Annotated in this window: 46 protein-coding genes, 3 tRNA genes and 1 pseudogene (2 of these 50 only partly in view); 35 read left to right on the forward strand and 15 right to left on the reverse strand. The window is 45.3% G+C overall.

What is annotated here, in order from left to right; translation table 11 throughout:
- On the reverse strand, positions 1 to 108 hold the 5' portion of the coding sequence (locus F5613_RS09050) for an AMP-dependent synthetase/ligase (RefSeq protein ID WP_179399485.1). 1,791 nt of this gene lie to the left of the window's left edge; the window shows 108 of its 1,899 coding nt (coding positions 1–108); the start codon lies at positions 106 to 108; the stop codon falls past the left edge of the window.
- 46 nt (positions 109 to 154) lie between these two features.
- Complete coding sequence (gene mfd / locus F5613_RS09055) at positions 155 to 3,493, reverse strand: transcription-repair coupling factor (RefSeq protein ID WP_179399486.1); 3,339 nt, start codon at positions 3,491 to 3,493, stop codon at positions 155 to 157.
- Positions 3,494 to 3,579: 86 nt separating this feature from the next.
- Here mfd and F5613_RS09060 point away from each other — a divergent pair, with 86 nt between their 5' ends.
- Both F5613_RS09060 and F5613_RS09065 read left to right on the forward strand, forming a co-directional pair.
- Positions 3,580 to 4,320: a polyprenol monophosphomannose synthase gene (locus F5613_RS09060; RefSeq protein ID WP_079683333.1), complete on the forward strand. Its 741-nt coding sequence runs from the start codon at positions 3,580 to 3,582 to the stop codon at positions 4,318 to 4,320.
- Between the two features lie 24 nt (positions 4,321 to 4,344).
- A complete protein-coding gene (locus F5613_RS09065) occupies positions 4,345 to 5,691 on the forward strand; it encodes a dihydroorotase (protein ID WP_179399487.1) in 1,347 nt (448 codons plus the stop codon).
- Positions 5,692 to 5,835: 144 nt separating this feature from the next.
- Here F5613_RS09065 and F5613_RS09070 read toward each other — a convergent pair whose 3' ends face one another.
- Positions 5,836 to 7,320 carry an RNA-binding domain-containing protein gene (locus F5613_RS09070; RefSeq protein WP_179399488.1) on the reverse strand — a complete coding sequence of 495 codons (1,485 nt, stop codon included), beginning with the start codon at positions 7,318 to 7,320 and terminating at the stop codon, positions 5,836 to 5,838.
- A gap of 402 nt (positions 7,321 to 7,722) precedes the next feature.
- On the opposite strand from F5613_RS09070, the gene F5613_RS09075 reads away from it, so the two are divergent.
- From F5613_RS09075 to F5613_RS09090, 4 genes are all read left to right on the forward strand, one after another.
- Positions 7,723 to 8,118 (forward strand): YybH family protein, encoded by a 396-nt coding sequence (locus F5613_RS09075; protein ID WP_179399489.1) that lies wholly within the window; start codon positions 7,723 to 7,725, stop codon positions 8,116 to 8,118.
- Between the two features lie 170 nt (positions 8,119 to 8,288).
- Complete coding sequence (locus F5613_RS09080) at positions 8,289 to 10,013, forward strand: erythromycin esterase family protein (protein WP_179399490.1); 1,725 nt, start codon at positions 8,289 to 8,291, stop codon at positions 10,011 to 10,013.
- A gap of 93 nt (positions 10,014 to 10,106) precedes the next feature.
- Positions 10,107 to 11,009 (forward strand): energy transducer TonB, encoded by a 903-nt coding sequence (locus F5613_RS09085; RefSeq protein WP_179399491.1) that lies wholly within the window; start codon positions 10,107 to 10,109, stop codon positions 11,007 to 11,009.
- A 375-nt stretch (positions 11,010 to 11,384) separates the two neighbouring features.
- A complete protein-coding gene (locus F5613_RS09090) occupies positions 11,385 to 12,950 on the forward strand; it encodes an ADP-ribosylglycohydrolase family protein (RefSeq protein ID WP_179399492.1) in 1,566 nt (521 codons plus the stop codon).
- Positions 12,951 to 13,234: 284 nt separating this feature from the next.
- Here the strand turns inward: F5613_RS09090 and rluF are convergent, their stop codons facing one another.
- The 3 genes from rluF to F5613_RS09105 all read right to left on the reverse strand — a co-directional run bounded on the left by rluF (position 13,235) and on the right by F5613_RS09105 (position 17,001).
- Positions 13,235 to 14,326 carry a 23S rRNA pseudouridine(2604) synthase RluF gene (rluF, locus tag F5613_RS09095; RefSeq protein WP_179399493.1) on the reverse strand — a complete coding sequence of 364 codons (1,092 nt, stop codon included), beginning with the start codon at positions 14,324 to 14,326 and terminating at the stop codon, positions 13,235 to 13,237.
- Positions 14,327 to 14,542: 216 nt separating this feature from the next.
- Positions 14,543 to 14,977 (reverse strand): ribose 5-phosphate isomerase B, encoded by a 435-nt coding sequence (gene rpiB, locus F5613_RS09100; protein WP_068180004.1) that lies wholly within the window; start codon positions 14,975 to 14,977, stop codon positions 14,543 to 14,545.
- On the reverse strand, positions 14,974 to 17,001 hold the full coding sequence (locus F5613_RS09105) for a transketolase family protein (RefSeq protein ID WP_179399494.1): 2,028 nt from the start codon (positions 16,999 to 17,001) through the stop codon (positions 14,974 to 14,976). Before F5613_RS09105 ends, rpiB begins: the two co-directional genes overlap by 4 nt.
- 232 nt (positions 17,002 to 17,233) lie before the next feature.
- Here F5613_RS09105 and F5613_RS09110 point away from each other — a divergent pair, with 232 nt between their 5' ends.
- The 19 genes from F5613_RS09110 (at position 17,234) to cysK (ending at position 33,122) form a co-directional block, all read left to right on the forward strand.
- Complete coding sequence (locus F5613_RS09110) at positions 17,234 to 17,617, forward strand: hypothetical protein (protein WP_179399495.1); 384 nt, start codon at positions 17,234 to 17,236, stop codon at positions 17,615 to 17,617.
- A 3-nt stretch (positions 17,618 to 17,620) separates the two neighbouring features.
- Positions 17,621 to 18,391, forward strand: coding sequence for a YaaA family protein (locus F5613_RS09115; protein ID WP_179399496.1), 771 nt, complete (start codon positions 17,621 to 17,623; stop codon positions 18,389 to 18,391).
- Positions 18,392 to 19,160: 769 nt separating this feature from the next.
- On the forward strand, positions 19,161 to 20,516 hold the full coding sequence (locus tag F5613_RS09120; RefSeq protein WP_079683375.1) for a dipeptidase: 1,356 nt from the start codon (positions 19,161 to 19,163) through the stop codon (positions 20,514 to 20,516).
- Positions 20,517 to 20,542: 26 nt separating this feature from the next.
- Complete coding sequence (locus tag F5613_RS09125; RefSeq protein ID WP_179399497.1) at positions 20,543 to 21,856, forward strand: DEAD/DEAH box helicase; 1,314 nt, start codon at positions 20,543 to 20,545, stop codon at positions 21,854 to 21,856.
- A gap of 6 nt (positions 21,857 to 21,862) precedes the next feature.
- A complete protein-coding gene (locus F5613_RS09130) occupies positions 21,863 to 23,119 on the forward strand; it encodes an amidohydrolase (RefSeq protein WP_179399498.1) in 1,257 nt (418 codons plus the stop codon).
- Between the two features lie 105 nt (positions 23,120 to 23,224).
- Entirely contained in the window at positions 23,225 to 24,046 is an 822-nt protein-coding gene (locus F5613_RS09135) for a purine nucleoside phosphorylase I, inosine and guanosine-specific (protein ID WP_079683320.1), read from the forward strand.
- Positions 24,047 to 24,079: 33 nt separating this feature from the next.
- Complete coding sequence (locus tag F5613_RS09140; RefSeq protein ID WP_179399499.1) at positions 24,080 to 24,850, forward strand: SGNH/GDSL hydrolase family protein; 771 nt, start codon at positions 24,080 to 24,082, stop codon at positions 24,848 to 24,850.
- Between the two features lie 160 nt (positions 24,851 to 25,010).
- Positions 25,011 to 25,083, forward strand: a tRNA-Gly gene (locus tag F5613_RS09145).
- A 47-nt stretch (positions 25,084 to 25,130) separates the two neighbouring features.
- Positions 25,131 to 25,217 (forward strand) — tRNA-Leu (locus tag F5613_RS09150).
- Positions 25,218 to 25,224: 7 nt separating this feature from the next.
- Positions 25,225 to 25,308: transfer RNA gene (locus F5613_RS09155), tRNA-Leu, on the forward strand.
- Between the two features lie 209 nt (positions 25,309 to 25,517).
- The gene (gene rpmB / locus F5613_RS09160) at positions 25,518 to 25,757 is read left to right on the forward strand and encodes a 50S ribosomal protein L28 (RefSeq protein WP_079683318.1); all 240 of its coding nucleotides are present in this window, start codon (positions 25,518 to 25,520) and stop codon (positions 25,755 to 25,757) included.
- 17 nt (positions 25,758 to 25,774) lie between these two features.
- Entirely contained in the window at positions 25,775 to 25,963 is a 189-nt protein-coding gene (gene rpmG / locus F5613_RS09165) for a 50S ribosomal protein L33 (RefSeq protein ID WP_079683317.1), read from the forward strand.
- Positions 25,964 to 25,978: 15 nt separating this feature from the next.
- Complete coding sequence (locus F5613_RS09170; RefSeq protein ID WP_079683316.1) at positions 25,979 to 26,131, forward strand: DUF4295 domain-containing protein; 153 nt, start codon at positions 25,979 to 25,981, stop codon at positions 26,129 to 26,131.
- Between the two features lie 162 nt (positions 26,132 to 26,293).
- A complete protein-coding gene (dnaN, locus tag F5613_RS09175) occupies positions 26,294 to 27,418 on the forward strand; it encodes a DNA polymerase III subunit beta (protein WP_179399500.1) in 1,125 nt (374 codons plus the stop codon).
- 10 nt (positions 27,419 to 27,428) lie between these two features.
- Positions 27,429 to 28,199, forward strand: a complete 771-nt coding sequence (locus tag F5613_RS09180; protein ID WP_179399501.1) for a 3'-5' exonuclease — start codon at positions 27,429 to 27,431, stop codon at positions 28,197 to 28,199.
- 78 nt (positions 28,200 to 28,277) lie between these two features.
- A complete protein-coding gene (gene coaBC / locus F5613_RS09185; RefSeq protein ID WP_179399502.1) occupies positions 28,278 to 29,480 on the forward strand; it encodes a bifunctional phosphopantothenoylcysteine decarboxylase/phosphopantothenate--cysteine ligase CoaBC in 1,203 nt (400 codons plus the stop codon).
- A 37-nt stretch (positions 29,481 to 29,517) separates the two neighbouring features.
- Positions 29,518 to 30,414, forward strand: coding sequence for a type IX secretion system protein PorD (gene porD, locus F5613_RS09190; protein WP_179399503.1), 897 nt, complete (start codon positions 29,518 to 29,520; stop codon positions 30,412 to 30,414).
- A gap of 6 nt (positions 30,415 to 30,420) precedes the next feature.
- On the forward strand, positions 30,421 to 32,082 hold the full coding sequence (gene recN, locus F5613_RS09195; protein WP_179399504.1) for a DNA repair protein RecN: 1,662 nt from the start codon (positions 30,421 to 30,423) through the stop codon (positions 32,080 to 32,082).
- A gap of 92 nt (positions 32,083 to 32,174) precedes the next feature.
- Entirely contained in the window at positions 32,175 to 33,122 is a 948-nt protein-coding gene (gene cysK, locus F5613_RS09200; RefSeq protein ID WP_179399505.1) for a cysteine synthase A, read from the forward strand.
- Between the two features lie 109 nt (positions 33,123 to 33,231).
- On the opposite strand, the gene F5613_RS09205 is transcribed toward cysK, so the two are convergent.
- Both F5613_RS09205 and F5613_RS09210 read right to left on the reverse strand, forming a co-directional pair.
- Positions 33,232 to 33,996: a hypothetical protein gene (locus tag F5613_RS09205; RefSeq protein WP_179399506.1), complete on the reverse strand. Its 765-nt coding sequence runs from the start codon at positions 33,994 to 33,996 to the stop codon at positions 33,232 to 33,234.
- A gap of 105 nt (positions 33,997 to 34,101) precedes the next feature.
- Positions 34,102 to 34,461, reverse strand: coding sequence for a CoA-binding protein (locus F5613_RS09210; protein WP_179399507.1), 360 nt, complete (start codon positions 34,459 to 34,461; stop codon positions 34,102 to 34,104).
- A gap of 192 nt (positions 34,462 to 34,653) precedes the next feature.
- On the opposite strand from F5613_RS09210, the gene F5613_RS09215 reads away from it, so the two are divergent.
- Positions 34,654 to 35,151: a PH domain-containing protein gene (locus tag F5613_RS09215; RefSeq protein ID WP_179399508.1), complete on the forward strand. Its 498-nt coding sequence runs from the start codon at positions 34,654 to 34,656 to the stop codon at positions 35,149 to 35,151.
- A gap of 59 nt (positions 35,152 to 35,210) precedes the next feature.
- Here the strand turns inward: F5613_RS09215 and F5613_RS09220 are convergent, their stop codons facing one another.
- A complete protein-coding gene (locus tag F5613_RS09220) occupies positions 35,211 to 36,062 on the reverse strand; it encodes an SDR family oxidoreductase (protein ID WP_179399509.1) in 852 nt (283 codons plus the stop codon).
- Between the two features lie 243 nt (positions 36,063 to 36,305).
- Between F5613_RS09220 and F5613_RS09225 the strand changes: the two genes are divergently transcribed.
- The gene (locus tag F5613_RS09225) at positions 36,306 to 36,632 is read left to right on the forward strand and encodes a winged helix-turn-helix transcriptional regulator (protein WP_179399510.1); all 327 of its coding nucleotides are present in this window, start codon (positions 36,306 to 36,308) and stop codon (positions 36,630 to 36,632) included.
- 30 nt (positions 36,633 to 36,662) lie between these two features.
- On the opposite strand, the gene F5613_RS09230 is transcribed toward F5613_RS09225, so the two are convergent.
- Positions 36,663 to 37,019 carry a hypothetical protein gene (locus tag F5613_RS09230; RefSeq protein ID WP_179399511.1) on the reverse strand — a complete coding sequence of 119 codons (357 nt, stop codon included), beginning with the start codon at positions 37,017 to 37,019 and terminating at the stop codon, positions 36,663 to 36,665.
- A 117-nt stretch (positions 37,020 to 37,136) separates the two neighbouring features.
- On the opposite strand from F5613_RS09230, the gene F5613_RS09235 reads away from it, so the two are divergent.
- Positions 37,137 to 37,646, forward strand: coding sequence for a peptidase associated/transthyretin-like domain-containing protein (locus tag F5613_RS09235; RefSeq protein WP_079683304.1), 510 nt, complete (start codon positions 37,137 to 37,139; stop codon positions 37,644 to 37,646).
- Positions 37,647 to 37,719: 73 nt separating this feature from the next.
- On the opposite strand, the gene F5613_RS09240 is transcribed toward F5613_RS09235, so the two are convergent.
- On the reverse strand, positions 37,720 to 38,721 hold the full coding sequence (locus F5613_RS09240; RefSeq protein ID WP_179399512.1) for a malate dehydrogenase: 1,002 nt from the start codon (positions 38,719 to 38,721) through the stop codon (positions 37,720 to 37,722).
- 327 nt (positions 38,722 to 39,048) lie between these two features.
- On the opposite strand from F5613_RS09240, the pseudogene F5613_RS16525 reads away from it, so the two are divergent.
- From F5613_RS16525 to hutI, 6 genes and pseudogenes are all read left to right on the forward strand, one after another.
- A pseudogene (locus F5613_RS16525) lies at positions 39,049 to 39,306 on the forward strand (glutamate formimidoyltransferase); the annotation flags it as partial.
- A 112-nt stretch (positions 39,307 to 39,418) separates the two neighbouring features.
- A complete protein-coding gene (locus F5613_RS09250) occupies positions 39,419 to 41,080 on the forward strand; it encodes an IS1182 family transposase (RefSeq protein ID WP_246303322.1) in 1,662 nt (553 codons plus the stop codon).
- 54 nt (positions 41,081 to 41,134) lie between these two features.
- The gene (locus F5613_RS09255; protein WP_262890357.1) at positions 41,135 to 42,562 is read left to right on the forward strand and encodes a cyclodeaminase/cyclohydrolase family protein; all 1,428 of its coding nucleotides are present in this window, start codon (positions 41,135 to 41,137) and stop codon (positions 42,560 to 42,562) included.
- Between the two features lie 16 nt (positions 42,563 to 42,578).
- Entirely contained in the window at positions 42,579 to 44,591 is a 2,013-nt protein-coding gene (locus tag F5613_RS09260) for a urocanate hydratase (RefSeq protein ID WP_179399571.1), read from the forward strand.
- Positions 44,592 to 44,609: 18 nt separating this feature from the next.
- Positions 44,610 to 46,109: a histidine ammonia-lyase gene (hutH, locus tag F5613_RS09265; RefSeq protein WP_179399514.1), complete on the forward strand. Its 1,500-nt coding sequence runs from the start codon at positions 44,610 to 44,612 to the stop codon at positions 46,107 to 46,109.
- Positions 46,106 to 47,536 (forward strand): imidazolonepropionase, encoded by a 1,431-nt coding sequence (gene hutI / locus F5613_RS09270; RefSeq protein WP_179399515.1) that lies wholly within the window; start codon positions 46,106 to 46,108, stop codon positions 47,534 to 47,536. The genes hutH and hutI overlap by 4 nt, the downstream gene beginning before the upstream one ends.
- 704 nt (positions 47,537 to 48,240) lie before the next feature.
- On the opposite strand, the gene F5613_RS09275 is transcribed toward hutI, so the two are convergent.
- The 4 genes from F5613_RS09275 to F5613_RS09290 all read right to left on the reverse strand — a co-directional run bounded on the left by F5613_RS09275 (position 48,241) and on the right by F5613_RS09290 (position 56,635).
- Positions 48,241 to 50,727 carry an alpha-amylase family glycosyl hydrolase gene (locus F5613_RS09275; protein ID WP_179399516.1) on the reverse strand — a complete coding sequence of 829 codons (2,487 nt, stop codon included), beginning with the start codon at positions 50,725 to 50,727 and terminating at the stop codon, positions 48,241 to 48,243.
- A gap of 92 nt (positions 50,728 to 50,819) precedes the next feature.
- Positions 50,820 to 51,968, reverse strand: a complete 1,149-nt coding sequence (locus F5613_RS09280) for a SusF/SusE family outer membrane protein (RefSeq protein ID WP_179399517.1) — start codon at positions 51,966 to 51,968, stop codon at positions 50,820 to 50,822.
- A gap of 35 nt (positions 51,969 to 52,003) precedes the next feature.
- Positions 52,004 to 53,623 carry a RagB/SusD family nutrient uptake outer membrane protein gene (locus F5613_RS09285; RefSeq protein WP_179399518.1) on the reverse strand — a complete coding sequence of 540 codons (1,620 nt, stop codon included), beginning with the start codon at positions 53,621 to 53,623 and terminating at the stop codon, positions 52,004 to 52,006.
- Between the two features lie 12 nt (positions 53,624 to 53,635).
- Entirely contained in the window at positions 53,636 to 56,635 is a 3,000-nt protein-coding gene (locus tag F5613_RS09290) for a SusC/RagA family TonB-linked outer membrane protein (RefSeq protein ID WP_179399519.1), read from the reverse strand.
- Positions 56,636 to 56,888: 253 nt separating this feature from the next.
- Between F5613_RS09290 and F5613_RS09295 the strand changes: the two genes are divergently transcribed.
- Positions 56,889 to 57,671: the 5' portion of a LacI family DNA-binding transcriptional regulator gene (locus tag F5613_RS09295; protein ID WP_179399520.1), read on the forward strand. Its footprint extends 231 nt past the window's final position; the window shows 783 of its 1,014 coding nt (coding positions 1–783); its start codon is at positions 56,889 to 56,891; its stop codon lies off the right edge, out of view.

The following is a 57,671-nucleotide window of genomic DNA, read 5'->3' on the forward strand; positions in this document are numbered from 1 at the left end:
TTTATAAGAGGTGGATTCAAATGCTCCGTTTGTCTTCTCCCAAAGGAACATATTCGAAGGATACCGGTTTACGGATGCTTCGAAAAGATCTATCAATGTCTTTTTCATTTACCAGTGCTCAAATGTTTTCAGGCGCAAACGTACATAAAAATAATCAAATCATCTCCAGATAAGCACAGGCAGTCTCCACAGTGGGTACATTTTTTACAACGATGCTTCGTTTGCCGTTCTGCTCACGCAGGTTGCAAGCCCTGGGATGTTGCTGCACAAAATGCAGCAAACGGTCGAAGGCTTCGCTCTGGTAATACGGACTTTCCGGATTGGCAACCAAGAAGAGGCTCATTTGTCCTTTTTTCAGCACCACCTTCTCCATACCCAGATGTTTCGCCATGCGGCGCAGGCGTACAATCCGGATCAGCTCCCTGCCTTCGGGAGGAATCTTCCCGAAACGATCGTTCAGCCGATCGGCAAACGCCTGTATGTCGCGTTCTTCTTCCATATTGTCTAATTCCCGGTAAAGCGATACCCGTTCCGAATCGTTGGGAATATAAGTCGGCGAAAACATCAGCTCCAGATCACTTTCAATGTACGTTTCGCGCACGTAATCGGTTCCGCTATCCCGTTTCCCCTCTTCCGAATCGCTGTAAAGTTCGGCAAACTCTTCGCTTTTAAGCTCCTGCACAGCCTCTTCCAGTATCTTCTGGTAAGTCTCGTAACCCAGGTCGGCTATGAAGCCGCTCTGTTCGGCACCCAACATATTGCCTGCACCACGAATGTCGAGGTCCTGCATAGCGATATGGATCCCGCTTCCCAGCTCTGAAAAGTTTTCGATGGCCTGCAAACGGCGGCGCGCCTCCTGGGTAAGCGAACTGAGGGGCGGAGAGAGCAGGTAACAAAAAGCCTTGCGGTTGCTTCGTCCCACACGTCCGCGCAACTGATGCAGATCCGATAAGCCGAACTGCTGGGCATTGTTTATCAGAATCGTGTTGGCATTGGATACATCGATGCCATTTTCTACAATGCTGGTTGCGATAAGCACATCGTATTCGTAATTTTCGAAATCGAGAAAAATCTTTTCCAGCTTTTCGGGCTCCATCTGTCCGTGTCCCACACAAATACGGGCATCGGGCACTTCGCGGCGTATCAGGGCCTCTATTTCGTAAATGTTCTGGATACGGTTGTTTATGAAATAAACCTGACCGTTCCGGCTCATTTCAAAGTTGATAGCCTCACGTATGATATCTTCATTAAAACGATGTACTTCGGTCTGCACCGGATAGCGGTTGGGCGGTGGTGTGTTGATGTTCGACAAGTCGCGTGCCCCCATCAGCGAGAACTGCAAGGTACGCGGTATCGGAGTGGCAGTCATGGTCAGCGTATCCACGTTCACCTTAAGCTGTTTGAGCTTTTCCTTTACAGAAACACCAAACTTCTGCTCTTCGTCAATAATGAGCAGCCCTAAATCCTTAAACTTCACATCCTTGCTTACAATGCGGTGCGTGCCGATCAGAATATTCACTTCACCCTCTTTTACCTTCTGCAGGGTATCTTTTATCTGTCCCGATGTACGCGCCCTGCTGATGTAGTCGATACGGCAGGGGAAATCCTTTAAGCGTTCGCGGAACGTATTATAATGCTGAAAAGCCAGTACGGTAGTAGGAACCAGCAGAGCCACCTGCTTGTTGTCGCTAACGGCTTTGAATGCCGCACGAATAGCTATTTCGGTTTTACCGAATCCCACATCCCCGCATATCAGACGGTCCATGGGCAGCGGACGTTCCATATCCTCCTTCACATCGGCAGTAGCCTTCATCTGGTCGGGAGTGTCCTCATAAATAAAGCTTGCCTCCAGTTCGTGTTGCATAAAACTGTCCGGCGAATAAGCAAACCCCTTCTCATCCTTCCGTTTGGAGTAAAGCAAAATCAGATCGCGGGCAATGTCCTTCACCTTCTTTTTGGTCCGCTCCTTCATCTTCTCCCAGGCTCCTGTACCCAACTTATTCAGTTTAGGCGGTTCGCCGCTCTCTTTTCCCTTATATTTGGAAAGCTTGTGGAGGGAGTGGATGCTTACAAAAATAATATCGTTGTTTTGATAAATCAGTTTAATAGCCTCCTGGATGCGTCCGTTCACCTCTGTACGTACCAATCCGCCGAACTGCCCCACACCGTGATCGATGTGTACGATATAGTCGCCGCTGGTAAACTGGTTAAGCTCCTTAAGCGAAAGCGTTATCTTGCCCGAACGGGCCTTTTCGCTTTTCAGGTTGAACTTATGGAAACGGTCAAACAGCTGATGATCCGTAAACAAACAAACCTTCAGCGTGTCGTCTGCAAACCCGCCGTGGATAGTCCGGTTTACCGAAGTAAAGGGGATATACTCCTTGCGGTCTTCAAATATGATGCGGATACGGGTAGCCTGCTTTTCCACGTCGCTGAGGATATACAACGTATAACCCTCTTCAAGGAAAGCATGGAACGAGCTGCTTACCAGATCGAAATTCTTATGATAAATAGGCTGAGGGCGCGTACTGAATGTAACCGTAGCATCCGGAGTTCCTGCAGCCTTTGCTCCAAAAGCGATGCGTCTGAAGTTCAGTACGGAACGCAGAAACTCGTCTTCCGGCACCAGCCGGAGGCGCATCTGTTCGGCCGAAGTAAACGACTCTTCGTCGCCCAACACCGGCTCTTCACGGTATATGCTCCCTATTTTTTCCTTACACCATTCCAAATCTCCGAATGCCAGAATGGTATTGGGCGAAAGCGACTCCAGCAACGACGTACTGATAAGTCCGCTTTTATTCATCTCCGGCACAATGGCGATACGATCAAGTCGGCTTTTAGATAACTGCGATTCAACCTCGAAGGTGCGTATGGTTTCCACCTCGCTGCCAAAAAAGTCGATACGATAGGGAAACTCGTGCGAGAATGAAAACACGTCCAGGATACTTCCGCGCATAGCATATTGTCCGGGTTCGTACACGTAATCCACCTGTTCGAATCCATATTCGTCCAATATATCCGAGACAAACATATTGTCCAGCTTGTCGCCCACACCGATCTGCAAAGTTTTCTGTTTCAGGTCGGCTTGTGCGATCACCTTCTCTGCCAGTGCATCGGGGTAGGTAACGATAACGGTGGGCAGATCGGGCATTTGCAGTCGGCTTAACACCTCGGTACGCAAAATCTCGTTGGCCGGATCGAGGTGTCCGTACTTGATGGCACGCCGGTAAGCTGAGGGAAAGAAAAAGATATCCTGACTGTTGGTGAGCTGCATCAGGTCATGATAAAAATAACCGGCCTCTTCCTGGTCGTTTAATACGCACACGTAGCTGCCCCTTTTCTTAAAAAAGAGAGATGCGATTGTTAATGCTGCCCCCGAACCATTTAAACCCTTCAGAAAAAGATTCCGGCAAGATTTGTCGTCCAATAGACCGACCAGCGCCGACACCTGCGGGTGGGCACTGTACATAGTAAGTAACTCCTGTACTTCCAAAGCAAAATAATTTGTACAAAGGTACAAATTTCAATTATAATATGTACCTTTGATCTTTAAAAACAGTTCAACACACAAAAGAAAGTATGTCCGACAGCATTGTGATTATTCCCACTTATAACGAAAAGGAAAATATTGAACAGATTATCCGCACCGTTTTTAAACTGGAAAAGATATTCCATATACTGATTATTGATGATGGTTCGCCCGATGGAACTGCCGCGATTGTAAAAACGTTGCAGCAGGAGTTTCCGGACCGCCTTTTTATGATTGAACGCAAAGGCAAACAGGGGCTGGGCACGGCCTATATCACAGGCTTTAAATGGTGTTTGAGTCACGGATACGACTATATATTCGAGATGGATGCCGACTTTAGTCACAATCCCAACGACCTTATCAAGCTCTATAAGGCTTGTGCGGAACAAGGTGCCGATGTTTCGATCGGCTCCAGGTATTGCAACGGGGTGAATGTGGTAAACTGGCCTTTGGGACGGGTGCTGATGTCTTATTTCGCCTCAGTATATGTGCGCCTTGTTACCGGTATGCATGTGCAGGATACCACCGCAGGCTTTAAATGCTACCGCCGTGAGGTACTGGAAACCATCGACCTGGACCGGATTCAGTTTAAGGGATATGCTTTTCAGATTGAGATGAAATTTACGGCTTATAAATGCGGATTCAAGGTTGTTGAGGTGCCCATCATCTTTATCAACCGCGAACTGGGGGTTAGCAAAATGAATTCTTCCATTTTCGGCGAAGCGCTGTTTGGCGTGCTGGAGCTTAAATGGTGGAGTTTCTTCCGCAAATATCCCCGGAAACTAAACTAATAGCTTGCAAAAAACGAGACAATAATGAAACAACTTTTAATAAAAAATGCCCAAATCATAAACGAAGGGCGCACCTATACAGGCTCTGTTCTGGTTAAGGGAGATAAGATAGCCGCTGTTTACGAAGGTGCGGTTCCTCCCGAAGCTATGGGCGGGGGACAAGTAATCGATGCCACCGGCAAATGGTTGATTCCGGGAGCCATAGACGATCAGGTACATTTTCGCGAACCGGGTGTTACGCACAAGGGAGATATTTCCAGCGAGAGCCGTGCTGCGGTTGCAGGGGGGGTGACCACCTTTATGGATATGCCCAATACAAATCCGCAGACTACCACGCTGGCCGAGCTGGAATGGAAACTAAACCGGGGGGCAGAGACGTCGGCTGCCAACTACTCCTTTTTCTTTGGCGGTACAAACGATAACATGGACGAGATACGTAAGGTGGATCCTACTCGTATTCCGGGATTGAAGTTGTTCCTGGGCTCATCTACCGGCAACATGCTTGTGGATAATCCGGCTACATTGGAAACTATTTTTGGCGAAGCCGGGATGCTTATCGCCATTCACGCAGAAAAGGAAGAGGTGATTAAACGCAACAAAGCGCATTACGTGGCCTTGCATGGCGAAGAGCTTGATATCACGTTCCACAGCAAGATCAGAGACGAAGAGGCCTGCTATGAATCGTCGGCCGAGGCGGTTGCCTTGGCTAAACGTCTGAATACGCGCCTGCATATCCTGCATCTTTCTACTGCAAAAGAGATGGAGCTGCTGGACAACAGTCTGCCGCTTTCAGAAAAGCAGATCACCGGCGAGGTATGTGTGCATCATCTGTGGTTTACCGATGCAGATTATGCCACCTACGGAAACCGTATCAAATGGAATCCGTCTGTTAAAACACTGGCAGACCGTGAGGCATTGATTGAAGCCGTAAATAATAATAAAATAGATATTGTGGCCACCGATCACGCGCCGCATCTGCTTTCGGAGAAAGAGGGCAGTTGTCTTAAGGCAGCTTCGGGCGGACCGCTGGTACAACATTCGGTAGTTGCTATGCTTGAGCTTGCTAAACAGGGCCGCTTCACCGTCGAGAAGGTGGTTGAGAAGATGGCTCACATGCCGGCAGAGTTGTTCAAGATCGACCGCCGCGGGTATATTCGTCCGGGTTATTATGCCGACCTTGTCTTAATTGATCCGGAAGCAAACTGGACGGTTGGTAAGGAGAATATACTATACAAATGCGGTTGGTCTCCTTTCGAAGGCTATACGTTCCACCACAAGGTGCTGCGTACCTTTGTAAACGGCCAGCAAGTATACAACAACGGAGTAATAGACGATTCCATCCGTGGGACGGAGGTAGCATACCTGGTTTAAGCAGATCTTTTGCCTCCCGTTTTGAAATAACATTTACCGTAACGGATTACAACCAGCTTGTAATCTATAACGAATCAACATCAGTCGGTCAACAGCTGATTGATATTTACCATAGAATTGAACTATTCGAATATTTCGGGTAGTTCAATCTAGGTTTAATAGAATGACCCACTTTCCGGCTTTTGTTGCGCCCTCATGTTTAATGATCCCTTTGTTCGTTAGTTGTCCCAAGTGATATTTTACACTATAAGGTGTGCTATCCAGCAATGAAGCCATTTCTTTGCGGCTTATATGTGGATTAGATCTTATTATTTCTATAATTTCTGCTTGAATGTTCTTGGGCTTTTCTTGGGCTTTTCTTGGGCTTTTCTTGGGCTTTTCTTGGGCTTTTTTAGCGTGTCCATGATTATCATCTGCCCCAAATCCTGCATCAAAGTACTTTCCCGAAACCTGTTCAATTACCCGGAAAGCCGTAATCAACGAGAAATCGAATAAAGCATCTCCGTTGCCATTTTCTTTCAATTCCTTTTGTACACGATAAACGCCACGACTGAACCGGTTTACATACCCTAATATCTTCATTGCTTCAGCAATGAACGGATTGCGGTAATCGCTTACATTCGGAAAATTGGCAGGGCTGACTTTGCCATATAATCCACCAGGGTTTTGTACCTCTATCCGGTCATCGTATTCATAGAATTGCACCGGAGCATTTGTTTCATAGTCACGGTGCATAATAGCATTCATGAGGAGTTCACGAGTAGCCCAATACGGATATTTAGAAACTGTTTCTTCCCTCAGTACGCTGACGGGAATAGGCCGTTTTTGTGAAATACTTGTTTCAATGAAGGTATCTATCTTGACGAGTTCTTTACAAAGATTTCCGCTGAATTTATGTTCATTGATGATGTCGCCTGCCCTGTCTTTACCTTTGAATCGTACATATTGTACATACGAGCCATGTAAATATCTTTCAGGGTTATTGCCAAACAAAACAATAGCACCATTAGTCGGACAATTATAGCGTAAATCGTAGAAACCGAGCGAAGCCAATTGTTCATCCATCGGACGTTTATCTTCTGCTAATACTTCTTCGGCTACAGCTTTAGGCAGGAATTCTCTTTTTATAAAGGACACATCTAAATCTGCCATCGTTGTTCCTAAGCAAGGCATAGCATCGAAAGTATGGATATTTGAAAGCCGTCGTTCGGTCAATATTTTTTCTTCGGCTTCTGAAGCAATGCTTTTGCGTGGCCCAATACGCACCCAAACACGTCCCCGATAACGTACTGGCGGAAATTCTGATGGTTGTACTTCGGCAACCAATATATCACCATCTTCAAAGCTAATCTTTTCGACAGTCATTAAAGGCTGAGGTAAAATATTGCCGTCTGTTCTTATATTGCTGATTTGCAACAATAATTTATCATCAACTTTTAATCCAGAAAGTTTCCCGTTGTCATGTGCACCAATAATCAAGTAGCCGTTCTTACCGCTTCCTGGAAGGTCGTTAGAGAATGCACAGATTGCCTGACAGAATTTATCAGTATTGTCGATCGAAATTGTTCGTTCAATATGATAACTTTCTGTATTTGTGAGGATATGTTTGAGATTTTCTTTGGTAATCATATTTATTACATTCCTTTGTGTAACATATTAAATTTCAAACAGATAAGTGTGTTAAATTTCTTTTTCATCAAGAACTTCTTTAATTCAATTCATTTTCTTCTGACTCATTATGTGGTTAACTTTTAAAACATAATGTACAAATATATAAATAATATGTGATATAAATAAATACATCCTTTTATTTGCTTGCTTTTAACCATAACTATTTATCCGTTTACTTTTATTCAATTATTTAATTAGATAAATAACTTCCTTGAATGAACCATTATTTGTAAACGAATTACTACATTTGTATTGTAATCGAATGAAAATGAGAAATATCCCTACATATGTTTTTCATAAAACAAAGTTTTAGGAATAACTGATTCTGATTGTTTAGTTTCAATCTTAAATAAATACATTATGGACAAACGTAGCATTTCCGAAACAATCATAGCTCTCGAGAAAGAGGCTATGCAGGCGTGGATCAAAGGTGATCCAACTCCCTTTCTTGAACTTTATTCGAAAGATTTCAGCTATTTCGATCCGGATCAGCAATTGAGGCTGGATGGGTTCGATAAGATTAAAGATCTGTACGAAAGTATGCGGGGAACAGTTCTGATGGATAATTTCGAAATGATCAATCCCCTGGTGCAATTGTCTGATTCAATGGTGGTACTCTCTTACAATCTGAACATCTACTTGGGCGAAAAGCTTTGGGAAGAAAACTTTACATCCGTCTATCGTTTGGAAGACGATCAATGGAAAGTTATCCACTGTCATGTTTCGCAGACTAAACCACCTACTCCCTGGGCTTAGTTTTTGGATACTTTATCCAACACTTTCATTTTCCCATATAAAAAATACTATTAGACATGAAGAAAGGAAAAATACTTTTTACTTTATTTTTTTTAGTTTTATATTGTTTAAAGTCGTCTGCCCAATCCCCCCAAAAGACCTATAGTGAAATCTATAATTTGCATTTCACGATGAAATTCGATTCAGGGGGAGTATATCCCTGGATGGACAATCTTGCTTATGTTAGTTGTAGCATGCCAGGATATGCAGAGAGTTCGGATCGACCTTTGCTTAGAAAGATGTATACTAAGGGATTCCCTTTTACAGATCGCTTACGAAGCGAGCTGTATCAAAGAATATTACTGCCCATCCATTCTGAAAATGAAGGACGTATCGAGGTGGAGTGTAAAGGCCAAAATCTTAAATCCGTTTCTCTTCTTTTGGATGGAATCAGCCGGGAAGAAAAGATTGTCTGTTCGGATACCATCCAATTTATTCCCGACACTTGTCTAAGTACAGTATCCCATAAATTTGCCCTGAATAATGTAGAATTGCTGAATATTAGAATACAGGCAGAGGGAGTACCCAATGAAAGTGCAGATATTATTTTTTCCGGAATCAATATTTGGATTGGGGGTAAGCCCATCGACGAATTTCCCGTTCGCGAAATTCCAACCCTTTCGCTGCCGGAGAATATAAGCTATATTCCAATTAATTCTCATACTGGGGAAGGATTGGGAGAGATAGATAACTTGAAAAACCATAGAATTATTGGTTTAGGAGAATCAATACATGGAAATAGTTCAATTAAAAATCTTAAAAATCAAATTATTCTTGAAGCGATTGAAAAACAAAATTGCCGATTGGTCCTTTTGGAGATGCCATTGGAAGCATCGCTTGCCTATAACAGATTTATCCATGATGAAAAATATGTAATAGATTCTTTGTTATTCCCGGGTCAGTTAGTTGATTCTCAGATGCAAGATTTGTTAGGAAACCTGCATTTGTATAATTCTCGAAAAAAGGAAGCGGATAAAGTTCGGCTATTGGGAATGGATTATAACTCGGTCTATTCGTCCACTCAAAATTCATCCATCACCATTTTCGATTTTGTAACACAACTAAATGAATCTGGTAAAATACCTGAAGTTGATGAATTTGCCCTTTTGCTTTTGGAAAAAGATTGGTCTGCGGCGGTAGCATTTCTTAAATCGCATCAAACATCAATCCAACAACTGTTAACTGCAGATGAGATGGATTGTATTACCCATATTCTTACCCTTTCACAAAAGGAGGGTGAGGATCGGGCTTTTCGAATTATTAGCAGAGACTCCGTTATGTTTTTGAATACAAAGTTTCTAATTGAAAAGTATTCCTATTATCCGGGTGCGAAGACAGTTATTTGTGCTCATACAACGCATTTAAATCCTGTTTCTACCTATCCTGCTCTAACTTGTAAACCCTTTGGGGCTTACCTGAAAGAGATGTATGGGAATGATTTTACATCCTTGCTGTTCCTGATCGCTAATGGAGAGACGATTGCGAGTGATTTGGATTATTACAGAAAGTATCGTCCTTTGAAAGAATCACCCGAAAACAGCATGGAGTACTTGCTGAGCTCCTTTGATGCAACTACTTTATTTATTCCATTAACCCCTGATTTCAATAAATTGGTAGTATCGAGGTTTATAGGAAGTCACTATAGTAATCAAGAGTTTTATCCCAATAATTTATATCAACGGGCTGAAGGTGTGTTTTTTATAAAGGGTACCAAGCAGAATATAAAAGATAAGAGTGGTGTTTTAATGAGTGAAGTGCTCAATAGATCTGTTTTAATTTATAAACGAAGACAAGAAGTTCTGGGAGAGATTCAGAAACGCAGAATCTCTTCTATTGGACTCAATCTGAATAATTAAGTAATTATAACATAAATGATGCTATAATATAATAAGTTTAGTAGTTATTTAATCTTACTTTTTATATATTTGTGCATAACCAATTGATGCGATATGAGAACAATCTTTGTATTCATTTATTCACTTCTGATTATTAGCTCCCTTCCGGCACAGGAAAGTGGCATCAGGGATAAGTCGGCAGTGTTGGAAAACCGGTCTGTTGCGGATAACGGCTTGTCGAAGTTGCGGCAAAACGAAAATCGTTTGGATAGCATGTGGCGCAAAGAGAAAAACTGGAATCTTGGCTTTACAAGGATAGACGGCAAAGATACGGGAACCATAGAGCTTCCCAAATGGGCAAAATGGGATTACGATTTAGACAGATACTTCTTTTCTCAAATGAAATATCCGCCACAGCTTTTAGCAAAGAGTAAAGCCGGGTACTCCGTTATAATGTTTTCTATCGATACCATGGGGCTACCCAGCGATATAGACATCTTGAAGTCTACCCATAAATATTTTGACAATGAGGTTGTTAGGTTGATTAAAGAGCTTCCGCACTGTCTGCCCTCCAGGGATGAAAATGGCAAACGGATGAGGTGTCTTTATACCGTATATGTCCCCTTCTTGCCTCAACGTTACAGAGACAGGATAATAGCGGACAGTATAGAAGCAGAAAAACTGAAACACCTTTGGGTGGATTGGCAAATCATGTCAAAATTTCAAGACGGAAAAGAATCAACCATTAAAGACTATATCTATCAACGTCTTGAGTACGATCCTTCTCTGTTAGGAGACCAAAAGCAAGCAAGAGGTGTTTACTCGGCTAAGATTGACTCGTATGGAGAAGTGACTGAAGTCAGAGTCTTACGAAGTTGTGGCATAGAAGCATGGGACAATCAAGTGTTGCAAATACTCAAAGGTATGCCCCGGTGGACACCTGAAACCTATATTGGGGGGAAAGGGGAATATCGAAGTTCCAATTGGACGGTTCCAGTCACTTTTAGTAATAACTAAACGTTGCAGTATCAATTAAGGTGTCCAGCTCAAAATGTCAATCATTGGGTTGGCTCTAGACCATGGTTCAAATTCATCATAGTTTTTTACATTGCCGGTAAAAACAGCATATTATATTTGAATGTAGCCGACAAATTACAATCGTCAACCTCTCCAAAGAAGTAAAAACAGCATAGTAAATATGAATGCCGGGAATCATTATTTCTTCCGGGACCTCATTCAATGTTGATTGGATATCATCAATATTGTGAAAAATGGGTGTATCGATAGTTATTTGAATGTCATTCATTATAGCAGATGATAAAAATAAACGATATTTGCAAAGTATTATCAATCCGTTTGTATTATCGGATGTAAATCTAAAATAATATTTATATGAAAAAAACCTTCTTTCCGGCTGCTTGTGCGGCAGCTTTATTGTGTGTTTCTGTGGGATGTACCTCTCCGGGTGCATCGGGTAATAAACAATTGCCGGCCAAGGTCACTCTTACCAAAGAGGTCCTGATGGACAAGATTAAAGGCGGATGGGCCGGACAAACCATCGGCTGCAGTTTTGGCGGACCAACGGAGTTTAAATACAATGGTACCATGATTCAGGATTATGTCCCCATCGAGTGGGACGACGACCGCATTGCCTGGTGGTACGATAACTTTCCCGGCTTGTACGACGATGTATATATGGATCTTACCTTTGTTGAGGTATTCGACAGATTGGGGCTGGATGCGCCTGCCGATTCCTTTGCCATGGCTTTTGCCACGGCCGGTTACACGCTGTGGCATGCAAACCAGTCGGCACGCTACAACATCCTTCAGGGGATTATGCCTCCCCAATCCGGTCATTGGCTTAACAATCCTCATGCGGATGATATCGATTATCAGATTGAAGCAGACTATGCCGGTTTAATGACGCCGGGTATGCCTAACACGGCTTCGGCTATCTCGGATAAGATAGGACACATTATGAACTATGGCGACGGATGGTATGGCGGTGTGTATGTGGGGGCGATGTACTCGCTGGCATTTGTGTCGGACGATGTGGAGTATGTAGTTACCGAAGCCCTTAAAACCATCCCGCAGCAGAGTACCTTCTACCAATGCATGGCGGATGTGATTAAATGGCACAAGCAGTATCCCGACGACTGGAAGCAGACCTGGTTCGAGTGCGAGAAGAAATGGAGTCAGGATATCGGTTGTCCGGACGGCGTGTTTGTTCCGCTTAACATAGATGCCGTTATAAACAGTGCTTACATCGTGATTGGCTTGCTGTACGGCGAAGGCGACTTCTACAAGACGATGGACATATCCACCCGTTGCGGTCAGGATTCCGACTGTAATCCGGCCTCAGCTGCTGGTATCCTGGGTACCATGATTGGATACGACCGTATACCCGAATATTGGCGAAAGGGGCTTACTAAGGTGGAAGACCGGGCTTTCTCTTATACCGATATCTCCCTGAATAAGGCTTATCAGATGAGTTTCGACCAGGCTCTTCAGGTGGTTCAGCAGAATGGTGGCTCTGTGGCGGGCGACAGTGTTACCATTGTTTGTCAGCTTCCCGAACCTGTACGTTACGAAAAGGCCTTCGAGAATCTGTATCCGGTAACGAAGCAGACTATCAACAAGCCTATCGATCAGGTGGGTGAAGTTGTTTTTGAAGGTACGGGCGTGGTGTTTAAGGGATACCTGCAGTGTGCCGATGCTACCTATGTGGGCAAGGCCGAGATGCGTATAGACGGTGAATTGGTGGAGACTGTAAACCTGCCCGCTTCGTACACTACCCGACGTAACGATCTTTTCTGGAAATATCAGCTGCCTAAAGGAAAACATACGGTTACCTTCAGCTGGCTGAATCCGCGAAAAGATGCTTCAATCAACTACACGGAAGCGGTCATCTATTCCGACTCTCCCAATAAGATTGTACATCAGCCTGCTGCCAAATAAGTGAGAACTTAATGGCATATAGGGTTGAACTAAGTTCAAGCTAAACCAGCATATGCAATCGCCCCCATGGACTCGTTTGATCGAGCCCATGGGGGCGATTTATTGGGCCCATGGGCCCGAGCTCCTTAACTGGGTACTTTCAACCTTAATTGATATAACCCTGGTTGTTAGTTCCTATTTATTTGCCGGTAATTAGTACCGGGAAGGGAGCATTAAAGAGGTTGTTTTCTGTCCGGACCAGCACCCATTTCTCCCAAATCCGGGCTTGGGCAGAGTAGGAGAGACTATCTTCTGCCAGAACCCGATTTACGTGTTGCACCGCCCGAACGGTTGCTGCGGGTGTTTCCTCCACCGGAACTGGAACGGTTGCCGCCTGACGGTCTGCCGCCACCTGCGCCTTGTCGGCCTGCTCTTCCGCCGGATTGTGCCGGACCTTTGGAAGCACGTGGTCCGCTGTTGTTTGCCTTGGCCGAGGCGGGAAGCGATTTACCTATCCGCTCTTTGCTACCGGTTCCTCCCGATTTGGCAGTCCGGTTTGCCGGTTTAGTTTTCTGCTCTTTTTCCTGAGCTGAAAAGGTAAAACGTGTCTTCAGTTTCTCCGGAGCAGCTGCCTTGGGTGTATCGGCTTTCCGCACGGAGGTCGCCTGTTTCTTCTTTGCCGGAGCAGCCGTTTCAACGGAGTTTTCCAGCAATTTGTTCAAGGTAGCCAGCTCTTCATCCGAAAGGAAACGCCATTCTCCCGAAGGAAGCTTATCCAGACGGATGTTCATAATGCGGGTACGCTTCAGCTTTATTACCTCGTATCCAAGAGCCTCACACATACGTCTGATTTGCCGGTTCAGTCCCTGTGTGATGGTAATCTGGAACCTTGTGTCGGTTTCCTGTACCATCTTGCACTTTTTTGTAATTGTACCCAGGATAGGTACTCCGTTGGTCATCCTGGTAATAAACTCGGGAGTGATGGGTTTATCCACCGTTACAACATATTCTTTGTCGTGATCGTTTGACTCACGTAATATCTTGTTCACGATGCTGCCGTCGTTGGTTAGAAGCAACAGCCCCTCCGAAGGTTTGTCTAATCTCCCGATATTGAAAATACGGGAAGGAAAGTTTACATAATCCACCACGTTGTCGCGTTCGGTGGGATCGGTTGTGCAGGTAATGCCGGGCGGTTTGTTAAGCGCAATGTAAACGGTCTCCTCCCTGCGTTTAAGAAGGACACCATCCACTTTGATACGGTCGCTGTAGTTTACTTTCGATCCGATCTCGGCAGTTTTATCGTTTACCAGTACGCGACCTTGTTCGATCATTGTATCTGCTTCACGACGGGAACATAGGCCTGACTCGCAAATAAGTTTGTTTAATCTGATTTCCATTTACTGTATAACTTGATATAAATATAGAAAGGAGACAAGAGAGGGAAATATTCCGCCGAAGATGTTACCCTTACGGCAGGGTATAAAAAAGAGAGAGGCAAAGCCAACTATCAATAATTGACTTTGCCTTTCTGTAGATACATAAATCGAATGGGTATATGTCATACCAATTTCGGACAATAAGGTGAACCGGAAGCCAGGGCCTCCGGTTTCAGGTTATCGCACCGGAATCTTGCAAATTCTTTTTTCATGACGACCACCGTCGAAAGGGGTTGAAAGAAACGCTTCGAGTACCTTTTTAGCCTCTTCGTTGCTTATAAAACGGGCAGGAAGCACCAGCACGTTGGCGTCGTTGTGTGCACGACCCAGACGGGCAAGTTCCGGTTCCCAGCTGATGGCAGCACGGACTCCCTGATGTTTATTAAGCGTCATGGCTATACCGTTGCCCGAGCCGCATATACCGATACCCGGATATACTTCGCCTGCTTCGATGGCATTGGCCATGGGATGGGCATAGTCGGGATAATCGGTGCTTTCGGCAGAGTTTGTGCCGAAGTCCTGCCAGGAAATACCCTTTTCATCCATTACTTGCTTCAGATACTCTTTCAGCTCGTAACCGGCGTGATCACTGCAAATTCCTATTTTTTTCATGCCAATAATTCTTTTACCTGCTTGTAAACGTTTGCTCCGGTGAATCCTAATTTCTCATCCAATACGGTGTAGGGTGCAGAGAAACCGAATGATTCGAGTCCCCATACCTTGCCGTTTGAACCAACCAGGCCTTCCAGATTAACCGGCAGACCGGCTGTTAAACCAAATACCTTTTTACCCGAAGGGATAACCGATTCCTGGTAAGCCTTAGGCTGACTGCGGAACAGGCCTTCCGAAGGAACAGATACGATGCTTACCTTGATGCCATCGGCACGAAGCAAGGCTGCACCTTCCACAAGGGTAGATACTTCAGAGCCGGATGCCAGTAATACCACGTCGGCATTGGCGTCTGCTTCAACAACATAGGCTCCCTTTTCTGCCTGAAGCGCTTCGGTGGCACGACAGTTTACGGCAGGAAGGTCTTTGATATTTTGTCTTGACAGGATCAATCCGGTAGGAGTAGCGGTGTTTTCCATAGCCATCTTCCAGGCAACGGTCGTTTCCTGTACGTCGGCCGGACGAAGCACCAACATAGAGTTGTGTCCTTTATGATTTTTCAGTTTCTCCATCAAACGGATCTGAGCTTCCTGCTCTACCGGTTCGTGGGTAGGACCGTCTTCTCCAACACGGAATGCATCGTGGCTCCAGATAAACTTAACAGGAAGTTCCATCAGGGCAGCCATACGGATGGCGGGTTTCATATAATCGGAGAATACAAAGAAGGTTCCGCAGGCAGGAATTACACCGCCATGCAAAGCCATACCGATACATACGCAGGCCATGGTAAGTTCGGATACGCCGGCCTGGAAGAAGGCTCCGGAGAAATCACCCTTTACAAAGGCATGTGTTTTCTTAAGGAAACCGTCGGTCTTGTCGGAGTTGGACAAGTCGGCAGAAGATACCACCATGTTCTCAACCTGGGTAGCCAATACGCTAAGCACCGTTGCCGAAGCTGTACGTGTAGCCTGGTTTGCTTTTTGTTCTACTGCACTCCAGTCTATAACAGGAGCTTTGCCGGAGAAGAACGTCTCCATCTTGGCAGCCAATTCCGGGTTTTCTTTGGCCCAGGCAGCTTTGGCTGCTTTCTTTTCGGCTACAATCACTTTCAGCTCTTCGGCTCTTTTGGCATACAAAGCGGCCACTTCGGGGAAGATTGCGAAAGGTTCATCTGGGTTACCACCCAGATTCTTGATTGTATTTTCTATAGATGCACCTGCGGCTGTTAAAGGTTGGCCGTGGGTGGATACTTTATTGGCATAGCAACCGTTGGCTGCGTCTACCGCTCCTTTACCCATCAGTGTGTTACCGATGATAAGAGTGGGTTTTTCTGTTTCAGCCTTAGCTGCTGTAAGGGCGGCACGGATTTCGGCAACATCGTTACCGTTTATCGTAATCACCTTCCATCCCCAGGCTTCATACTTCATGGCTACATTTTCAGAATCCACTTCGTCCACTTTCGTTGAAAGCTGGATGTTGTTGGAGTCGTAGAACATAATCAGGTTGTCTAGTCCCAGTGTGCCGGCAACACGGCCAGCTCCCTGCGAAATCTCTTCCTGAATACCACCATCCGAAATGAATGAATAGATGGTTTGATTCATCACCTCGCCAAAGCGTGCCTTCAGGAATTTAGCGGCAATAGCGGCACCTACAGCATAGGTATGTCCTTGTCCCAGCGGACCGGAAGTGTTTTCTACACCACGTTTGATGTCTACTTCCGGGTGACCGGGAGTAGGGCTTCCCCATTGGCGGAACTGCTTTAGTTCGTCTAACGAATACTTGCCTGTTAATGCCAAAACGGAATACAACATGGGAGACATATGACCCGGATCCAGGAAGAATCGATCGCGTCCTTCCCATTCGGGATTGGCGGGATCAAATACCAAAAATTCAGAAAACAGCACATTCGCGAAGTCTGCACCACCCATAGCGCCTCCCGGGTGACCGGATTTCGCTTTTTCTACCATGGACGCAGCAAGAATACGAATGTTATCCGCTGCCTTGTTCATAACTATACTATCGTTCATCTTTTTAAGAGGATTGTAATTTTTTGCAAATATAGACATTCTAATTTATTAATACCCTACAAAAGGGAAGATAACCTATAAACAAAACTACTTTGGGAAAGGTTTTTGGTTTTTATTGTACTTCTTCTTATGACTGGTTTTGCATATTTTTTAAAATTCTTTCTTTTTCTGAATTGTGTTTGCTTTTTAATTTGTAATATTGGACAGTTAATCACATACAATTTGGAAAGCCATGAAAAAGTTCTATTCCACCATTTTGTTTTTGTTCTTTATCGTTCTTTTTGCCGGTGCTGTTCTGGACGGGAAGACTCCCGCCAATTACTTTGCAGGTAAATGGGATGTAACCGTAGTGGGTACGCCTCAGGGAGACGCCCGACTGATTGTTTGCCTGGAAGAAAAGGATGGAAAGCTAACGGGGAAGATTGTAGATCCGGCCACAAATACGGAGATCAGTCCCATTTCCGACCTCACACAAGCAGAAAAAACGGTTACTTTCTATTTCAATGCACAAGGCTATACCGTATCTTTGCAGCTGAAAGAAAAAGATAAGAACAGTGTTACCGGCAGCATGATGGATATGTTTGATGCCTCCGGTACCCGAATCGAAAAAAAATAGACTATGTTGATATTGCTTTCTCCGGCCAAAACAATGACAGGTTCTTCGCCTGTCGCAGCGCCGGATAAAACAGTGCCCGCCTTCGAAAAGGAGGCTGCGGAGCTGGCTTTGTATTTATCCCAATCGTCCGTAGAGGATTTATCCCGTATGCTGAAAGTGAACACTACCCTGGCTGCCGGGAATTACCGGCGCTTCAAGGAGTTTCACTCCGCCGATGTTCCTTCGCTGCAGGCGGTGCTTGCCTATACGGGGATTGTTTTCAAGTATTTAAACCCGGCAGGTTTTACGGAAGCCGACTTCCGTTATGCGCAGTCGCATTTGCGGTTCACCTCTTTCCTGTATGGCTTGCTGCGTCCGCTGGATGGTATTAAATGCTACCGTCTGGAAGGCGATGTGCGGTTGCCCGAATTGAATGGGTTGACTATGTTCGAGTATTGGAGGAGCAGGCTGACCGACAAGCTTATCGAAGATTGCCGCAGTGCCGGCGGAATATTGGTGAACCTGGCCAGTGCAGAGATGAAGTTGTTGTTCGACTGGAAACGGCTTACTGCCTCGGTGCAGGTGGTTACTCCCGAATTCAGGATCCCGAAGAACGGAAAGCTGACTACCGTGGTGATCTACACTAAAATGGCAAGGGGGGAAATGTCGCGGATGATTTTGAAGGAACGCCTCGGCAGGGTAGAGGATTTAAAGAAGTTCTGCTGGGAGGGATTTATGTTCCGTCCCGATTTGTCGGATTCCAATGTGATGATGTTTGTGCAGGAGGGTGTTTGATCTGGAGGAATGGATGTCTTCGGATTCATAAATCTTCCTGAGAATAAAACCTGTGATTATTGTCTTTTTAGTTCGCTTATTGGGGTAAATGGATGGAATGTCCTACTCTAATGTCGTATACTTCCCTGTAATGATGCGGGTTCTGACTTCAAAATGTCCTATCAAATGTCCTAACCTTCTTAAATATAGTATGCATATTTAAATACTCTTATAAAAAAAACCGGAATTTAAGACTTTTCTGATGGATTGTGCTTGTAGGGAAATCCTACTTTGGTTCCGGATTTTTTCGCATTTTCCGGCCTGTTGGTTTCCGTAAATTCATTTTCGCTTTTGGAAGCGAATGGATGTCGGTGGACTTTGAATTACTTTCCGGTTGCAATGTTACGACTTTATATTGAATATAAGCCTATGATTTATGACTTATTTTTTAAATGTTTTCGCTTTGCAGGCAAGGGAGGTTGTATTATTTGGAACTATGTTCCACAAGATGAACCGTCTATAAACAATTAAAGGATGTCATCCCGACATCCCCTAACCAAACTTTGTTAACCTTAAATCTAATACTATTATGAAAAAACCACGATGCAAAGATACAGTTGTCTAAAGTGTTTGTCAAGTCTTTTATCTATAAAACATGTTAAACAACATATAATATTTGATAATAGGTGGGTTTAGAAGCGAATCAGATCTCTATTTTCTCGTCATCTTGGGTGAACTTACAGGTAATTATAGTATCTTTGGGCTTTGTGAAATGCTAAAATTATTCCCTATGTCAGTAAAACAGTATATTGAAACAAATAAAGAGCGCTTCCTCGGGGAGTTGTTCAGTCTGATACGAATCCCGTCCATTAGTGCAAAAAGCGAACATAAGCCGGATATGATTGCCTGTGCCCAAAAGTGGACAGAGCTTTTGCTGGCTGCCGGAGCCGATAAGGCCGTGGTGATGCCTACCCAGGGTAATCCGGTTGTATATGGCGAGAAGCTGATTTCGCCCGATGCTCCCACGGTGCTGGTGTATGCGCATTACGACGTGATGCCTGCCGAGCCGCTCGACCTGTGGAAGAGCGATCCTTTCGAACCCGAAATCCGCGACGGCCGTATCTGGGCACGTGGAGCCGACGACGATAAGGGGCAGAGTATGATTCAGGTGAAAGGTTTCGAGATTGCTTTACGCGAAGGACTGCTGGGATGTAATGTGAAATTTATATTTGAAGGCGAAGAAGAGATCGGATCGCCCAGTCTGGAGTCGTTCTGCGAAGCAAACAAGGAGCTGCTCAAGGCGGATGTGATTCTTGTATCGGATACCAGCATGGTGGGTAAAGAGACGCCGTCGCTTACAACAGGGCTGCGTGGACTGGCATACTGGGAGATTGAAGTAACGGGTCCGAACCGCGATTTGCATTCCGGGCACTTTGGCGGGGCTGTTGCCAATCCCATCAATATGCTGTGTAAGCTGATGGCCGATATCACTGATGCCGACGGACGCATTACCATCCCTCATTTCTACGACGATGTGGAGGATGTTTCTGCAGTAGAGCGCGAGATGATCGCCCAGATTCCTTTCGATGAGGCTGCTTACAAGAAAGCCATCGGGGTGGAGGAGCTGTTCGGCGAGAAGGGTTGGGCAACCCTTGAACGTAACAGTTGCCGGCCTTCGTTCGATATCTGTGGTATCTGGGGTGGCTATACCGGCGAGGGCTCCAAAACGGTTTTACCTTCCAAAGCCTATGCCAAGGTGTCGTGCCGCCTGGTTCCGCACCAGGATCATCATAAGATTTCCGAAATGTTTGAAAAATATATCGCCAGTGTGGCTCCTGCCTGTGTAAAGGTGAAGGTTACTCCTATGCACGGAGGCCAGGGATATGTGTGCCCCATCGATCTGCCGGCTTACAAGGCTGCAGAAGAGGCTTGTACGATTGCCTTCGGTAAAAAGCCGTTGGCTGTACGCCGCGGAGGAAGTATTCCGATTATCTCTACATTCGAACAGGTGTTGGGAGTAAAGACTGTCCTGATGGGCTTCGGCCTTGAGCAGAATGCCATCCATTCACCCAATGAGAGCTGCGAGCTAGAGCTTTTCTACAAGGGTATTGAGGCTGTGGCTGAGTTTTACCGTATTTATAAATAATTTCTATTCTATTTTATTGATTGTACATGCAAAATAATCCGATTATAAAACAGGCGCTTAACGGCACCGGAATTACAGAACTGAACGAGATGCAGCAGGCTGTGCTTAAAGCAGGCACATCCAGGGATATGATATTGCTGAGTCCCACGGGTTCGGGTAAGACCCTGGCTTTTTTGCTGCCATTGCTTTCTACCTTCACCAACGAAGAAAAGAAGATCCAGGCGCTTATCATCGCTCCCTCACGCGAACTGGCCCTGCAGATTGAGAGTGTGTTCCGTTCGTTGGGTTCGGGCTATAAAGTGAACTGCTGCTATGGCGGTCACCCGATGCGGACCGAGAAGAAGAGTCTGGAGCATCCTCCCACGTTGCTGATCGGAACACCGGGACGTCTGGTGGATCATATCGAACGGGGTAACGTAGACCTGGAGACGGTGCGTACCCTGATTCTGGATGAGTTTGATAAATCCCTCGAACTTGGATTCACCGAAGAGATGAAGGTGATTCTCTCGCATCTCCCCAGGGTGAAGAGACGGGTACTTACTTCCGCCACTTCCGCTATTGAGATTCCTGCATTTACGGGTATTACAGAGCCGGTGAGACTCTCATTTCTGGAGGATAAGAAGAAGGAGGAGGGGCAGCTTTCCATTCGTCTGGTACGTTCGCCTATCAAAGATAAACTGGATACCCTGTACCGCCTGCTGGGCGAACTGAACGGCGAATCTGCGCTGGTGTTCTGTAACTTACGCGAAGCGGTGGAACGCGTGAAAGATTACCTGGGAAGTCAGGGTGTTGAAGCCGGTATGTTTCATGGTGGCATGGAGCAGCTGGACCGCGAGCGTGAACTTTCCTTTTTCCGCAACGGAAGTACCACGGTGTTTGTGTCTACCGATCTGGCGGCCCGTGGACTGGATATTCAGGAGGTGAAGCATGTAATCCACTATCACTTGCCGGTAAATGAAGAGGCCTATGTGCATCGCAACGGCCGAACGGCCCGTATGCATGCAACAGGCAATGCCTGGCTGATATTGAACGATGTGGAAACGGTACCCGAGTATATTGTACAGGAGCCCGAAGAGTATTACCTTCCTTCTAAGGTGAAGGAGCCGGTACGTCCGGAATGGGTTACTTTAACCATGAACCGGGGAAAGCGCGACAAGCTTAGCAAAAAAGATATCGTAGGTTTCCTGTTTCAGAAAGGTGGCCTTGAAAAGGACCAGCTGGGAATTATTGAGGTGAAGGAAGGAAGTTCGTTTGCTGCTGTAAAGCGAGAAGCTTTCGCTGCGATGCTGGAACGGATCCGGAATGAAAAAATAAAGAATATGAAGGCAATCTTTAAATGATCGTTTATGAGCATATTGATAAAAGGGGCTTTGCTCCGGGGAGAGGTTACTGATATCCTGATTGAAGGAAAGTATATCAGGGAGGTGGGCCCATCGCTTACCGTTACTGCGGATAGCTGTCTGGATGGCACTGGTAAAGCTGTGATTCCCGGGTTTGTGAATACCCATACCCATGCAGCGATGACGCTCTTTCGTGGTTTTGCGGATGATATGCCGCTGATGCCCTGGCTGGAAGAAAAAATCTGGCCCAACGAAGCTAAGCTTACAATCGAGGATGTGTATTGGGGATCCCGGTTGGCTTGTCTGGAGATGATAAAAACCGGCACCACCACATTTTTGGATATGTATCATAAACATCAGTCCACTGCTCTGGCTGTGGAGGAGATGGGACTGCGCGCCACCTTGTGTGCGGTTGCTTTCGACCATTTTCAGCCCGAAAAAGCAGAAAAGGCCAAAGCATACATCCGGAAGAGCTTCGACGAGAGTATGGGATACAGCAAGCGGATCCGTTATGCTTTGGGGCCGCATGCCATATATACGGTGTCTGGCGAACTGCTGCAATGGCTGGATGAATTTGCCAATGAGAATCAGTTGCCCCTGCATTTGCATTTGTCGGAGACTGCAACCGAGGTGGAAAATTCGATCCGGCAGTTCGGCTTGTCGCCCGTCCGCTATCTGTATAAGTTAGGCATTCTGTCGCCGCGCCTCATACTGGCCCACGCTATCTGGCTGGATAGTGATGAAATCCGTATGTTGGCCGACCATGGGGTAAAGGTGGTTCATAATCCGCTGTCAAACATGAAACTTGCTTCGGGTATGGAGTTTAAATACAACGAGATGAGGGATGCCGGGGTAGTGGTAGGATTGGGAACCGATGGTTGTGCTTCGTCCAATAACCTGGATATGGTAGAGGCCATGAAGTTTGCCTCTCTGCTTGGTAAAAGCTGGCGGAAAGATCCGGAGGCGATGCCTGCGGGCGAAATGGTACGGATGGCTACGGCCAACGGTGCGCAGATTTTAGGATTGAACGCCGGCGAGATTAAACCGGGAACCCTGGCCGACCTGAGCCTGATTAATTTAAAGTCGCCCGCTTTCACTCCCAACTTCAACTTGGAATCGAACCTGGTATATGCTGCCAACGGAAGCTGTATAGATACGGTTATCTGCGATGGGAAAATCCTGATGCAGAATGCCCGTGTTGCCGGTGAAGAAGAGATTCTGGAAAAGGCAGCAGCCGTGGCATACGACCTGATGAAGAGATAGAGGCTATGACTTTCGACTGGATGGCGCTCTGGTATGCCATTCTGAGTGCTATGTATTGAAATTATGTTTGTGGTTTTCACTTCAAGAAAGTAGAAAAATAGAATTATGGAAGAACAGATGAAATTATACAACGAAGCAGCCGAATACATTGCTTCATGCATTGGGGAGACTCCCCGGATTGCTATCATATTGGGTAGCGGATTAGGTGCCCTGGCCGAACAGCTTACCGATGCGGTTGTTGTGCCCTATAAAGAAATTCCACACTTTGCCCGCTCTACAGCCGACGGGCACAAAGGTAATCTGATTTGCGGAAACCTGGGGGATGTAAGGGTGCTTGCCATGCAGGGCCGCTTTCACTATTACGAAGGTTATACCATGCAACAGGTTACCTTCCCCATCCGGGTGATGAAATTGCTGGGAGTGGAGATTCTATTGGTTTCCAATGCGGCGGGAGGTATCAATACAACGTTTAAGATAGGAAATCTGATGATCATTACCGATCATATCAATATGTTGCCCAATCCGCTGATCGGACCAAACAACGAGGCCTTCGGTACCCGTTTCCCGGATATGACACGTACGTACGACCGCGAGCTGATTGCCCGTATGGAAGAGATAGCCCGCGAAAAGAACATTCCCTTAAAGCGGGGTGTGTATGTGGGACTGACCGGCCCATCTTACGAAACTCCGGCCGAATATGCTTTTTACGGAAAAGTCGGGGGTGATGCCATAGGTATGAGTACGGTGCCCGAAGTTATTATCGCTCGGCACTGTGGTATCAGGGTGTTTGGGATGTCTGTAATTACTAACGAAGGCTATCACTTTGCCGACGATTTTGTGAACAGCGGCGAAGACGTTATCAAGGCAGCCAATGAGGCCTCTGCGATAATGACAACCCTTTTCAAGGCCCTGGTCGCCCGGATATAATATGTATACTATTATTTAATTTTATATACTACCATGAAAGATACGAGAAGAGATTTTCTTAAAAAAGGAATGGCTGCCGGTGTGGGTGCTTTGTTTATCCCAGAATTGGCTAAAGCTGCGGTGGCCAACCAAACCGCTGTGAAGGCAGCACCCCTTAAACTAAAAAAAGATGCTGTAATCTTGTTTCAGGGAGATTCTATAACCGATGCAGGCCGCGATAAGGCAAACAACCGTTGCAATACGTTGGAGCAACTTGGTTATGGATATTCCCTTTTTACGGCGACAAGCATCCTGGAAAAACATGCGGCAAGTCAGCCTAAGATTTATAACAAAGGTATCAGCGGCAACAAAGTATTTCAGTTACGCGAACGATGGGAGATGGATTGCCTTGCGCTGCAACCCGACGTACTGAGTATATTGATTGGGGTGAACGATTACTGGCATACGTTGAGCGGAGGTTATAAGGGAACTGTAGAGATCTACGAAAACGACCTGCGCGATCTGCTGAAATATACAAAAGAAAAATTACCCAACGTACGCTTCGTTATTTGCGAACCTTTTGCCTTAAAAGGCGGATCGGCCATCGAAAACGAACGTTGGTTCCCCATGTTCGATGCCTACAGGGTGGTAGCGGCAAAGCTGGCCAAAGAATTTGACGCCATATTTGTTCCCTTCCAGTCGGGATTTGATGCCGCCATGAAGGTAGCCCCTGCACGGTATTGGGCAGGCGACGGCGTACACCCCGATCTGCCCGGCCGTCAGCTGATGGCTAACATGTGGCTTGAAGCAACGGGATTAAAATAAAAGCATGCTGCAGACAACTTGCAGAAAGTGCGGAGTGCAAATATAGAAGTATATCTTTTTATAACTGGTTGATATCCTTGATGGAGTAAAAATGTTGTGAAAAAAATAACAAAGATGTTTGGTCAGTATTAAAATAACCTCTATATTTGCACCCGTTATCGCGAAAGTAGCTCAGTTGGTAGAGCATAACCTTGCCAAGGTTAGGGTCGCGGGTTCGAGTCCCGTCTTTCGCTCAAACAAAAGAGTAGCATGAGGTTACCTTTCAAAAAGTGTTGAAGCAGCCCGGGTGGCGGAATTGGTAGACGCGCTAGTTTCAGGTACTAGTGTAAGTAATTACGTGCAGGTTCGAGTCCTGTTCCGGGCACCACTTCTATGCGCAGGTGGTGGAATTGGTAGACACGCTACTTTGAGGGGGTAGTGCCGGTTTCGGTGTGTGAGTTCAAATCTCATCCTGCGTACTGCGAAAGCAGGCTACTCTAGGTGGGTGGTCTGCTTTTGTTATTTAGCTCCTTTTCTATACGTGATGCTAGTCTGGAAAATGAGATAAATATGTTTTTATTAGGGTAAAAAGTTGCGTAAGCTGAAAACTATGATTAACTTTGCGCCCTGATTATGAGAGATTATATCGAATAGTTGCAAGTAATATAAAAAATAAAGGAAGATAGCGATGTCTAAGATTTGTCAAATTACCGGAAAAAAAGCAATGGTTGGCAACAACGTTTCGCACTCTAAAAGGAGAACGAAGCGTAAGTTTGATGTTAACCTGTTCACAAAAAAGTTCTACTGGGTAGAGCAAGATTGTTGGGTTAGCCTGAATATTTCAGCCGCAGGCTTGCGTACTATCAATAAGATAGGATTGGATGAAGCAATTAAAAAAGCTGCTGAAAAAGGTTATTTAAACGCTTAATTTGGAGGAAATAAGAAATGGCAAAGAAAGCAAAAGGAAATAGAATTCAGGTTATTCTTGAGTGTACTGAACACAAAGAAAGCGGTATGCCCGGTACTTCCAGATATATCACTACGAAGAACAGAAAGAATACAACAGCAAGAATTGAGTTGAAAAAATACAACCCAATCTTGAAGAAGATGACAGTTCATAAAGAAATTAAGTAATAGGAGATTTAAACAATGGCAAAAAAAGTAGTAGCAGCGTTTAAAAAAGGCGACGGTCGTACTTACTCTAAAGTAATCAAGATGGTAAAGTCTCCGAAAACAGGTGCATATACCTTCCAGGAAGAAATGGTTCCTAACGAAGCTGTAAAAGATTATTTCGCGAAATAATTGCACGCAAACGCATAAAAAAAAGGATGTCCCCCAAAAGGACATCCTTTTTTATTTTATTCCACTTTTGATCCGTTTGATTACCTTTTAAACGGAATAATTTCTTAATTTTGCTCTGTTGTAATTTTTGAATAATAATAACAGATAAATAAATAAAGAGCTATGAGATTCGATGTATCAAGTACTGCGCTACTTTCCCGCCTGCAGTCTATAAGCAAAGTAATTGCGTCTAAAAATTCTTTGCCAATACTGGACAGCTTCCTTTTCAACCTGGAAGGAAATAAATTAACAATGACAGCATCCGACTCCGAAACACGGTTGGTCACCTCTGTCGATGTAATGAATGCGCAGGGTAGCGGAGTATTTGCAGTCTCTGCAAAGATTCTGTTGGAGCCTTTGAAAGAGCTTCCCGAACAACCGCTTACGTTTGATATCAACGACGACAATCTGGAGATTTTCATTCATTTCCAAAATGGTAAATACAACTTTATCGGACAGAAAGGGGATACCTATCCGCAACAAAAGCCATTGGGACAGAACGTTGTTTCCATCCTTGTAGATGCACAGACATTGTTGAATGGTATCAGCCGTTCCATTTTTGCCACGGCGGACGATGAATTGCGTCCGGTTATGAATGGTATTTATTTCGATATCCATCCGGATAATCTTACTTTTGTTGCGTCCGACGGACATAAGTTGGTTCGTTTGCGTAATCTGTCTGTAAAATCGTCGGAAAAGGCATCTTTTATTCTTCCAAAGAAGCCGGCTAACCTGCTGAAAGCCGTGCTGGCAAAGGAAAGCGAAATGGTTACTATTAAGTTTGACGACAACAATGCTTACATCAACTGTACTAATTTTGAGATGGTTTGCCGTTTGATTGAAGGACGCTTCCCCAATTATAACAGTGTAATTCCTCAGAACAATCCTCATAAAGTAATTATCGACCGTTTGTCGTTCCTGAATGCTCTTAAACGTGTTTCGGTTTTCTCTAATCCGGCAAGTAGTCTGGTTAAACTTCAACTAAAGGAAAATCAGCTGAAAGTTTCGGCTCAGGATATCGATTTCTCTACTGCGGCAGAGGAACTTATCGCTTGTCAGTTTGCGGGTGTGGAGTTAAGCATCGGGTTTAAGGCTACTTACCTTATCGAAATATTGAACAATATCAATTCGACCGAAGTTGTGGTTGAATTGGCCGATCCTTCCAGAGCGGGACTTATCATCCCGGCCGAGAACGAGGAGAATGAGGATCTGTTGATGTTGCTCATGCCAATGATGTTAAATGACTAACAATTAAATAATGCAATTAAACTTAAAGAATCCGCTGGTTTTTTTCGATTTGGAAACTACAGGGATAAATATTGTAAAAGATCGTATTGTAGAGATTTCGTATGTGAAGGTTTTCCCCAATGGTAAGGAGGAGGTAAAAACGAGAAGAATTAATCCGGAGATGCCTATTCCTGCAGAATCTACTGCCATACATGGGATTACAGACGAGGATGTAAAGGATTGTCCCACGTTCAAGGAGATTGCCAAATCTTTGGCAGCACAGATTGAAGGATGCGATCTGGCAGGATTTAATTCAAACCGTTTCGATATTCCGTTGCTTGTGGAAGAGTTTCTGCGTGCAGGGGTGGATCTGGATCTTAATAAAAGAAAGTTTGTGGATGTGCAGACCATCTTCCATAAGATGGAACAGCGTACCCTGGCGGCCGCCTATAAGTTTTATTGCGATAAAAGTCTTGAAAATGCACACTCGGCCGAAGCCGATACCTATGCAACTTACGAGGTGCTTAAGGCGCAGCTTGACCGGTATCCGGAGTTGGAAAATGATATCAAATATCTTTCTGAGTTTTCCAGCTTTAATACGAATGTAGACTTTGCCGGACGCATGGTTTACAACGATAAAGGGGAAGAGGTTTTTAATTTTGGTAAATACAAAGGTCAACGTGTGGAAGATGTGCTTAAAAACGACCAGGGGTATTATGGCTGGATGATGCAGGGCGATTTTCCTTTAAATACAAAGAATGTGCTTACCCAGATTAAATTGAGAAGCTTCAATTCCAAATAATCAGCTTACACATACAGGCGGGTATATTTGATGGAAAGAACTTTTAGAGAAAAGAGGTTTAGATTATAACAGAAAAGCATGCTAAAAGGTAAAAAAATAATATTGGGAATAACCGGGAGTATAGCTGCCTACAAGGCTGCCTATATTATCCGGGCGCTTGTTAAGAAAGGAGCCGAAGTACAGGTTGTGATAACTCCCGGAGGTAAAGAATTCATCACACCCATCACGTTGTCTGCATTAAGCAGCAATCCGGTGATTAGCGAATTCTTTTCGAACCGTGATGGTTCATGGCACAGCCATGTGGATCTTGGCTTATGGGCAGATGCCATGCTTATTGCTCCGGCAACGGCTTCCTCTATTGGCAAAATGGCGAATGGTATTGCAGACAATATGTTGATCACCACTTATTTGTCTTGCAAGGCTCCGGTGTTTATTGCTCCGGCGATGGACCTGGATATGTTTGCTCATCCCTCAACACAACAAAATATTGAGAAACTACGATCTTTTGGTAACCATATCATCGAGCCGGGCGAAGGCGAACTTGCCAGCCACCTGGTAGGCAAGGGAAGGATGGAGGAACCCGATGCAATTGTGGGTGTACTTGACCGCTATTTTGATGGTTTGGGAAGCCTTACCCAAAAAAAGATTGTAATTACAGCCGGTCCTACATATGAAAAGATAGATCCGGTACGTTTTATAGGTAATTATTCGTCTGGCAAGATGGGATTTGCATTGGCAGAAGCCTGTGCAGCCCAGGGGGCCCAGGTTACATTGATAGCCGGACCGGTTTCCCTTAGCACCACTCATCCGGGCATACGAAGAATCGATGTTGAGTCGGCCGAAGAGATGTATCAGGCTGCAGTAAGGACTTTCCCCGATTCGGATGCTGCCATATTATGTGCTGCCGTAGCCGATTATCGCCCCGAGGTTCAATCGGACGAAAAGATAAAACGGGAAAAGACCGGCGATATCACCATGCATCTTGTGCCCAATCCGGATATTGCCGCCGCTTTGGGTAAAATGAAGCAGGCAGGTCAGCGTCTTGTAGGCTTTGCCCTCGAGACGACCAACGAAGTAGCGCATGCTACGGAAAAGCTTGAAAGGAAGAACCTGGATTTTATCGTGCTGAATTCGTTAAAGGATAAAGGTGCCGGTTTCCGTTGCGATACCAACAAGGTATCTATTTTGGAAGCCAACGGCAAACTGACCGAATATCCTGTAAAGCCCAAAAATGAAGTTGCAGGGGATATCGTTGAAAAACTGGCATCGTTGTTGAAATAAAAGCATGTATTAACGTATAGAATAAAACCGATATAGAATGAAGAAGCTGATGTATGTGTTTGTATGCCTGTTGCTTTGTTTTACAGCCGGGGCGCAGGAACTCAATGCCCGGGTCACGATAAACAGTGACAAGGTGCAGGGAACCAACAAACAGGTGTTTACAACACTGCAGACGGCACTTACTGAGTTTATAAATAACCGGAGGTGGACGGATGCCACGTTTGCCGTGAACGAACGGATCGACTGTACCTTTACGTTTATTATAAACGAAATGCCTTCCGAGTCGAGCTTCAAGGCCGAGTTACAGGTGCAGGCCCGTCGTCCGGTCTATAATTCGGGTTATTCCACTACGTTGTTTAATTTTAGAGATACCCAGCTGGATTTCGACTATACCGAGTTCGAACCGCTGGACTACGCGCAGAATACCTTGCAGAGCAACCTTACCGCCTCGGTGGTTTTCTATATCTATGTTATCCTGGGACTGGATTTCGACAGCTTTGCACCCCAGGGAGGAACTGCCTATCTGCAACAAGCGATGCAGGTAACCACCCTGGCTCAGTCGGAAATGGCCTGGAACGGATGGAAAGCATTCGATGGCAATCGTAACAGACATGCCCTGATTACTGCGCTGACCGACAATACCTCCGAGATTTTCCGGAACTTCTGGTACACATACCATCGGAAAGGATTGGACGAGATGGCTGCAAATCCGGATCGCGGACGCACAACCATCATCGAGTCACTCCCTGTATTGCAGCAAATACAGTCGGCACGCCCCGGATCTGTTTTACTACAGCTTTTTTCGGATGGCAAGCTCGACGAGGTGACAGGTGTGTACACCAAAGCCAATCAAACCGAAAAACAGGAGGGATTTAAACTCTTGTCGGCAATCTACCCAACGCAGACTACCCGTCTGGAATCTTTGAAAAAGTGATGCATTATGCTTAAGTCCTTATTCATACAAAACTATGTTCTGATCGATAGTCTCGACATAGAATTTGCCAATGGCTTTTCGGTGATAACCGGCGAAACGGGAGCCGGAAAGTCAATCATACTTGGAGCTCTTTCCCTTGTTTTAGGTCAGCGGGCCGACGGAAAAAGTATCAAGAAAGAGGCCGACAGGTGTGTTATTGAAGCCACCTTCGATATCTCGCTCTATCAGCTGGAACCGTTTTTTATTGCCAACGATCTCGAATACGATGCCCGGCATTGTATCCTGCGCCGCGAACTGTATGCATCGGGTAAATCCCGTGCATTTGTAAACGATTCGCCGGTAGGGCTCAATGTGTTGCGCAGTCTCGGTACACGATTGATCGATATCCATTCGCAGCATCAGAACCTGATGCTGGGCGATAGTCGTTTTCAGCTGGACGTAGTGGATGTGTTGGCCGACAACGAAATACCACTCATTCTATACCGTAAGGAATTCAGCCGTTACCAGTCGTTGAAGCGCGACCTGAAGGAGTTGACCGAGAAATCGCGTCAGAATCGGCAGGAGGAAGATTACATCCGTTTCCAGCTGGAGCAATTGCATGAAGCCCGGTTGACGGATGGAGAGCAGGAGATGCTTGAGCAAGAACAGGAAACCTTGTCACATGCCGAAGAGATCAAGGGTGCCTTGTATAAAATTACAGAATTACTTTCGGGCGACGAACAAGGTGGGTTGTTGCAGATAAAGGAGGCGTTGCAGACAGCAACCTCCCTCGAGCGCTTCTACCCCCAGGCAAAGGAGATGGCAGAACGGTTACGCTCGGCCTATATCGACCTGAACGACCTGTCATCCGATGCGGATTCGCAGAAAGAGGATGTGGAATTTAATCCCGAAAGGATGGTATTTGTAGAGGAGCGTCTAAATCTGATCTACACCCTGCAACAGAAACATCATCTGAACTCGGTTGCAGAGCTAATCGCTTTGCAGGAAAAATATACGGCGCAACTTCAGGAAATAGATTCTTACGATAATCAGATAGAAGCACTTCAGCAGCAGGTGGATGCAACATTCAAAGAGCTGATGCAGCAAGCCTCGGTGTTAAGCGAGCAACGTAAGATAGCCTCGTTGGGATTAGCCAGACAGCTGGTGGAAATGATCGCTCCGCTGGGTATGCCAAATACAAGGTTTTCGGTCGACTTTAAGACCAAGTCGGCTCCCGATGCCGATGGGATTGATGAGATATGCTTTCTGTTTTCCGCCAATAAGAGCGGCGACCTCCAACCGGTGGCCAATACGGCTTCGGGAGGTGAAATATCCCGTCTGATGCTTTGTCTCAAAGCCATGATAGCCGGAGCCACAGCTTTACCCGCCATTATATTCGACGAGGTGGATACCGGAGTATCGGGGGATATTGCTAATAAAATGGGGGATATCATGCATGAACTTGGAACCAAGATGCAGGTGATGGCCATCACGCATTTGCCGCAGATCGCTTCGAAGGGGATTGCCCATTATTATGTATTTAAAAAGGAGGAGAACGACAGAACCATTACCCAGATAAAGCAGATGGATACGGAAGAGCGTGTTATCGAGATTGCACGTATGCTGAGTGGGGCTGCCCTTACGGAAGCCTCTATGGCTAATGCCCGCGATTTACTGGGAGTGGATTAACCTTTTTATAAAATATACCATAACTATGGTATTGTTGAGTTCTGTAAAATTCCGACCTTTGTAAAAAATAAATAACGATAAAACATAACAATATGGGAAAGATTGCTAAACAATTGACTGAACTCGTCGGAAATACTCCGTTGTTGGAGCTTTCTGCTTTTAATGCGAGTAAAGGGCTGGAAGCAGCCGTAGTGGCAAAACTGGAATCATTCAATCCGGTTGGTTGTGTGAAGGAACGTATCGCCCTGGCCATGGTTGAAGATGCCGAAGCCAAGGGTATTCTAAAACCGGGTGCGACCATTATTGAACCTACCAGTGGTAACACCGGCGTTGGACTGGCTTTTGTTGCAGCTGTAAAAGGTTATAAGCTGGTTCTTACCATGCCCGAAACCATGAGTCTGGAACGCCGCGCTCTGCTAAAAGCTCTTGGTGCTGAATTGGTGCTGACTCCAGGTCCCGGCGGAATGAAGGCTGCCATACAGAAGGCAACCGATCTGCAGGCTGAAACCGAAGGTTCTGTAATCCTTCAGCAATTTGAAAACCCGGCAAATCCCGAGATACATAAAAAAACAACCGGAGAAGAGATCTGGCGCGATACAGACGGCAAAGTGGACATTTTTGTTGCCGGTGTTGGAACAGGTGGTACTATCAGTGGAGTGGGTGAGGCCCTTAAGGCACATAATCCCCATGTGAAAATCATCGCCGTAGAACCGGCCGACTCACCCGTATTGTCGGGTGGAGCCCCTTCGCCTCATAAGATTCAGGGTATAGGTGCCGGATTCATTCCTAAAACATACAATCCTGCGGTGGTGGACGAAATTATAACCGTAACAAACGATGCGGCCATTAAAACAAGTCGCGAGCTGGCACAAAAAGAGGGATTGCTGGTTGGTATTTCTTCCGGAGCTGCGGCATGGGCTGCTGCCGAAGTAGCTAAACGACCCGAAAACAAAGGCAAGCTGATTGTAACGCTGCTGCCAGATACCGGCGAACGCTACTTAAGTACCGTATTGTATGCATTTGACGAATATCCTTTGTAATTAAGCATAATCTTTACGTTGAAACCCCGATGCTGTCTAAAAGATGTGCATCGGGGTTTCTGTTTAAAAACCATTCTAAATCCCTAAAAACCTAAACAATCAAATTGGGTTACTTCCTTTTTTCAACCTTTGCCTGTACATTCTTTTCTACCTTTTTACCTTTGGCAGAGACCGAATCCGACGCATTACCTTTTTCTTTTCTGTCAAATGCGGGTTGACTCTCTTTGAGTTTGCTCAACTGTTCGGGAGTCAGAATCTTTTCCATTTCAGCCCTGTGTCGGGTGTTCATCTCACCGATTTTTTTACGATGCTCTTCGCGTAAAGCTTTCAGTTTGATCTTCTGTTCATCGCTCAGGTTAAGTCCGGAGAAACGGTCGCCCTTTCCCCTCATCCACGAACCCTGCATCAAACTATCTCCCGGAGCGAATCCCCGTCTGTGAGGTCCGAACTTCATGCTGTCGCCCGGAATGAAATCTCTGCCTCTATAGCGAAGTACATCTCCGTCGGGGGTTACAAATTCTCTTTTGCGAGAATCAAACTGACGAAGTTTTCCCATTTGAGGCATCATATCCTTCCATTTTTGCATCTGTTCCGGAGTGAGCAGTTCTTTAATAGCCTTCTGATGTTCGTCGGCCATTCCTTTCCATTCGCCTTGCTTGCTTTTAAGCTCATCCATGCTTTTTTTGAACTCTTCCATTTTTGCCTTGAATTCGGCATTCAGAGCATCCAGCTGCTTTTGTTGCTCGGCACTTAAATTCAGTTCTTTTGGTATTTCGGATAATCTTTTACGTTGGAGTTCCTTATTCTGAGGAGCCGCAAAGGCAGATAGCGAAATAATGAAAAGCGTTGCCAAAGAGAAAATAGTACACCTCATATATTTAAATATTAATGATTTATGACTCTTTGACAAGGCAATTAGTGAAAGGTTTAAGTGATCAACTCTTTTTAAATTAAAATTACAGAAATTGATATTTTGTAGTTATAATTCTCCGATACGCATAAGTACCAGTGAGCAGGCCTCTTCGTTTCGGATCCGTTTTTCTGTCAACATCTGTTCCAATTCAGGGTTTTCTGTACCCGGATTAAAAATAACATGATCCGGCTTTATCTTCAGCAGATAGTCGTAATAGGGTTGCTGATTGTCTTTACCCAGATAGATGGAAACTACATCAATGTGGCGGTCCATAGGAGGTTCTTCCAAAATCTCCATGTCTTGTATCAATCCCCTTTTGCGGCCAACCGGAAATACGTTGTAGCCCTTTGCCTTAAACTCGACTGAGGCTTTGTACGCGTATCTTTCAGGATTGGTACTTGCTCCAAATACAATTACGTTTTTCATATGCTTTTATTTATAACATTACTAGTATACTACTTTATTGACAGAAAGTAAATTTAGAAGATTTGTTTCAAACAAACAAATTGCAGATACAAAACCAGGGTGCTTGCAGAAGCTTATTTTGAAGTTTGGTTATAATTAGTATCTTTGTGAGGATACATGCAGATGGTTTTTTGTAAATTTAAATACTTTGATATGAAAACAATAACCTCTACTTCGTCGATGGATCGGACCAATTTTCTGATTACGCTGATACTTACAGCCTTGTTGGTTGTGCTTTTCTTCGCTATTCCCGATTTTTATCCCCGGCTGATCCTGTTTGCGCTGTTTTCTGTACTCTATGTGGTGATATATGGTCATATTCCCACCTCTTTCAGTCTTACGGAGGATAGCTTGGTTTTAAAAGCCCCTTATAAGAAAATCAGCATCCGCCTTAATGAAATAAGTGCCGCCCAATACCTTGGCAAGGGCAATGTATTTTCCATGATACGTACTTTCGGATGCAGTGGTATATTCGGTCACTGGGGTTATTTTTATTCACCCCGTATCGGCAAGGTAAAACTCTATGCCCGCAGAAACAATCATTGGATTTTAATACACACGCTGCACAAAGGAAAGTACATTATTGCTCCGGACGATCCCTCATTTTTTGACGAGCTTCAAAGCAGATTGCTAATTGAAAAGGTGGAATAATCCATAAAATAAATGCCCCCATGTTCGGTGTGTATAATCCGGAACATGGGGGCGATTGTTTATTTTGCGGCTAAGGCATCTGCCACTACTTTGGAAAGAGGCGTGGTGCTTCTGCCAAGTAATGCGGATAACTGACCACTGTTGTCAAACAGATCATCGTGGGATGCACTTACATCCCATCCTGCAATTGCCAGAGCAAATGTTTCCGGTAAACCTATGCTCTTAAGTATCCGGGCATATTCAGACTCAGGCAGGTTCTGATAAGGCAGCTCTTTCCCGGTCTGCTTCGAAATTTCGGCGGCCAGATCCTTCAGGGTGTAATATTGGTCGCCCGCCAATTCGTATACTTTACCGGCATGACCTTCACTGGTTAATACAATGGCTGCCGCTTCTGCAAAATCCATACGCGGAGCTGATGAAATCTTACCGTCGCCGGCACTTCCCACAAATGCTCCTGCGGAAAGGGCTCCAGCGATGGACGCGGTATAATTTTCTGTGTACCATCCGTTGCGCAGCAGCGTGTAGGGTATGCCAGATTCCTTTAGCGCCTCTTCCGTAGCCAGATGCTCTCCAGCAAGACTTAGCGTTGAATTATCGGCATGCAATAGACTGGTATATACAATCCATTGTACACCAGCTTGTTTGGCTGCATGTATTATATTGGTGTGTTGTTTTGCCCGTTGCCCGATTTCATTGCTTGATATAAGCAGTAATTTGTCAATTCCTTGTAAAGACAATGCCAGATTCTCGGATTGGTTATAGTCGAATGAGCGGACTTCCACTCCCATACCGGCAGCTTTTTCCGGATTACGCACTAACGCAACAACTGAGTCGGCAGACACTTTTTCTTTTAGTTTATCAACTACCATGCGACCTAATTGTCCGGTCGCTCCTGTTACTCCGATTTTCATTCTAACTCTTTTTAATGGTTACTATTCTCTTTTATATACTGAATTAAAATCTTTAGCCTATCATAAACTAAACAGATTCTTTTTGAAGAAGATCCGTTTTTTATGGTTAATTTATATAAAATGGATGTGTCTAAATCCCTTAATTCATATATTTGTTACGCAAAGAAACTAACAATAGTTTGTATTTGTAACAGGTTACGAAAAGGTAACATCAAAATAAGTGGTAACGAAAAAGTAACTATAATGGTCAAATCAGGTAAAAAAATAAATTGTCCGGTTACAGCCTCTATCGAACTAATTGGAGGTAAGTGGAAAACAATCATTTTGTATTCGTTATTGAGCGGCACAAGGCGTTTTGGCGAAATAGCGGTGCGCATACCTGATATTTCAAGGAAAGTGCTGACCGAACAACTTAAGGAGCTGGAGTCGGATGGGTTAATTTTGCGTGAACAATACAAGGAGATCCCTCCTAGGGTGGAGTATTCGCTTACAGAACTTGGGAAAAGTCTATCACCTGTGTTCAGAGAGTTGGAAATCTGGGGTACTGAAAACCTGTTATCAAAAGAATAATGCGGATGTCTTAGCTGTTTAAAGGCTTTCTCATGGGATCACTTCTCCCTCCTGAACTTCCATCGTAAGAATGTTTTCCACTAAGGCCATGATCTGTTCAACCTTCTCGGGCACTTCTATGCAGTCAGGATCTGACAAAAAGTCTTCCAGTTTTACTTCCCCTTTCTCTATATATGTTGAGATGTAGCGGATAATCATTTTATACTCCCTAAGTAATTCAAAATGTTGGTCGCTGGATTGTTCCGGAATAGTTTCGTGCGCTTTGTCAATCATACGATTGTAATCGGACTGTACAAGATGCAGTAACTCGTTTGCAAAGAATGACTTATTTCCTTGTAAACGACTCCTTATTTCCTGCAATTTCTCTGTTATATGTATTTTTATCATATAACAAAGATAAAATTAATAAATAAGTATTCCAAATCTTAATTATTTGTCTATTTTTACGCCTTTAAAACCATAATTTAACGTGAGTGATTATTTTACCTTTAAATTTTATGTAAGATGAAAAATTTAGCTTTTGTTACCGGATTATTTCTAGCTTCTATTTTATTTACGGGATGTGCTTCCATTTTAACTAAAACCACCTATCCAGTTGCCATTAACTCTTCTCCAGAAGGTGCCAATGTAACGATTACCGGGAAAAAGGGAACCATGGTTTACGAAGGAACTACGCCTGCCATTGTGAAATTAAAATCAAGTAACGGATTCTTCTCAGGAGAAAATTACATGATCAAGTTTGACAAAGAGGGATACCAGCCTGTTACCAGACAAGTGGGTTCTAAAGTAGAAGGATGGTATTGGGGTAACATCTTGTTTGGAGGCCTTATTGGTATGATTATCGTCGATCCGGCAACTGGTGCGATGTATAAGCTGGATACCGAGGCTGTTGATGTGAGTTTAGTGAAACTTGAGAAAAATGCAGAAAACCAGGTGAATATCAATTCAATCCCCGAAGATTGGAAAAAACATCTGGTGCTGATAAAAGAAGGTGAAGAAAAGAGCACTAAGTAATTGTACCATTTTTAAATAACAAAGAGGATTTCTAAATTAGAATCCTCTTTGTTGAATAGACCTTAAAGACTACCTATTTAATATGAGTATTAAGCTTATTCCACTCCTTTACAGGAGGAAGGATGCCCATCTCGATAACTTCATCTCTTAGTTTACACAGGTGTGTGTAACTTTCGCCCAGTTCAGACTCCTCTTCACTTGTTCCGGTTACCTCCTTATATGTAATTCCTTGTGCTGTAATCGTCGTTTCCATGGCCATGGTGATATGGCCGAATTTCCCGTCCTGTATATACATCCCGGCTGGCCATTCAAACGCGGCACCTCCCATAGCAGCTGCAATCATACAGATGGAAAGATAAGCCGGACTTTGAAATGATGATCTGCCTCTTAGTTCGATTATGTGCTTTCCTCCCTGAATGACCCTTTGTTTTAATTCATTCCAATCTTCGGCAGGCATTTCCGGAGTTCCGATCAGATCGGACAATTTCCGGTCTTTTATAAAAGTGGTAGATGCAAATACAGCCATTTGTTCTCCATGTCCGCCATAGGTGCGGCAATTATGTATTTCGGATGCCGGAATGCTAAAGTATCTAGCCAGTTCCGATTGAAGGCGCGTACTGTCCAGTGCGGCAAGTGTAGAAACCTGCGTGGGTTTTAATCCGGAATACAGAAGAGTAACCAATCCTGTAATATCAGCGGGATTAAATACAACAATCACATGTTTGACATCCGGGCAATAGGTCTTGATATCCATTCCCAACTGGCGTGCGATTTCGGCATTGCCTTTTAAAAGATCTTCACGTGTCATACCTGCTTTGCGTGGTGCACCTCCGGATGAAACGATATAAGAAGAGCCTGTAAGGGCTTCACGTATATCGGTTGTCCAGGTGATATTAACCCCTTTAAAAGCACAATGATTCAATTCTTCTGCTACTCCCTCCAATGCGGGACCAAAGGGATCATATAAACAAATGTTGGGAGTCAGATTCATCATCAGGGCTGTTTGAGCCATATTGGAACCTATCATTCCGGCGGCTCCGATAATTGTGAGTTTTTCGTTTGTTACAAATTTCATGTGTTTTACGATTAAATATTAATACTCATATCATTTAAACCCAACGCAAATATAGTACATATTGAGATAAAGTGATCTTCAAAATTAGTAATGTATTATAAGCAAAAGTTATAAATGAAAGAGGACAGTTATAATTGAGCAATCCCAATAGGGATCTGTAATATTGTCACCTTTATGTCCGGATAAAGCCTGGATTTGATAAGTACAAGTGATAAAATGTAAATTAATTCCCCTGATTTGTTGTTTTGAAATTGAAAATATGTAATTTTAGCGCAGGGGATTATATGTTGTTAATCCTGAAGAATCACTTTGTAACCTGGTGTTTATATGGAAAAACGAATAGTAGAATGTGTACCCAATTTTAGCGAGGGACGCGATATGTCGGTCATCAAACAGATTACCGATTCAATAGAAGGTGTGGCGGGAGTTAAGCTGCTGGATGTGGATCCGGGGTGGGCTACCAACCGCACCGTTGTTACTTTTGTAGGCGAGGTAGAGGCCGTTGTTGAGGCAGCTTTCTTGTGTGTGGTGAAGGCCGCTCAACTGATCGATATGCGTAAGCATCACGGCGAACATCCTCGTATGAGGGTGTGTCAAAATAGGCACACCCTCGTTTTATGCACAAAGGTCGAACTTTCCCAAGCTCGGCCTTTGCTATTTCCTAGAGTTTTTGTAACTTTAGGTTTTCAAAATTCATATGACAAAGTTACATTTTCGCCCGTATATATCCAACCAAACGCTTCTTTTTCCGAGCCGGATTGATGAAGATATTGCTGAAGATGACCCTGTCCGGGTAGTCAATGCCCTGGTTGACAATCTTGACCTTAATAATATTAAGGCTCTTTATAAAGAATATGGTCGTAGTCCCTATCATCCGCAGATGATGCTCAAGGTGATTATCTACGCCTACATGAACAACGTTTATTCCTGTCGCAAGATTGAGAAGCTGCTTCTTCGCGACATCCATTATATCTGGCTTGCCGGGTATGAAAAACCAGACTTTATTACAATCAACCGTTTTCGTAATCGGGTAAAGCATGAGATTAACCAGATTTTCACCCAACTAGTGCTTCTTCTTGCCGGTAAAGGCTATGTGAGTCTGGATGTGGAATACATTGATGGGACAAAGATTGAATCCAAAGCCAACAAATATACCTTTGTCTGGCGCAAAAGCGTGGAGAAGAACCGGGACAAACTTCTCGATAAAATAAGAATCCTGCTTGAACAGATTGATGAAACGATCGCCCAGGATAAAGCAGCAGAGAATCAATCCGTGGCGTTTACTCCGGCAGCCATCTCCGATCTTGCCCGGGAGTTGAAGGAGGCGCTGGCAGAGCAACCCGCAGCCAGGACCAGGGAAGAAAAGAAAGCCCGTCGGGCAAGGGAGAAAGAGATAAAAGAGTTAGAGAAGCACGGCGATAAGCTTGCCGAATATGACCAGCATCTGCAAACACTCGGGGATCGTAACTCTTATTCCAAAAGTGATCCTTCAGCCACCTTTATGCGCATGAAAGAGGATGCGATGAACAACGGCCAGACCAAACCCGGCTACAACTTACAAATCGGGACAGAGAACCAATTCATCACCGACTTTTCCCTGTTCCCCAACCCTACAGACACATTAACCCTTATACCTTTCCTTAGCTCGTTTTCCGGACGTTACAACCGGCTTCCCGGCAAAGCCGTTGCCGACTCCGGTTATGGATCGGAGGAGAATTATCGTTTTATGGAAGAACATGATATAGAGTGTTTTGTAAAATACAACTGGTTCCACAAAGAGCAGAAGCGTTCGTTTAAGAATAATCCTTTTCTGGTGGATAATTTATATTATAATGCCAAAGATGATTACTATGTTTGCCCCATGGGGCAGCATATGACCTTTGTGGGTAAGACTCATGGAAGGACAGCTAGCGGATATATTACCGAATCACATCGCTACAGGGCAGCAAGATGCGAAGGATGCCCTCTTCGGACCGGATGCTTCAAAGCCAAGGGGAATCGCTCCATCGAAGTTAACCGCAGACTCGTGGAATATAAACGCAAAGCCCGTGAGAAGCTGATCTCGGATGAGGGACTTGAACACCGATCCAAACGACCTATAGAACCAGAAGCCGTTTTCGGACAAATGAAATACAATATGGCATACCGTCGATTCCGTCACTTCGGACTCGACAAAGTCACCATGGACTTTGCCTTCTTTGCCATAGCCTTCAACATAAAAAAGATGTGTGCAAAAGCAGCTAAAGGGATATCAAAGGGCTTTTATAACAGGAAAATTACTCTGAAAACAGCGTTTTATGAGGTGATAAGCGATCAAAATCGAATCGAAAGAAAAATCAATCCAAAATGGGCGGCTTGAAGCTTTTTTGAAAAACGAAACAAAAAAGAAAGAGGATGTGCCAATTACTTTGTTTTGACACACCCTCTTATTCCGGTTTCGGGAATCTCGATGGATGAAACAGCTGCATATGCCCGCCGGTTGGCAGAGCGCATCGCAAAAGAAGCCGGTATTCCAGTTTATTGTTATGAATATGCCGCATTCCGTTCCGAACGGAAAAAGCTGGCCGTTTGCCGCGAAGGCGAGTACGAGGGACTTAAACCCCGTTTTGGTGTTCCGGAGCAGATGCCCGACTTTGGAGGTGAAAAGTGGACGGACAGGGTTGCTCTGACCGGGTGTACGGCTGTGGGGGCGCGCGACTTTCTGATTGCTATTAATTTCAATTTAAATACAACTTCTACGCGCAGGGCCAATGCGATTGCATTCGATGTACGCGAACGCGGAAGGGTTATGCGTGAAGGAGGCTCGCCTGTAGGGCGTATCATGAAGGATGATTTGGGAAGGGAGCGTTTTATCCCCGGGGCGTTAAAAAGTACGGCGGCAATCGGATGGTTCATAAAAGAGTATGGAATTGCACAGGTCTCTATGAATATAACCAATGTGGCCGTTACTCCGGTGCACGTTGCTTTTGAAGAGGTGGTAGCCAAAGCTGCTGCCCGTGGAGTGCGTGTTACGGGTACCGAAATAGTGGGGTTGATACCCAAATCGGTATTGTTGGATGCCGGACGTTATTTTTTACGTAAACAACAGCGCTCGCTGGGTATTCCGGAACAAGAAATTATTCGTATGGCTGTTCTGTCGATGGGACTGGATGACCTTAAACCTTTTGATGTTGATAATAAGGTGATCGAGTATATGCTGGATAAGAAAGAAGAGGAGAGATTGGTAGACAGAAGTGTGACCGGTTTTATTCTTGAAACTGCCAGCGAGTCGCCTGCTCCGGGCGGAGGATCCATTGCTGCCGTCATGGGTGCATTGGGTGCTGCGTTGGGAACGATGGTTGCCAATCTTTCGGCGCATAAACCGGGTTGGGACGATCGTTGGGAGGAATTCTCGGACGCAGCGGTACGAGGACAGGAATTAGTCAGGGAACTTCTTTATCTGGTGGATGAAGATACCCGTTCTTTCAATAAGGTGATGGAGGCATTTGGCTTGCCTAAGAATACGGCGGAGGAGAAACAGCTTCGTACAGAAGCCATTCAGGAGGCTACCTTCTATGCTACTCAGGTGCCGTTCCGGGTAATGAAGGCTTCCATGGCTGTATTTGATTTAGCCGGACAGATGGCTCAGACGGGGAATCCCAATTCTGTATCCGACGCCGGAGTGGGAGCTTTGGCTGCACGTGCAGCAGTGTTAGGTGCCTGGTTAAATGTGCGTATCAATGCAGCTTCCATCAAGGATCGAAACAGGGTGGAAGATTTGTTAAAGGAAGCTGCCGGAATGGCTGAGCTTTCCCGGCAAAAAGAAGATGCCATCCTTGAAATTGTGAATGCCAAAATATAGTGAGGATATGAAAGAGATGTCGAAAGAAGAATTCTCAAGGGCGATTCTTAAGGGTATTCCGGATGTATTGCCGCAACCCAAACCTTACGAAGAGACGGTAAACCATGCGCCCAAACGTAAGGATGTGCTTACCGAATCTGAGAAGGTATTGGCACTGAAGAATGCGCTGCGCTATTTCCCTGTCCGGTTTCATGCTGAACTTGCACCGGAGTTTGCCAGTGAATTGGCTCGTTTCGGACGGATTTATATGTATCGTTTCCGTCCGGACTATAAGATAACAGCCCGACCGATCGGCGATTATCCGTGTCGGTCCAGGCAGGCTGCAGCTATCATGCTGATGCTTACCAATAACCTGGATGATGCGGTGGCGCAGCATCCCCGCGAATTGATAGTGTATGGAGGAAATGGAGCTGCCTTCCAGAATTGGGCGCAGTACCTGCTTACTATGAAATACCTGGCAACGATGACCGACGAGCAGACTCTGGTCCTGTATTCTGGTCATCCCCTGGGATTGTTCCCGTCTCATAAAGAGGCTCCACGGTTGGTGATTACCAACGGGATGGTTGTACCTAATTATTCATCCAAAGATGATTGGGAGCGGATGAATGCCCTGGGTGTTTCGCAATACGGACAGATGACGGCGGGTTCGTTCATGTATATAGGTCCCCAGGGCATCGTACACGGAACAACCATCACCATACTTAATGCCAAACGGAAACAACAGTCAAAGGGAGCATCAGGGAAAAGTGTTTTGTTTGTCTCTTCGGGTCTGGGTGGAATGTCCGGAGCCCAACCCAAGGCGGGCACCATAGCGGGTGTAGTTTCGGTAATTGCCGAAGTAAACCCCAAGGCGGTCCAGGTTCGGTTGGCGCAGGGGTGGGTGGACGAGGTATTTACCTCGCTGGATAATCTCATCCCGCGTATCCGCAAGGCTATACATGATAACGAGGTGGTATCTGTTGCCTATCAGGGGAATGTGGTGGATCTGTGGGAACGACTGGCCCATGAGGATATGTATGTGGATCTGGGCTCCGACCAAACCTCGCTGCATAATCCCTGGGCGGGTGGATATTATCCTGTAGGGATGGATTTCGAACAGGCCAACCGCATGATGGCCGAAGAGCCTGAACGTTTTCAGGAGGAGGTGCGGAAGTCCTTACGCAGACAGGTGACTGCCATCAACAGGCTTACTGCCAGAGGAATGTACTTTTTCGATTATGGAAATGCCTTTTTGCTGGAAGCATCGCGTGCCGGAGCCGATGTGCTCAATGAGACAGGTTCGTTCCGGTATCCGTCGTATGTGCAGGACAGTATGGGACCTCTCTATTTTGATTATGGATTCGGACCGTTCCGATGGGTGTGTACTTCGGGAGATCCCGGGGATCTGGTGAAGAGCGACAGTATTGCCGCCCGGGTGCTGGAAAGACGCATCCCAACTGCCCCTGAGGATATTTTATCGCAGTTGGAGGATAATTTACATTGGATTAAAGAGGCAGGTAAAAACAAGTTGGTGGTAGGATCGCAGGCAAGAATTCTATACCTGGATGCCCAGGGACGTATTGAAGTTGCCAAAGAGTTGAATGATGCGATACGACGGGGCGAGATATCTGCTCCGGTGGTGCTGGGCAGAGACCATCACGATGTGTCGGGTACGGATTCTCCTTTCAGAGAGACCTCCAATATCCACGACGGATCTTCCTATACCGCTGATATGGCGGTACAGAATGTAGTAGGGGATGCCTTCCGGGGTGCAACCTGGGTATCTCTACATAACGGAGGTGGCGTTGGCTGGGGCGAAGTGATTAACGGAGGTTTCGGATTGGTGATAGACGGTTCTGCTGAAGCGGAACGGAGGTTGCGTTCCATGCTTTTGTGGGATGTGAGCAACGGCTTGGCCCGCAGGAGCTGGGCGCGTAACGAAGGAGCCATGGAAGCCATCCGCCGTGAAATGGCCTGTGTGCCTGATATGGTGGTTACGTTGCCTCATGTGGCGGACGAGGATATAATAAAGAATGCTTTAAATCTGTGATAAGAAAATCTGCTATATATGGAAAAGATACATCGGATTGATGCCGGACATTTGTCGGTCGACCTACTGCAAGAGATTATAGAACAGGGATACAGACTGGAATTGTCGGAAGATGCCAAAGCCCGTATTCTGAAATGCCGTGCCTATCTCGACAATAAATTAAAAACACAGGATGAACCTATATACGGTGTTTCCACCGGCTTCGGCTGCTTTTGCGATATCAGCGTAAGCAACGAACAGCTAGCTGTATTGCAGCGTAACCTGGTAGTTTCTCACGCTTGCGGTACGGGCGACAGGGTTCCCAACGAAATCGTGCGCCTCATGCTGCTGCTAAAGGTGCAATCCCTTTCTTATGGGTATTCGGGAGTGCAGTTGGAGACCGTTCAGCGGTTGGTCGACTTCTTCAACAACCATGTTTGTCCCGTTGTCTACCAGCAGGGCTCATTGGGCGCCTCGGGCGATTTGGCTCCTCTGGCTCATATATCCTTGCCTTTGCTGGGGCTGGGAGAGGTTAATTTTGAAGGAAAAGATGTCCCTTCGAGTGAGGTAAACCAGCGCTTCGGCTGGGAACCAATCACCTTGCAGTCCAAAGAAGGACTGGCATTGCTTAATGGTACACAGTTTATGGCAGCATATGGTTGCTGGTGTATCATGAATGCCAAACGGCTGTCGGCAGCAGCCGATGTAACGGCGGCCATTTCCATCGATGCATACGACGGACGCATCGAACCTTTTCATCCGGCGGTACATACTATCCGTCCCCATAAAGGGCAGATTGAGACAGCCCGCCGTATCCGCCAATTACTTGCCGGAAGCGAGATTATTTCCCGTAAAAAGACACACGTTCAGGATCCCTATTCTTTCCGGTGCGTACCTCAGGTGCACGGTGCTGCCAAGGATACCCTCGACTATGTTGAGGGAGTGTTCACGACGGAGATCAACTCGGCAACAGACAATCCCATGATTGTGCCCGACGAAGATCTGATCATCTCTGCCGGAAATTTTCATGGTGAACCCTTGGCGGTGGCTCTCGATTTCCTTGCCATCGGTATGGCGGAACTGGGCAGTATCGCTTCGCAGCGAATATACCGATTGATTGCCGGCAAGCGGGAGCTTCCGGTTTCCTTGGCCGGGAACCCCGGATTGAACAGCGGATTTATGATTCCTCAGTATACGGCAGCCTCCATTGTGAGTCAGAGCAAACAACTCTGCACCCCGGCTTCGGTAGACTCCATCGAATCGTCTAACGGTCAGGAGGACCATGTGAGTATGGGTGCCAATGCAGCTACGAAATGTTACAAAGTGGTTGAGAATACCGAACGTATTCTGGCCATCGAACTGTTTACGGCTGCCCAGGCACTGGACTTCCGTATCCCGTTGCAGACCTCCCCCAAATTGAAAAATATATGTGCCGCCTACCGCAAGGTTGTTCCTTTTATTGAGAACGACTGCGTGATGTACGAATACATGCGGGCAAGTGTCGAGTTTTTACGCAAGGAAAGATATATCGTGTTATGAGGCTATTGATAAAAAATATCAAAGAACTTTTTCAGGTAGAAGAAACTGCCGGAAGCAGATACAAACACCCGGATGTGTCTTTAGGGGAAGATAGTGCAGGCACAAAAGCAGATACAATTACTGATGCAAACGTTCAAGCAGTATCACTTGGAGACTTAAAGACAGGCACCATAGAGACGCCCGTTCAAAGTGCATCTTCGGGAGAACCTTGTGCCGGGACAGAACAGTTCCGGGATAAGGTTTGTGGAAAGGATATGGCGAACCTGCCTTCCATAAAGGATGCATTCCTATTGATGGAAGACGGCTGCATCGTAGCTTACGGACCGATGTGCGACCTTTCGGGAACAGATGTTCAGGCAGATGTGGTGATTGATGCAACCGGCAAATATGTTTTACCTGCTTTTTGCGACTCGCACACCCATCTTGTATATGCCGGAAGCAGGGAACAGGAATTTGTGGATAAGATTAAAGGACTTTCCTACGAAGAGATAGCCAGACGAGGTGGGGGTATTCTCAACTCGGCCCTTCGTTTGCATGAAACCTCCGAGGACGAACTTTACGATCAGGCCTTGGTACGCGTCAATGAAATTATCGGTATGGGAACGGGTGCTGTGGAGATTAAAAGCGGATATGGACTGAATACCGGAGACGAGCTGAAGATGTTGCGGGTGATACGTCGATTGAAGGAAACCACCCCTCTAACCATCCGTGCCACATTCCTGGGTGCCCATGCCGTGCCTGCGGCTTATAAAGGCAGACAACCTGAATATGTGGATCTGATTGTGAACGAAATGATTCCAGCTGTGGGGCAGGAAGGGCTGGCCGAATTTGTGGATTGCTTTTGCGACAAGGGCTTTTTTACCTGTGCAGAGACTGAACGAATACTCGAAGCAGGTGCCCGATATGGCCTACGTCCGAAGATTCACGCCAATGAACTGGCTCTTTCGGGAGGGATACAGGTAGGAGTGAAGCATAATGCCCTTTCGGTGGATCACCTGGAGTTTACCGAAGATGCAGAGATCGAGGCATTAAAAGGAAGTGTAACTATGCCTACCTTATTGCCCGGTGCGGCATTCTTCTTAGGAATGAAGTATCCACCTGCTCGAAAGATGATAGACAGCGGATTGCCCGTTGCCTTGGCATCCGACTATAATCCGGGATCGTCTCCATCGGGCAACATGAAGTTCATCCTCTCCTTGGCGACCATTATCATGAAGCTTACCCCCGAAGAGGCTGTCAATGCCGCAACCCTCAACAGCGCTTATGCCATGGGGATTAGTGACAGTCATGGTTCCATCGGTACGGGAAAGCGTGCCAATGTGCTTATAACTAAAGAAATTTCATCACTTTGGTATCTCCCGTATGCCTATACTTCCAACCTGATTGACTCCGTCATTCTGGGAGGCAAAGTGGTAAGCAGAGGATAGGAATGATATAAACTGAAAGAAATGTCATTGATAATAAGAGAGTCTCTCCGGTGCTATTGCATTGGAGAGACTCTCTTATATATAAACCACTTTACGAATCAATGAAATGAGCATTCCGGTTAGTTATAACATTAAAGTCCCATTAAAATTTAAATTATGGACATTTATAAATGTCTCACAGTCTACCATCTTTCGTTTAGGAGGGAACTTTATTTCTGGTTTCTAAGATACTGTATGCCGAAGAGTTTATTTTATAATGCACACAATCTTTAGATGTTTAACTTTCAAAAGAACACTCGTTATACTGATGAATATCACTAGTGTACCATAAAAATCTAATCGCTAATAATTGAGCAAATTGGATTTAAAATTACCCTTGGATTTCACCATTTTACGAAATAGAAATATTCTGTTTTTGGTAGTAAATTACTAACTTGAAAATTCAAGTTTGTTTACTTTTAGATTTTCCATTATCAGCTTATCTTGAATTATATATAAGGTCTGTTTAGGATTTTAACGGGGCACTAGCGGATGGATATAGTAAATAAAAATAGGAGGTCTCTGATTATTGAGACCTCCTATTTCTTTTCAATTACATGCGTAGCAATAATAAACTGAAAGCGCACATTGCGTTGACCTATTGCATTAATAAATGGAACCGCATTTGGTTTTGTCAGACTATTACTGTCTGGCACTAGTCGATCTTATCTCTTTAAAATCTTGAGCGATTCCATCTTATCGGCGGTATAAACCTGCATGAAGTAAGGACCGGCAGGCAGATTGCCTATATTCAGGGTACCATCGGTTACCTGTTGTTGCAGCACCTGTCTACCTAAGGCATTGTAAAGTGTTACACGTTTCGGAGCACTGTCGCTAAACTGAATAAAACCGTTTGTAGGATTGGGGTAGACCACCACAGGCTTCTCCATCGAGATAGGTTCGCTGTCCGTCAGCGTCTTTTTGCTGGTAAGCAATTTAAAGCTGCTTCCCGGAAGCGTAACATTCACCGGATTACTCAGGTTATCCACCACATACGATTCGCCGGTAAACAGATCATACCAGGTACCCGTTTGTGTAAAGGGCAAAGTTACCGATGTGGCAGAAGTGGTATAGTTACCCGCCAGCACCACATTCAGATCCGGATGCTGCAAGGTAATAAACCGGCCGTTGCTCCAATAACTTTCGCTAACCCGAAGCGTTTCGGTGGACGGATTGGCAAATACCTGCGGGAACTCGTTGCGCAGACTCAGTAAAGTGGCATAGGTGTCGGCCAGCTTCGCCCGGTCCGGATTCTCCAGGTAATCCCATCTCACCGGTTTTTTACCTACGCGACCGTTGTAGTCGATGGAATAATCATAGCCCATTTCACCAAACTGCCAGATCATTTTCGGTCCGGGTATGGTAAACAGAAAAGCCGCATTCATACCGGCTCTCTCCATCTGAACCTGTGTGCTGTTCTTCACCCCATCCACTCCGTAGGTCTTCGCCTTGTAAACGGTACGCTCTTCGTCGTGACTTTCCTGGTAGCCTATCATGCCCTTCAGATTCCACTGCCGGGATTGGGCGCTGAGGGAAGAGAAATCCGACTGACTGCTATACCCCATGATACCCTGACAAAATGCATTGTTGGCATTAGCCCACACCATCATGCCGTCTTGTACCAGCTCCAGCTCTTCGGTAGCAACACAGAAATGCTCCAGAATGGTATAAGCCTTGGGGTTGACCGACTTGATCTTACTGTTGTAATCTTTCAGTATGGCGATACGGCTGGCATCGTAATTGGAGGCCGTTTGCTCTGTGGAACTGTTTTGTGTGAACCCTTTGGACAGGTCGAAACGGAATCCGTCCAATTTATACTCCTTCAACCAATGTTCCAATACCCGCTTGAAGTATTCGCGCGTGCCGGAAAAAGCATGGTTGAAGTCATGGAACACACTGTAGGGATGAGGCGCTGTAACATTGAACCACGGATTGTTGGGAGCAGTAGCAGAACCTTCCCAATATAATTTGGCAAAGGGATGATTACCCGTGGCATGGTTAAAGACAATATCCAGAATCACAGCCATGCCCCGTTTGTGTGCCTCGTCGATAAACTCCTTATAATCGGCTTCTGTACCGTAGGCCTTATCGGGAGCAAAATAGAAACAAGGATTGTATCCCCAGCTGTCGTTCCCGTCGAATTCCTGTACAGGCATCAACTCGATGGCATTTATACCCAACGATTTGAGATAGTCCAGTTTAGCAGTAACCGCTTTTATAGTACCCTCGGTGGTGAAATCGCGTACCAGAAGCTCGTATATTACGAGCTGATCGGCAGGAGGAGCAACAAAGTCGGTCGCCGTCCACGTATAGCCGGTCTTGCCGGTCTGTAATATTGAGACTATCCCGTCAGTCTGATTCGGATAGCTTTTCAGATTCGGATACACTGAAGCCGGAATATAGGAGTCGTTAGACGGATCCAGAATCTTTTCGCAATAGGCATCCGCTATCTTCAGACTATTATCCACCAGATACTGGAAAGCATACTCTTTTCCCTTCTCCAGGTTGTTAACCGTAATCCACCAATAATCGCCATCCTTAAATAACTGCCAGGCATTGTCTTTGGTCCAATTATTAAAGTCGCCCATCAGGTGCACGTGACTTTTACCCGGGGCATAAAGAACAAGCGTTACCGAATTATCGTTCAGGTAATTTATTCCATCCTTCACGTTAGCCGGACGAGCCTGAACAACCGGAGCCGTAGGTGTAAATACAGATTCATTCAGTGTAACAATGATATCCGCACCACCGGCCGCTTTACCCTCTTTGGTCTTGTCGGCGCTGCGAAACACAAAGGCCAGCTTACTGATCTGTTCGCCGGCAGGTACCCCGTACCACGAACGTAAATCGGGCGAAATAGTAAGTTTCCACTTGTCAGAACCCAGCGAAGTAAGCTTATATTTGGCACTGTTGTCACCCCAGGCAGGCGCATATTTCCAATCACTTCCGCTGGTACTGAGGTTGGTAATAACACCGGTATGTGCATACACATCTCCGGTATAGCCCATCAACCCTTTATTGCCCTGCGTGGCATCAAAGATAATGTCTACTGCCCCTGATTCCGTAACAACCGCAGGTACGGTGGTAACCTGTGCATGCAGTACCGGAAACAAAAACAGAATGATAAATAAGGTGTGTAAAAATTTTCTCATGTGTATAATCTTTATTGGTTAGGAAAGGAAAGGGTATCCATAACCCCCCAAGGAGGATGAATACCCTTTCCGATTTTGTTACATAGTACTGATTACGGAAGCTTTTCGGTCCGGATAATCATATAATGTTTTGTAAGGTCGTTCAGCACAAGCAAGTATTCGCCACCCTTCTCGATGGGGAAGTTATCTCCGCCATTCGACGAAACCCCAAAAGGAATATTGTTTGTAGTTGTTCCAATACCCCAGTTGTCGGCCCAGTCGTTATCTGCACGGAACTTGATAGTTTTACCAGCAATCAGGTTGATCTTCTGAATCACCCAGATGTGAGGCAATGTTTCAACCATATCCGTATCCGAATCCCATCCGGTAGGAGTAGCATCACCAATCACACCGATCGTAGCATATCTTTTGGCAGTAGCACCTTCGGCATACGGAACCATTGTAAAGGTAAGATCGGCCAGATTTACAGTAAGCGTATAATAACCATCAGCAGCAGGAGCAGGGAAATCGCCACCGTCATTGTTGGCACCCATTAAACCAGCACCCTTATAGGCGTAGCAGGTATCCCAGTTTCCGGCCTGTGTGATAATCTTGAAGCCATCGCTTCCGCTCTTGAAGAAGCCGGTATAGGTATAAATCTTCTCACCCGGTTTACTGTCGGCAGCAAACATCGGCTGCAGGTCTTTGCCCACATTGGCCTTATCGTTACCCCAGCCGTACAAAGCACCACCTACAATATAAAGGGCATCCTTCACCGGAACTTCGGCTATATACGGAGTAAATGTAAAGGTTTTAACTTTCGAATATACAACAGGAACCGCTGTTCCGTCGCCACCGGTCGAGCTAACCACAGCTTTAAGACGCAAGTCCAGTGTAAGCGGCTTAGATTCGATGGTATAAGCCATGGCAGTGTTATTAAGCATTTTGGCTGTAATTACAGCTCTGTCGGTTGTAGAAGAAACCAATTCCACAGGCTCTTCGAAAGTACCTCCATGAATATCTGCCTGAACGGTATAAGTCACCGAAGCCGCATATCCGTATTCACCTTTTTCCCAAAGAACATAACCCACTTCGTCATTCAGATTGGTAGTTTCTGTAATTACAAAGTTCTCGGGTAACACCTTTTCAAGTTCGGGCGCGACAATATTGCTGAAATCAAGCATTGTCACCTTATCATCCTCTTCGCATCCGAAGAAAGATAAACAGCATAGAACGAGAAAGAATATATTAATTTTTTTCATATTTCTGTTTAATTTATAAGTTGTACAAGCCTTGATTAATAACCTTCATTCTGAATAAGGTTTGTATTGGTACCCATATCATCCGAAGGAATGGGGAATACTTTAAAGTAGCTGGCAACGCCGGTACCGGTAGCAGAACCACCCTTCCAGGGCCATACGTAATCGTTGGAAGTAAACTTACCGAAACGGATCAGGTCCGTACGGCGCTGAGCTTCGTAAAACAATTCGCGTCCTCTTTCATCCAGAATGAAATCAAGTTTAAGATCTGCATCGGCAATAACCGCCTTGCTGTCGTCTGTATAGGCTCTCTTACGCAAGTCGTTGATATACTTCAAAGCAGTGGCTCTGTCGCCGCCTGTTCCACCTCTCAACACAGCTTCCGCATAGTTCAGGTAAATCTCACCCAGACGGAAGTAGGGGAAGTCTACATACGCTTCGGCACTACCCGGATTAGAACCATCCTTGTTTACGTTATAGAACTTGGCAACAGGTATACCGTTGTCTTTAAACGTAGACTGATCCACAATCTCTACATTGGCAGTAAGTTCGGTACGTAACATGCTTCTGCGTGAGTCGAGAGTGCTGTTGCTTTCCTTTTCGAAAATCTTAAGCAACGACGATTTGGCACGAACACCCTGCCATGCACCCTTGGCATTGGTAGCCGTCTGCATGTCTGACGAACCCATACACAACAGGTAAGTCATACCACCCCATGTCATGGTCTGGTCGCCGTCGTAGCGGAATGGATGAATCATTTCTTTAGACAAGTGATTGTCTGCGCGGAACATATCGCCGTAAACCGGTTCTAGCTGATAACCTGCAGCGATTACCTTATTAGAATAGGTGATACACTCTGTATATTTCTTTACCCCTGCATACACTTCGGCATTCAGATACAATCTTGAAAGCAAAGCCCAGTTTGCAGCCTTGTTGGCATGACCGTAATTGGCACTAAAACCAACGGTAGGATCAAGCATATCGGCTTCACACTCCTTTAATTCGGTTTCGATGTAGGTAAACAATTCCGGACCCATAATCTGGTCGGGCAATACGTTACCAATCTTGCTGTTTTCAGTTACATGCGGAACATTTCTGTACAAGTCCAAAGCCTGTGTATAACACAAGGCACGAAGGTAACGAGCTTCGGCACGTAAAGTCTTAACTTTTGCAATCACATCAGCAGAGCAACCTCTGGCAGCCAGCTTATCGTCGGTTGTTTCACGAAGAAATGCATTCGCTACACTGATCTGATAAAACAAACGATAGTATGAACCTTTGATCCACGGACTTGAAGAACCCCAGGAGAGGATGTTAAAGTCGGGTATACCCGGGTCGTTCCATGCACAATGCGCTTCGTCGGAAGTCAGCTCCTGCATATTCCACAACACACGGAGGAAAGAAGCCTGGCTACCACCATCGATACCAACCACGTCCTGATCACTGTCGCCACCCGAGTTACCGCCAATTACAAAACCGGCATACAATTTGGCGATGCTTTGCTGGTAAGCTGCGATATCACTTCCAAATACGACTTCAGAAACAAGCTCATCTTTATCCAAAGGCACCGTATCCAGGTCTCCCGTACAAGAGGTGACACTTAAGGCAGCACTTACCAAGAAGGCGGAAATTACATATTTATATTTATTTGTTCTCATATTTATATCATATTAAAAATTAAGGCTCAAACCAATCATATATACACGTGGACGAGGATAGATATTGTTGTCAATACCGTTGTTGTTGAATTCAGGATCCAAACCGTCGTACTTTGTAATTACAAACGGATTCTGCACCGTTGCATATACTCTTGCTTTTTGATCTTTAGTAAACACTTTGTTGAAAGTATAACCTATCGAAATGTTGTCCATACGCAGGAATGAAGCATTCTGGATATAGTAGTTCGACAAGTAGCGTGCATTGTTGAAGTTTGTATATTCGGCTGTAGTAACACGGTTCTTCAGGAATCCGGTCTGGTCGTACATCTGCGAACCACCCCAAGCTTCACGTTGCGACTGGATGTTGTTGTAAGCATAGTTTCCTAAGCTTGCACGCAATGCGAAGGCGAAATCCCAGTTCTTATAAGACAGCTGAGAAGAGAATCCCATAAATACATCCGGAGCCGCTTTCTTGTAAGTGATCAGGTCTTTTTCGTCGGTCTTGCCGTCGCCGTTCTGGTCTACGTAAGCACCTTCTACAGGCACACCTTCCGGAGTATAAACCTGTTCGTATACATAGAATGAGTTAAACGGTTTGCCAACAGCATGAATCAAGGCGTTGAAACCTGTACCACCATCGATACCACCGTGAATAGCACCCACATAGTTAGGATCGTCATTCAAAGTCATCTTGGTGATCGTGTTCTTATTGTATGAAATATTATAACCGATGGTCCAGTCCCAATCCTTTGTTACAACCGGGTGAGCGTTGATACTGAATTCAACCCCTTTGTTTTCCAATGTACCTACGTTGGTAAGCAACTGGTTGCTGAAGTTGGTACCGGCGGCAACCGATACGGTATTCAATAAATCCTTTGTTTCTCTGAAATAGAAATCAAGGGCACCGGTGATGCGGCCGTTCAGGAAGCCATAATCCAATCCGGCATTCCAGGTAGTTGTTTCTTCCCACTTCAGGTTTTCGTCGTATGCCAACGGAGCGATCAGCGAATACTTGGTGTCGCCAAAGTAATAGTTGGCACCCGCCTTGCTGTACATATAACGAGCCATGTAAGGATAGTCGCTGCTACCCAGGTTCTGCTGACCGGTTATACCGTATCCCAAACGCAATTTAAGATCAGACAATGCATCCACATCCTTCAGGAAAGCCTCTTCGTTCATCTTCCATGCCAGAGCAACCGATGGGAACAAACCCCAGCGACCATCCGGGTTAAAGCGTGAAGAACCGTCGTTACGCAATGTAAATGTTACCAGGTAACGATTCAACAACGTGTAATTTAAACGACCGAAGAAAGAAATCAGGTAGTTTTCAGATTCGTATTCGTCGCCTTCCTTATAGAACTCTTCACCCTTCGATTGAGCGAAGGCAGCAGAGTAGGGGTATCTGTTTCTTGTGCTGTTATAGAAATGCTGCCAGGAGTAACCAGCCATTACATCAATGTTGTTGATGCCGATCTCTTTGGCATAATTCAGATAGAAATCAAGTAATGTATTCCGTTTAAGCTGATAATAATAGGTGTTTTCACCAAATCCCTGCTTAAAGTTACCGGAAGTATAGGTCATAGGAGAGTTGTCCGCAATAATCACATCGCCTTCACTTTTTGAAACGTCGTAACCCACATTCAGGTTAGCACGTAAGTCGGGCAAGAAATGCATACGATAATCGATCTGAGCGTTACCGATACTTCTGTACACGGTAGACTCGTCGTTACGCTGTTCCAACATGGCAACCGGGTTTGTAAGAGCGATATCTACAGGTTTGCCATCTGTTTTCATATAGATAAAATAGCCGTTTCCGTAGTTATTGTTATCCATATAAACAGGCTGAGTAGGATCAAACTGAGTAGCCATACCGATAGCACCCTGGTTGGCAAAACGGTTGGTGTTATAAACCCCCTTCACATTTAAGTTGATGTTCAACTTCTTGTCGAAGAAATTAGGATTGGCACTTAATGAACCCGTAACACGTTCGAGGTTGGAAGTCTTCAGGATACCATTCTCATTTGTATAAGCCACAGAAGCACGGTAAGGCATATTAGGAATTGCTCCGGAAATACTTACGTTATGGTCTGTGCTGTAAGCCGTTCTGAAAATCTGATCCTGCCAGTTTGTGCTGGTGTTACCCAAAGCCTTGGCCTGATTGCTTCCGGCACCGAATTTTGTAGTTACAAAATTGCGGAAAGTCTCGGAATCCATCACACTTACTTCGTTGTACTTGGTACTAACGGAGAACGAACCGTTGTAATCCACTTTAACCCGGCCAGTCTTACCAGTCTTGGTCGTGATGATGATTACACCGTTTGATGCACGCGAACCGTAGATAGCGGTAGCCGAGGCATCCTTCAGGATTGTAAATGTAGCGATATCGCTGGGGTGAACGGTAGCCAACGGGTTAGACATCCCGCTGATACCCTGATTGTCTACAGGAACACCGTCGATAACGATAAGCGGATCGTTGCTGGCCGACATGGACGAACCTCCGCGGATACGGATTGCAGCCGAAGCACCCGGAGCACCACCATCGGTAACAACACTTACACCGGCAGCCTTACCTACCAGCAGGTCTGAAGCCGAAGTAGCCATACCCTTGGTAAGTTTATCGGCATCAATAGCCAATACAGAGCCGGTAACGTCTTCCTTTTTAACAGAACCGTAACCAATAACCACTGTACCTTCCAGCATAACGGCATCTTCCTGAAGAACCACCATCAATACCGGAGCAGCCTTTACCTCTGTGGGTTTGTATCCTACAAATGAAATGGAAATAGTAGCATCTTGAGGAGCTTGAAGCTGGAAATTACCATCCAGATCGGTTACCGATCCGATTGTAGATCCTTTAATAACAACATTCGCACCAATAATTGGTATACCGCTGGCATCTTTCACATGGCCTTTTACAGTTATTTGCTGTGCAAAGACACCGAGGGAGAATAGTAATCCCATCGCAACAGACAGGATAATTCTAACCTTACAAGAATGAATCTTCTCTTTCATGCATTAGTTAATTTAAGATTAATACTCTATTTTGTGTTTAATTTTAATAATTTCACTCAACGATGCAAAAGTATATACACAAAACAGATTTATGGGTTAAATAGTAGGTTTAAGCCCTTTTATTCCATGCAAACGATGCCGCAAACGTTTGCATAAATAAGTAAATCTTGTTATAATTTCATAATAAGTTTGTCGGATATGCTAATTGTTAATTAAAAACTATTATTTTTGAGTAATGAAAAGATCCTAACAAATGAAAAAGCGGCAAATAACGATAAAAGATATAGCGAAATCACTTAATGTAGCACCCTCAACCGTATCCAGGGCTCTGGCCGATCATCCGGACATCAGCAAGGAGACAAAAGAGCTGGTTCTTGCTTTTGCCAAAGAGCATAAATACAAACCCAATGCCCTTGCATTGAGTTTGCGCACAAGCAACACCAAAACCATCGGGGTGATACTTCCTCAGATTGTGCATTTCTTCTTTTCATCGGTTTTGTCGGGTATCGAAGACGAGGCCGAAAAGGCCGGATACCGGGTGATCATCTCCCAAAGCAACGAAGTGTTCGAGCGCGAGGTGCGCGGGGCATACACCCTGCAGGAATCCCGTGTGTGCGGAGTGCTTGCTTCGGTGGCGAAAACAACCACCTCCTTCTCGCATTTTCAGGAACTGATAGACAGCGGAGTGCCGGTAGTGTTTTTCGACCGTATCTGTACCGGAATTCTTACAGACCGCGTGGTGGTAGACGATTATGCCGGTGTGCAAACAGCCGTGGAGTACCTTATTAATACAGGCTGCCGGCGTATTGCCTTTTACGGATCTGAATCACATATGCCCATTTCGCGCAACCGGCGCATGGGGTACGAAGATGCCCTGCGCAAACACGGAATATTTGTGGATAAATCGTTGATGACCATCTGCAATAATTACAAAGATGCCCTTGCCATCACCCCCTCTATGCTTAATTTGCCCGAGCCTCCCGATGCCTTTTTTGCCGTAAACGACGAAACCGCTCTGGGTATCCTCAATGTGGTG

This window comes from Macellibacteroides fermentans, assembly GCF_013409575.1.
Lineage (GTDB): Bacteria > Bacteroidota > Bacteroidia > Bacteroidales > Tannerellaceae > Macellibacteroides > Macellibacteroides fermentans.

What these genes read in the sequence shown, in the direction of transcription:
- F5613_RS09260 (WP_179399571.1), top strand. Translation starts at nt 42,579, where the DNA reads ATGTCGAAAGAAGAATTCTCAAGGGCGATTCTTAAGGGTATTCCGGAT.
- F5613_RS09115 (WP_179399496.1), top strand. Translation starts at nt 17,621, where the DNA reads ATGTTGATATTGCTTTCTCCGGCCAAAACAATGACAGGTTCTTCGCCT.
- F5613_RS09080 (WP_179399490.1), top strand. Translation starts at nt 8,289, where the DNA reads ATGAAATTCGATTCAGGGGGAGTATATCCCTGGATGGACAATCTTGCT.
- coaBC (WP_179399502.1), top strand. Translation starts at nt 28,278, where the DNA reads ATGCTAAAAGGTAAAAAAATAATATTGGGAATAACCGGGAGTATAGCT.
- F5613_RS09140 (WP_179399499.1), top strand. Translation starts at nt 24,080, where the DNA reads ATGAAAGATACGAGAAGAGATTTTCTTAAAAAAGGAATGGCTGCCGGT.
- recN (WP_179399504.1), top strand. Translation starts at nt 30,421, where the DNA reads ATGCTTAAGTCCTTATTCATACAAAACTATGTTCTGATCGATAGTCTC.
- F5613_RS09210 (WP_179399507.1), bottom strand. Translation starts at nt 34,461, where the DNA reads ATGAAAAACGTAATTGTATTTGGAGCAAGTACCAATCCTGAAAGATAC.
- F5613_RS09130 (WP_179399498.1), top strand. Translation starts at nt 21,863, where the DNA reads ATGAGCATATTGATAAAAGGGGCTTTGCTCCGGGGAGAGGTTACTGAT.
- rpmG (WP_079683317.1), top strand. Translation starts at nt 25,775, where the DNA reads ATGGCAAAGAAAGCAAAAGGAAATAGAATTCAGGTTATTCTTGAGTGT.
- F5613_RS09120 (WP_079683375.1), top strand. Translation starts at nt 19,161, where the DNA reads ATGTCAGTAAAACAGTATATTGAAACAAATAAAGAGCGCTTCCTCGGG.
- rpiB (WP_068180004.1), bottom strand. Translation starts at nt 14,977, where the DNA reads ATGAAAAAAATAGGAATTTGCAGTGATCACGCCGGTTACGAGCTGAAA.
- rpmB (WP_079683318.1), top strand. Translation starts at nt 25,518, where the DNA reads ATGTCTAAGATTTGTCAAATTACCGGAAAAAAAGCAATGGTTGGCAAC.
- F5613_RS09125 (WP_179399497.1), top strand. Translation starts at nt 20,543, where the DNA reads ATGCAAAATAATCCGATTATAAAACAGGCGCTTAACGGCACCGGAATT.
- F5613_RS09110 (WP_179399495.1), top strand. Translation starts at nt 17,234, where the DNA reads ATGAAAAAGTTCTATTCCACCATTTTGTTTTTGTTCTTTATCGTTCTT.
- F5613_RS09230 (WP_179399511.1), bottom strand. Translation starts at nt 37,019, where the DNA reads ATGATAAAAATACATATAACAGAGAAATTGCAGGAAATAAGGAGTCGT.
- F5613_RS09070 (WP_179399488.1), bottom strand. Translation starts at nt 7,320, where the DNA reads ATGATTACCAAAGAAAATCTCAAACATATCCTCACAAATACAGAAAGT.
- F5613_RS09090 (WP_179399492.1), top strand. Translation starts at nt 11,385, where the DNA reads ATGAAAAAAACCTTCTTTCCGGCTGCTTGTGCGGCAGCTTTATTGTGT.
- dnaN (WP_179399500.1), top strand. Translation starts at nt 26,294, where the DNA reads ATGAGATTCGATGTATCAAGTACTGCGCTACTTTCCCGCCTGCAGTCT.
- F5613_RS09290 (WP_179399519.1), bottom strand. Translation starts at nt 56,635, where the DNA reads ATGAAAGAGAAGATTCATTCTTGTAAGGTTAGAATTATCCTGTCTGTT.
- F5613_RS09250 (WP_246303322.1), top strand. Translation starts at nt 39,419, where the DNA reads ATGACAAAGTTACATTTTCGCCCGTATATATCCAACCAAACGCTTCTT.
- rluF (WP_179399493.1), bottom strand. Translation starts at nt 14,326, where the DNA reads ATGGAAATCAGATTAAACAAACTTATTTGCGAGTCAGGCCTATGTTCC.
- F5613_RS09180 (WP_179399501.1), top strand. Translation starts at nt 27,429, where the DNA reads ATGCAATTAAACTTAAAGAATCCGCTGGTTTTTTTCGATTTGGAAACT.
- F5613_RS09280 (WP_179399517.1), bottom strand. Translation starts at nt 51,968, where the DNA reads ATGAAAAAAATTAATATATTCTTTCTCGTTCTATGCTGTTTATCTTTC.
- cysK (WP_179399505.1), top strand. Translation starts at nt 32,175, where the DNA reads ATGGGAAAGATTGCTAAACAATTGACTGAACTCGTCGGAAATACTCCG.
- F5613_RS09205 (WP_179399506.1), bottom strand. Translation starts at nt 33,996, where the DNA reads ATGAGGTGTACTATTTTCTCTTTGGCAACGCTTTTCATTATTTCGCTA.
- F5613_RS09135 (WP_079683320.1), top strand. Translation starts at nt 23,225, where the DNA reads ATGGAAGAACAGATGAAATTATACAACGAAGCAGCCGAATACATTGCT.
- F5613_RS09285 (WP_179399518.1), bottom strand. Translation starts at nt 53,623, where the DNA reads ATGAGAACAAATAAATATAAATATGTAATTTCCGCCTTCTTGGTAAGT.
- F5613_RS09220 (WP_179399509.1), bottom strand. Translation starts at nt 36,062, where the DNA reads ATGAAAATCGGAGTAACAGGAGCGACCGGACAATTAGGTCGCATGGTA.
- F5613_RS09170 (WP_079683316.1), top strand. Translation starts at nt 25,979, where the DNA reads ATGGCAAAAAAAGTAGTAGCAGCGTTTAAAAAAGGCGACGGTCGTACT.
- F5613_RS09225 (WP_179399510.1), top strand. Translation starts at nt 36,306, where the DNA reads ATGGTCAAATCAGGTAAAAAAATAAATTGTCCGGTTACAGCCTCTATC.
- F5613_RS09085 (WP_179399491.1), top strand. Translation starts at nt 10,107, where the DNA reads ATGAGAACAATCTTTGTATTCATTTATTCACTTCTGATTATTAGCTCC.
- hutI (WP_179399515.1), top strand. Translation starts at nt 46,106, where the DNA reads ATGAGGCTATTGATAAAAAATATCAAAGAACTTTTTCAGGTAGAAGAA.
- F5613_RS09065 (WP_179399487.1), top strand. Translation starts at nt 4,345, where the DNA reads ATGAAACAACTTTTAATAAAAAATGCCCAAATCATAAACGAAGGGCGC.
- F5613_RS09215 (WP_179399508.1), top strand. Translation starts at nt 34,654, where the DNA reads ATGAAAACAATAACCTCTACTTCGTCGATGGATCGGACCAATTTTCTG.
- F5613_RS09275 (WP_179399516.1), bottom strand. Translation starts at nt 50,727, where the DNA reads ATGAGAAAATTTTTACACACCTTATTTATCATTCTGTTTTTGTTTCCG.
- F5613_RS09235 (WP_079683304.1), top strand. Translation starts at nt 37,137, where the DNA reads ATGAAAAATTTAGCTTTTGTTACCGGATTATTTCTAGCTTCTATTTTA.
- hutH (WP_179399514.1), top strand. Translation starts at nt 44,610, where the DNA reads ATGGAAAAGATACATCGGATTGATGCCGGACATTTGTCGGTCGACCTA.
- F5613_RS09240 (WP_179399512.1), bottom strand. Translation starts at nt 38,721, where the DNA reads ATGAAATTTGTAACAAACGAAAAACTCACAATTATCGGAGCCGCCGGA.
- porD (WP_179399503.1), top strand. Translation starts at nt 29,518, where the DNA reads ATGAAGAAGCTGATGTATGTGTTTGTATGCCTGTTGCTTTGTTTTACA.
- F5613_RS09105 (WP_179399494.1), bottom strand. Translation starts at nt 17,001, where the DNA reads ATGAACGATAGTATAGTTATGAACAAGGCAGCGGATAACATTCGTATT.
- F5613_RS09060 (WP_079683333.1), top strand. Translation starts at nt 3,580, where the DNA reads ATGTCCGACAGCATTGTGATTATTCCCACTTATAACGAAAAGGAAAAT.
- F5613_RS09075 (WP_179399489.1), top strand. Translation starts at nt 7,723, where the DNA reads ATGGACAAACGTAGCATTTCCGAAACAATCATAGCTCTCGAGAAAGAG.